This is a genomic window from Pseudomonas sp. MF6751 (assembly GCF_016613265.1).
In the GTDB taxonomy this organism is placed as follows: Bacteria; Pseudomonadota; Gammaproteobacteria; order Pseudomonadales; family Pseudomonadaceae; genus Aquipseudomonas; species Aquipseudomonas fluorescens_BV.
Genome location: NZ_JAENSV010000011.1, coordinates 1 through 57215, shown reverse-complemented (window position 1 = coordinate 57215; position 57215 = coordinate 1). Strand labels below are relative to the sequence as shown.

Annotated in this window: 48 protein-coding genes and 1 pseudogene (1 of these 49 running past the window's edge); 18 read left to right on the top strand and 31 right to left on the bottom strand. The window is 61.1% G+C overall.

Annotation, left to right across the window (positions count from 1 at the left end):
• Positions 1–96: the 5' end (the start) of an SCP2 sterol-binding domain-containing protein gene (locus JJD66_RS12000; RefSeq protein ID WP_034125754.1), read on the bottom strand. The gene continues 219 nt to the left of window position 1, outside the view; only the first 96 of its 315 coding nucleotides appear in the window; it begins with the start codon at positions 94–96; the stop codon falls past the left edge of the window.
• A gap of 56 nt (positions 97–152) precedes the next feature.
• The gene (locus JJD66_RS11995) at positions 153–863 is read right to left on the bottom strand and encodes a histidine phosphatase family protein (protein ID WP_034135852.1); all 711 of its coding nucleotides are present in this window, start codon (positions 861–863) and stop codon (positions 153–155) included.
• Positions 864–1057: 194 nt separating this feature from the next.
• On the opposite strand from JJD66_RS11995, the gene sohB reads away from it, so the two are divergent.
• A complete protein-coding gene (sohB, locus tag JJD66_RS11990; RefSeq protein ID WP_105226626.1) occupies positions 1058–2083 on the top strand; it encodes a protease SohB in 1026 nt (341 codons plus the stop codon).
• 134 nt (positions 2084–2217) lie between these two features.
• On the opposite strand, the gene dhaL is transcribed toward sohB, so the two are convergent.
• The 7 genes from dhaL to JJD66_RS11955 form a co-directional block, all read right to left on the bottom strand.
• On the bottom strand, positions 2218–2862 hold the full coding sequence (gene dhaL, locus JJD66_RS11985) for a dihydroxyacetone kinase subunit DhaL (RefSeq protein ID WP_200648224.1): 645 nt from the start codon (positions 2860–2862) through the stop codon (positions 2218–2220).
• Positions 2863–2865: 3 nt separating this feature from the next.
• Positions 2866–3867 carry a dihydroxyacetone kinase subunit DhaK gene (locus JJD66_RS11980; protein WP_200648223.1) on the bottom strand — a complete coding sequence of 334 codons (1002 nt, stop codon included), beginning with the start codon at positions 3865–3867 and terminating at the stop codon, positions 2866–2868.
• A 96-nt stretch (positions 3868–3963) separates the two neighbouring features.
• Positions 3964–5079 (bottom strand): MDR/zinc-dependent alcohol dehydrogenase-like family protein, encoded by a 1116-nt coding sequence (locus tag JJD66_RS11975; RefSeq protein WP_200648222.1) that lies wholly within the window; start codon positions 5077–5079, stop codon positions 3964–3966.
• Positions 5080–5106: 27 nt separating this feature from the next.
• Positions 5107–5862, bottom strand: coding sequence for an SDR family oxidoreductase (locus JJD66_RS11970; protein ID WP_198715992.1), 756 nt, complete (start codon positions 5860–5862; stop codon positions 5107–5109).
• A gap of 153 nt (positions 5863–6015) precedes the next feature.
• Positions 6016–7023, bottom strand: coding sequence for a substrate-binding domain-containing protein (locus tag JJD66_RS11965; RefSeq protein WP_105226630.1), 1008 nt, complete (start codon positions 7021–7023; stop codon positions 6016–6018).
• Between the two features lie 34 nt (positions 7024–7057).
• A complete protein-coding gene (locus JJD66_RS11960) occupies positions 7058–8035 on the bottom strand; it encodes an ABC transporter permease (protein ID WP_200648221.1) in 978 nt (325 codons plus the stop codon).
• Positions 8032–9519 (bottom strand): sugar ABC transporter ATP-binding protein, encoded by a 1488-nt coding sequence (locus JJD66_RS11955; protein WP_200648220.1) that lies wholly within the window; start codon positions 9517–9519, stop codon positions 8032–8034. The genes JJD66_RS11960 and JJD66_RS11955 overlap by 4 nt, the downstream gene beginning before the upstream one ends.
• Positions 9520–9781: 262 nt before the next feature.
• On the opposite strand from JJD66_RS11955, the gene rpiB reads away from it, so the two are divergent.
• From rpiB to JJD66_RS11940, 3 genes are all read left to right on the top strand, one after another.
• Positions 9782–10243, top strand: coding sequence for a ribose 5-phosphate isomerase B (gene rpiB / locus JJD66_RS11950; protein WP_200648219.1), 462 nt, complete (start codon positions 9782–9784; stop codon positions 10241–10243).
• Between the two features lie 63 nt (positions 10244–10306).
• Positions 10307–11287 (top strand): sugar-binding transcriptional regulator, encoded by a 981-nt coding sequence (locus JJD66_RS11945; protein ID WP_034125745.1) that lies wholly within the window; start codon positions 10307–10309, stop codon positions 11285–11287.
• Positions 11288–11682: 395 nt separating this feature from the next.
• The gene (locus JJD66_RS11940; RefSeq protein WP_200648218.1) at positions 11683–13251 is read left to right on the top strand and encodes a TerC family protein; all 1569 of its coding nucleotides are present in this window, start codon (positions 11683–11685) and stop codon (positions 13249–13251) included.
• 37 nt (positions 13252–13288) lie between these two features.
• On the opposite strand, the pseudogene JJD66_RS11935 reads toward JJD66_RS11940, so the two are convergent.
• Positions 13289–13561: pseudogene (locus JJD66_RS11935) on the bottom strand (thioredoxin family protein); the annotation flags it as partial.
• A 329-nt stretch (positions 13562–13890) separates the two neighbouring features.
• Here JJD66_RS11935 and JJD66_RS11930 point away from each other — a divergent pair.
• The 8 genes from JJD66_RS11930 to JJD66_RS11895 all read left to right on the top strand — a co-directional run bounded on the left by JJD66_RS11930 (position 13891) and on the right by JJD66_RS11895 (position 20488).
• Complete coding sequence (locus tag JJD66_RS11930) at positions 13891–14739, top strand: transporter substrate-binding domain-containing protein (RefSeq protein ID WP_200648217.1); 849 nt, start codon at positions 13891–13893, stop codon at positions 14737–14739.
• Positions 14740–14791: 52 nt separating this feature from the next.
• Complete coding sequence (locus tag JJD66_RS11925; protein ID WP_034125741.1) at positions 14792–15454, top strand: amino acid ABC transporter permease; 663 nt, start codon at positions 14792–14794, stop codon at positions 15452–15454.
• 11 nt (positions 15455–15465) lie between these two features.
• The gene (locus JJD66_RS11920) at positions 15466–16128 is read left to right on the top strand and encodes an amino acid ABC transporter permease (RefSeq protein WP_034135844.1); all 663 of its coding nucleotides are present in this window, start codon (positions 15466–15468) and stop codon (positions 16126–16128) included.
• Positions 16125–16907 carry an amino acid ABC transporter ATP-binding protein gene (locus JJD66_RS11915; RefSeq protein WP_020301585.1) on the top strand — a complete coding sequence of 261 codons (783 nt, stop codon included), beginning with the start codon at positions 16125–16127 and terminating at the stop codon, positions 16905–16907. Before JJD66_RS11920 ends, JJD66_RS11915 begins: the two co-directional genes overlap by 4 nt.
• 14 nt (positions 16908–16921) lie before the next feature.
• Positions 16922–17311 (top strand): RidA family protein, encoded by a 390-nt coding sequence (locus tag JJD66_RS11910; RefSeq protein WP_200648216.1) that lies wholly within the window; start codon positions 16922–16924, stop codon positions 17309–17311.
• A gap of 145 nt (positions 17312–17456) precedes the next feature.
• Positions 17457–18221 carry an IclR family transcriptional regulator gene (locus JJD66_RS11905; RefSeq protein WP_003191821.1) on the top strand — a complete coding sequence of 255 codons (765 nt, stop codon included), beginning with the start codon at positions 17457–17459 and terminating at the stop codon, positions 18219–18221.
• A 9-nt stretch (positions 18222–18230) separates the two neighbouring features.
• Positions 18231–19439, top strand: coding sequence for an amino acid deaminase (locus tag JJD66_RS11900; RefSeq protein ID WP_200648215.1), 1209 nt, complete (start codon positions 18231–18233; stop codon positions 19437–19439).
• A 143-nt stretch (positions 19440–19582) separates the two neighbouring features.
• The gene (locus tag JJD66_RS11895) at positions 19583–20488 is read left to right on the top strand and encodes a sugar kinase (protein WP_200648214.1); all 906 of its coding nucleotides are present in this window, start codon (positions 19583–19585) and stop codon (positions 20486–20488) included.
• 111 nt (positions 20489–20599) lie between these two features.
• On the opposite strand, the gene JJD66_RS11890 is transcribed toward JJD66_RS11895, so the two are convergent.
• From JJD66_RS11890 to JJD66_RS11825, 14 genes are all read right to left on the bottom strand, one after another.
• Positions 20600–20875 (bottom strand): peptidylprolyl isomerase, encoded by a 276-nt coding sequence (locus tag JJD66_RS11890; RefSeq protein ID WP_003174397.1) that lies wholly within the window; start codon positions 20873–20875, stop codon positions 20600–20602.
• A gap of 43 nt (positions 20876–20918) precedes the next feature.
• On the bottom strand, positions 20919–23456 hold the full coding sequence (locus tag JJD66_RS11885; RefSeq protein WP_198715985.1) for a PAS domain-containing hybrid sensor histidine kinase/response regulator: 2538 nt from the start codon (positions 23454–23456) through the stop codon (positions 20919–20921).
• A gap of 138 nt (positions 23457–23594) precedes the next feature.
• Positions 23595–25550 carry an acetoacetate--CoA ligase gene (locus tag JJD66_RS11880; RefSeq protein ID WP_200648213.1) on the bottom strand — a complete coding sequence of 652 codons (1956 nt, stop codon included), beginning with the start codon at positions 25548–25550 and terminating at the stop codon, positions 23595–23597.
• 129 nt (positions 25551–25679) lie between these two features.
• Complete coding sequence (locus JJD66_RS11875) at positions 25680–26453, bottom strand: 3-hydroxybutyrate dehydrogenase (protein ID WP_003191811.1); 774 nt, start codon at positions 26451–26453, stop codon at positions 25680–25682.
• A 7-nt stretch (positions 26454–26460) separates the two neighbouring features.
• On the bottom strand, positions 26461–27852 hold the full coding sequence (locus tag JJD66_RS11870) for a GntP family permease (RefSeq protein ID WP_200648212.1): 1392 nt from the start codon (positions 27850–27852) through the stop codon (positions 26461–26463).
• Between the two features lie 293 nt (positions 27853–28145).
• Positions 28146–29537, bottom strand: coding sequence for a sigma-54 interaction domain-containing protein (locus JJD66_RS11865; protein WP_200648211.1), 1392 nt, complete (start codon positions 29535–29537; stop codon positions 28146–28148).
• 22 nt (positions 29538–29559) lie between these two features.
• On the bottom strand, positions 29560–31131 hold the full coding sequence (locus JJD66_RS11860) for an ABC transporter ATP-binding protein (protein WP_073525237.1): 1572 nt from the start codon (positions 31129–31131) through the stop codon (positions 29560–29562).
• 10 nt (positions 31132–31141) lie between these two features.
• Positions 31142–32164: an ABC transporter permease gene (locus JJD66_RS11855; RefSeq protein ID WP_200648210.1), complete on the bottom strand. Its 1023-nt coding sequence runs from the start codon at positions 32162–32164 to the stop codon at positions 31142–31144.
• The gene (locus JJD66_RS11850) at positions 32164–33222 is read right to left on the bottom strand and encodes a microcin C ABC transporter permease YejB (protein ID WP_200648209.1); all 1059 of its coding nucleotides are present in this window, start codon (positions 33220–33222) and stop codon (positions 32164–32166) included. Before JJD66_RS11850 ends, JJD66_RS11855 begins: the two co-directional genes overlap by 1 nt.
• The gene (locus JJD66_RS11845) at positions 33222–35081 is read right to left on the bottom strand and encodes an extracellular solute-binding protein (RefSeq protein ID WP_198715980.1); all 1860 of its coding nucleotides are present in this window, start codon (positions 35079–35081) and stop codon (positions 33222–33224) included. The genes JJD66_RS11850 and JJD66_RS11845 overlap by 1 nt, the downstream gene beginning before the upstream one ends.
• A 129-nt stretch (positions 35082–35210) precedes the next feature.
• On the bottom strand, positions 35211–35492 hold the full coding sequence (locus tag JJD66_RS11840; protein ID WP_014718212.1) for a peptidylprolyl isomerase: 282 nt from the start codon (positions 35490–35492) through the stop codon (positions 35211–35213).
• A 107-nt stretch (positions 35493–35599) separates the two neighbouring features.
• Positions 35600–36094 (bottom strand): DUF1543 domain-containing protein, encoded by a 495-nt coding sequence (locus tag JJD66_RS11835; protein WP_105226643.1) that lies wholly within the window; start codon positions 36092–36094, stop codon positions 35600–35602.
• Positions 36095–36237: 143 nt separating this feature from the next.
• A complete protein-coding gene (locus JJD66_RS11830) occupies positions 36238–36720 on the bottom strand; it encodes a copper chaperone PCu(A)C (protein WP_105226644.1) in 483 nt (160 codons plus the stop codon).
• Positions 36720–37328 (bottom strand): SCO family protein, encoded by a 609-nt coding sequence (locus JJD66_RS11825; protein WP_034125726.1) that lies wholly within the window; start codon positions 37326–37328, stop codon positions 36720–36722. Before JJD66_RS11825 ends, JJD66_RS11830 begins: the two co-directional genes overlap by 1 nt.
• Before the next feature lie 181 nt (positions 37329–37509).
• On the opposite strand from JJD66_RS11825, the gene JJD66_RS11820 reads away from it, so the two are divergent.
• The 3 genes from JJD66_RS11820 to JJD66_RS11810 all read left to right on the top strand — a co-directional run bounded on the left by JJD66_RS11820 (position 37510) and on the right by JJD66_RS11810 (position 41525).
• Positions 37510–37893: a DUF2946 domain-containing protein gene (locus tag JJD66_RS11820; RefSeq protein ID WP_054918556.1), complete on the top strand. Its 384-nt coding sequence runs from the start codon at positions 37510–37512 to the stop codon at positions 37891–37893.
• Between the two features lie 62 nt (positions 37894–37955).
• A complete protein-coding gene (locus tag JJD66_RS11815; protein ID WP_200648208.1) occupies positions 37956–38501 on the top strand; it encodes a putative natural product biosynthesis protein in 546 nt (181 codons plus the stop codon).
• A gap of 129 nt (positions 38502–38630) precedes the next feature.
• On the top strand, positions 38631–41525 hold the full coding sequence (locus JJD66_RS11810) for an RHS repeat-associated core domain-containing protein (RefSeq protein ID WP_200648207.1): 2895 nt from the start codon (positions 38631–38633) through the stop codon (positions 41523–41525).
• Positions 41526–41579: 54 nt separating this feature from the next.
• Here the strand turns inward: JJD66_RS11810 and JJD66_RS11805 are convergent, their stop codons facing one another.
• The 5 genes from JJD66_RS11805 to JJD66_RS11790 form a co-directional block, all read right to left on the bottom strand.
• A complete protein-coding gene (locus tag JJD66_RS11805; RefSeq protein WP_200648206.1) occupies positions 41580–46010 on the bottom strand; it encodes a SpvB/TcaC N-terminal domain-containing protein in 4431 nt (1476 codons plus the stop codon).
• On the bottom strand, positions 46007–48763 hold the full coding sequence (locus JJD66_RS28030) for a hypothetical protein (RefSeq protein WP_234452219.1): 2757 nt from the start codon (positions 48761–48763) through the stop codon (positions 46007–46009). The genes JJD66_RS11805 and JJD66_RS28030 overlap by 4 nt, the downstream gene beginning before the upstream one ends.
• A gap of 99 nt (positions 48764–48862) precedes the next feature.
• Entirely contained in the window at positions 48863–50686 is a 1824-nt protein-coding gene (locus JJD66_RS28025) for a neuraminidase-like domain-containing protein (protein ID WP_234452218.1), read from the bottom strand.
• Positions 50687–50720: 34 nt separating this feature from the next.
• Positions 50721–53357, bottom strand: coding sequence for a Tc toxin subunit A (locus JJD66_RS11795; protein ID WP_200648205.1), 2637 nt, complete (start codon positions 53355–53357; stop codon positions 50721–50723).
• 189 nt (positions 53358–53546) lie between these two features.
• Complete coding sequence (locus tag JJD66_RS11790) at positions 53547–54023, bottom strand: hemerythrin domain-containing protein (RefSeq protein ID WP_198715973.1); 477 nt, start codon at positions 54021–54023, stop codon at positions 53547–53549.
• Positions 54024–54322: 299 nt separating this feature from the next.
• On the opposite strand from JJD66_RS11790, the gene JJD66_RS11785 reads away from it, so the two are divergent.
• The gene (locus JJD66_RS11785; protein WP_003191730.1) at positions 54323–54529 is read left to right on the top strand and encodes a hypothetical protein; all 207 of its coding nucleotides are present in this window, start codon (positions 54323–54325) and stop codon (positions 54527–54529) included.
• A 60-nt stretch (positions 54530–54589) separates the two neighbouring features.
• Here JJD66_RS11785 and JJD66_RS11780 read toward each other — a convergent pair whose 3' ends face one another.
• Both JJD66_RS11780 and JJD66_RS11775 read right to left on the bottom strand, forming a co-directional pair.
• Positions 54590–55150 carry a type 1 glutamine amidotransferase domain-containing protein gene (locus JJD66_RS11780; protein ID WP_003191729.1) on the bottom strand — a complete coding sequence of 187 codons (561 nt, stop codon included), beginning with the start codon at positions 55148–55150 and terminating at the stop codon, positions 54590–54592.
• A gap of 30 nt (positions 55151–55180) precedes the next feature.
• Positions 55181–55684 carry a DUF4142 domain-containing protein gene (locus JJD66_RS11775; protein WP_198715971.1) on the bottom strand — a complete coding sequence of 168 codons (504 nt, stop codon included), beginning with the start codon at positions 55682–55684 and terminating at the stop codon, positions 55181–55183.
• A 196-nt stretch (positions 55685–55880) separates the two neighbouring features.
• Between JJD66_RS11775 and JJD66_RS11770 the strand changes: the two genes are divergently transcribed.
• Positions 55881–56090, top strand: a complete 210-nt coding sequence (locus JJD66_RS11770) for a hypothetical protein (protein ID WP_054897760.1) — start codon at positions 55881–55883, stop codon at positions 56088–56090.
• A 177-nt stretch (positions 56091–56267) separates the two neighbouring features.
• The gene (locus JJD66_RS11765) at positions 56268–57062 is read left to right on the top strand and encodes a class II aldolase/adducin family protein (RefSeq protein WP_200648204.1); all 795 of its coding nucleotides are present in this window, start codon (positions 56268–56270) and stop codon (positions 57060–57062) included.
• The last annotated feature ends 153 nt before the right edge of the window (positions 57063–57215 follow it).

The following is a 57215-nucleotide window of genomic DNA, read 5'->3' as shown; positions in this document are numbered from 1 at the left end:
GTCGATACGGAAACCGAACACCAGGTCCAAGCCTTCGGCAGCGCTTGGGTTGAATTTGGCTTTCATTGCTTCTACTGCTTTAGCTACGTCAGTCATGGTTTCGATCCTTAAGGGTAGAGTCCAGTGACCTTGGGGTCACGGTTGGCCGCAGTTCATCGGAAAGTGATGAGCTGCGGCGCCTTCAACAGTTGCAAGTGGGCGTGACTGTTGAAGGAAGCCAGTGCCACCTCGCGACCACGGAACTTCAGTTGGTTGAGCGAGGTGTTAACAATTTGCCAGTTCATTTCGAAGGCCTGGGCGGCAGGCATTCGGGTAATCAGGTGGAGCAGGGCGGTGATGGTGCCGCCGGAGGTGAATACGGCGATTTTGTCGGTGTGGTTCGCGGCTTCAAGGATCCGCTGCAAACCACCCTGGACCCGCTCGACAAACCCCAGCCAGCTTTCCAGCCCGGGCGGATCATAGGTGCCGGCCAGCCAGCGTTCGATGATCAGGGCGAAAATGCGTTGGAACTCGCTGCGGTTCTGCGGGCCATTGCGCAGGATGTGCACGGCATCCGGCTCACTGCTGAGCAGGTCGGGTAACAGGCCGCGAATGATCGCCTCGCCGTCGAACTCGTTGAACGCGCTGTCTGTTTCCAATGCCGGAACCGGCAAGCCCAGGGCGCTGTACTGGTCGAACGTGGCGCTGGCAGTGTGCTGCTGGCGACGCAGGTCGCCGGCGATGCAGCGGTCAAACGCAATGCCCAGGTCTGCCAGGTGGCGACCGAGCACTTGCGCTTGTTCCACGCCAATGGGCGAGAGGACGTCATAGTCGTCTGCACCGAAGGAAGCCTGGCCATGTCGAATCAGATAAATGCTGCCCACGTCCGTTTTCCCGGTACGTTGAAAGTCTGGCGAGGTTATGAGGATGCCTGCGAGCTGTCAATGAAAAAACATACGCTTGTTTTAAAAGCGCGTTGGAGCCCGCCTGCTGGCGGTTTGATCACTGGCTCCTTCGCAGTGGCGTCGGTATGCTGGGGCCATCCGCGCCTGGCGCAGTGCATTTTTTAAGGAGACATATGGATTTTTTGGCCGAATACGCGAGCTTTCTGGCGAAGACCGTCACCCTGGTGGTCGCTATTCTGGTGGTACTGATCAGCTTTGCAGCACTGCGCAGCAAAGGTCGTCGTAAATCCGCCGGCCAATTGCAGGTCAGCAAGCTGAATGATTTCTACAAGGGCTTGCGTGAGCGCCTGGAGTCCAGCCTGCTCGACAAGGACCAGCTCAAGGCCCTGCGCAAGTCCGAAAGCAAGGCTGAAAAGAAGAAAGACAAGAAGAAGCCCGAGCTCAAGCCACGGGTATTCGTGCTGGATTTCGACGGTGACATCAAGGCCTCGGCCACCGAAAGCCTGCGCCATGAAATCACCGCACTGCTGAGCCTGGCCACGCCCAAGGATGAAGTGGTGTTACGCCTGGAAAGCGGCGGCGGCATGGTGCACAGCTATGGCCTGGCCTCCTCGCAACTGGCGCGTATCCGCCAGGCCGGCGTGCCGTTGACCGTGTGCATCGACAAAGTCGCGGCCAGCGGTGGCTACATGATGGCGTGCATCGGCGAGAAGATCATCAGCGCTCCCTTCGCCATTCTCGGTTCCATTGGCGTGGTGGCGCAGTTGCCCAACGTCAATCGCCTGCTTAAAAAGCACGACATCGACTTTGAAGTGCTGACCGCCGGTGAATACAAGCGCACGCTCACAGTGTTCGGCGAAAACACCGAGAAGGGCCGGGAGAAGTTCCAGGAAGACCTGGACATCACCCACCAGTTGTTCAAGAACTTCGTCTCGCGTTACCGCCCGCAGTTGGCGATTGACGAGGTGGCCACTGGCGAAGTGTGGTTGGGGGTTGCCGCCCTCGACAAACAACTGGTCGATGAGCTGCAAACCAGCGATGAATACCTGGCCACCAAGGCCAAGACCGCCGAAGTGTTCCACCTGCACTATGCCGAGCGTAAGAGCCTGCAAGAGCGCGTGGGCCTGGCGGCCAGCGGTTCGGTGGACCGGGTGCTGTTGACCTGGTGGAGCCGCTTGACCCAGCAGCGGTTCTGGTAACCCAGTACTGAAAACCAGGTAATCCCTTGTGGGAGCGGGCTTGCTCGCGAATGCGGTATATCAGTCAATAGATTTGCTGGCTGACACTCCGCATTCGCGAGCAAGCCCGCTCCCACATTGGTTTTTCGACCATGTCAGGTCAAACGGGGTTTAATCGAGTCCGCCAACTGCGTAAGGATCAGGCAGCACGACACGGCCCCGGCATCCAGAACGCCGAGGGAACGCTCACCCAAACGACTGGCTCGGCCAATCTTGGCCACCAGGTCCTTGGTCGAATCCCGCCCTTGAGAAGCAGCGCTTTTCATCGCATCGAGTGCATCGCTGAAAGAACGCGCCGCTGCATGCGCCCGTTCAAAGGCTTCCACCGCCGGGATCAACGTGTCCATCAAGCACTTGTCGCCCACGCCCGCTTCGGTGATGTCCTGCAACGAGGTCAAGCCGCCGCGCAGCAGGTGGGCGAAGGTGACGGCGTCGATGTCTTCACTGCCGCGCACTTCGTCGGCCATGCCGATAAACAGGCTGCCATACAAGGGCCCCATGGAGCCGCCGATGCCTTCCATCAGGCTCAGGGTCAGTTCATCCAGGGCTTCGGCCAGGGTCAGTTGGCGGCCTTCGATCGTGCGGCCGCAATGGGCAAAGCCCTTGGCCATGTTGATGCCATGGTCGCCATCGCCTATAGCGCCGTCGACTTCGCTGAGGTACTCCCGGTTGGCCACGATCACGCTGACCAGGTCGGCGACAATGGCGCTACCGTCATGGGTGGAAAAATGCTGGCTCATGATTCACTCCGCCTGGGTCATGCCGATGGAGCGGCAGGGTTGGTCGATCAGGGTTTTCAGCTCGGCGTCGAGGCCGAGCAGGGTCAAGGTCACGCCCATCATCTCCAGGGACGTGAAGTAGTTGCCCACGTAGCAACGGTGAATCTTCAAACCTTTGGCCTTGAGCTGTTTTTCGACCTCGGCGTAGAAAATATACAGCTCCATCACCGGGGTGGCGCCCAGGCCTGAGACCAGCACCACCACGCTGTCGTCCTGGCTGAAATCGCGGTCGGCGAGGATCGGCGCCAGCATGCGCTCGGCCATGGCGGCGGCCGGTTCAATCGGGATGACTTCGATGCCCGGTTCGCCATGATGGCCGATACCCAGCTCCATCTGGCCGTCGGGAATCTGGAAGTTCGGCTTGCCCACCGCGGCGATCGTGCAGGGCGTAAGGCCGATACCAATCGAGCGGCAGTGGTCGACGGTTTTCTGCGCCACCCGAATCACGCCGTCCAGGTCGTAATGCTGGGCAGCGGCGGCACCGCCGATCTTCCACATTAAGATCTCCCCGGCCACGCCGCGACGCTTGGCAATATCGGCCTTGGGCGCGGAGGCCACGTCGTCGTTGGCGACCACGGTGCGGATGCGCATGTCTTTGCTGGCGGCCATTTTCATCGCCAGCTTCACGTTCATATTGTCGCCGGCGTAATTGCCATACAGGCAGGCAACACCTGCGCCATGGTCGGCGGCGCGGAAGGCATCGAAAAAGCTTTTGGCGGTGGGCGAGGAAAAAATCTCGCCGACGGCCACCGCATCCACCAGGCCCGGGCCAACATAGCCGAGGAACGCCGGCTCATGCCCGGAGCCGCCGCCGGTGACAATGCCGACGCGGCCCTGGGCGGACGGTCTGGCCTTGACGATGACCCTTGGGTTGCTTTCGTACTGGCGCAGTTCGGGGTGCGCGACCAGGATGCCGCGCAGCATGTCTTCGACCACTTGGTCGGGATCGTTGATGACTCGATTCATAACGCGGGTTCCTGTGTTCTTGTTCTAAGGGGCGACACCCTTCCATTGTGGGAGCAGGCAAGCCAGCTCTCACAGGGTTTTGTGTTGTTACTGAGATCAGGGTTCGAGCACCACCTTGAGCGATTTATCGCCGCGCTCCATCACTGCAAACGCATCCTTGAAATCCGCCAGCGCAAACTTGTGGGTCACCACATCGCGCATATCGATCTTGCGGTTGCCGATAAAGTCGATGGCCCTTGGGTACATATACGGCCCGAGGTGCGAGCCGAGGATATCCAGCTCCTTGCGGTCACCGATGATCGACCAATCCACCGTGGCCTCGTCATTGAACACGCTGAATTCGACAAAGCGTCCCAGCTTGCGCAGCATCGCCAGGCCCTGGTTCACCGCCTTGTGATGCCCGGTCGCCTCGATATAAATGTCGCAGCCGTAGCCATCGGTGATTTCGCGGATCTTCGCCAACACATCCACCTCGGCCGGGTTCCACACTTCATCGGCGCCCAGGCGCAGGGCGAGGGCGGCGCGTTCGGGTTTCATGTCCAGCACAATGAGCTTTTTCGGGTTGCGCAACCGCACCGCGCCGATGATGCCCAGGCCCAGGGTGCCGGCGCCGGCGACCACCACGATATCGTCATGGTCGACGTTGGCGCGTTCCGCCGCGTGCAGCGAGCAGGCCAAGGGTTCGATCAGGATCGCTTCGTCGGGGGCGATGGATTCCGGCACTTTGTGGATGATGCCTTCCTTGGTGAAGATCATGTATTGCGCCATGGCGCCCTGCACATTGTTCTGGAAGCCATACAGGTCGTGCTTCTGGCACATCCAGTACTGGCCGTGGTTGCAGAAGCGGCAGCCCCAGCATGGCACGATCTGCTCGGAGATCACCCGGTCGCCCACGGCCACGCCGCGTTTCTCGGCGCCTGGGCCAAGCGCGACTACGCGGCACACGAACTCATGCCCGGGGATCATCGGCGGCTTCACGTAGCGCGGTTGCTCGGCATCGCCCCAAAACGAGGGCGCGCCGCGATAGGTCTTGATATCGCCCATGCAAATGCCGCACAGCTCGACTTTGGTCAGGATCTCGTCGGGGCCGGGCGTGGGCACGTCGACGGTTTCCAGGCGGTAATCTTCCGGGCCGTGGCAGACCACGGCCTGCATGGTTTTCGGGATGCTCGGGGCGAGTTGTTCAGGTGTGCGTTCGGTGACGGTGGACATGACAAAACCTCACGACATAGCGATGAATTACTGAATGCTGTAGCCGCCGTCGATCACCATGTTGGCACCGGTGATCATCTGTGCGGCGTCGCTGAGCAGGTACAGCGCCAGCCCGGCGATTTCTTCCGGCTGGGCAAAGCGACCTGCCGGAATCTGCAATTTGGCCCGCTCACCCACCTCGCCGGCCCAGGCTTTTTTGCCCAGGGCGGTTTCGACGATGGTCGGGGAGATGGCGTTGACGTTGATCTGCGGCGCCCACTCCATGGCCAATACCTTGGTCATGCCGACGATGGCGGCTTTGCTGGCGCAGTAGGCGACGTGACGGTCCAGGCCAATCACGGCGGCCTGGGACGCCAGGTTGACGATGCGCCCGCTGCCTTGGGCAAGCATATGTCTGGCACAGGCCTGGGCCATGAAAAAGCTGGCCTTGAGGTTGATGTCCAGTGTGGTGTCCCAGGCGCTTTCGCTGACCTCGATGGCCTTGTCCAGCAGCACCACGCCTGCGCTGTTGATCAGATAATCCAGGCGTTGGAAGTGCGCGAACACCTTGTCGACGGTCGGTTGTATCTGGTCGATCCTCCCGAGGTCGACGGCAATGCCCAGGTGCCCGGCACCCAGGCTGGCGGCCACCTCGACCACGGCCGGATCGCGGTCCAGCAGCGCCACCCTTGCGCCGCGTTCCGCCAGCAAAGTGGCGCAGGCCAGGCCGATGCCGGCGGCGCCACCGGTGATCACCGCGCAACGGCCGCTGAGGTCGAAGGCTTGGTTCCAGAAACCAGACATGAGTAACTCCCGTTACAGATCAAAAGGTAGAACTCGGTCCAATGTGGGAGCTGGCTTGCCTGCGATTGCATCAACCCGGTCTACCTGATGCACCGAGGTGCCTGCATCGCAGGCAAGCCAGCGCCCACAGTTGACTGTGTTTCAAGCCACTGACTACTTACCGCCGCTGACTTGCTTGTACAGCGCGTCCGCATTGGCATTGGTCACCGGCACCCACGGCAGGATGTAGTTCTTGGCCGTGCCGTCGGCCCATTTCAGGTCCTTGGCATAGCGCTCCCAAATCACCGATTGTGGCTTGTAGTCGTCGCCGGCCAGGGCACGCAACGCTACGTCCAGCGCGCCTTGGGACTGGGCCTGGGCATCCTGGAGGAAGGTGGTGACTTCGTCCTTTTTCGCCGCCTGGATCGCATCCGGCATGCCGTCGATAGAGGTCACGGGCACATCCTTGGAGGTGAGGCCATGGGACTTCAGCGCCTGCACGGCGCCCAGGGCCATGTCGTCATTCTGGGCGATCACGCCATTGATCCCCTTGGGGTGGGCGTTGAGCCAGTCTTCGGTGAGCGTCATGGCCTGGGCGCGGTCCCAGTTGGCGGTTTTCTTTTCGATGATCTTGATGTCAGGGTGTTTGCCCAGCACTTCCAGCTCGCCTTTTTCCCGGTCGATCTGCGCCGACTGGCCAATCGGGCCCTGGATGATCACCACGTTGCCCTTGCCATTGAGCTTGTCGACCATGGCCTGGGCCTGCAGGCGGCCGCCTTCCACGTCGTCGTTGCCCACATACGGCACGCTGGCATCGGCTACTTTCGTATTGGAGGCGATGACCACCACGTCGTTGCTCATGGCGGCCTTGACGGTACCGACGCCGGCCTTGGTATCAATCGGTACGAACAGAATCGCGTCGTAGCGTTGGGTCACCATGTTTTCGATCTGGTTGTTCTGGGTCAGGGCGTCGTAGTTGCCGTCGAACACGGTCAACTGCACGGTGCCATCCTTGACGGCCGGATGTTCCTTGAGCTCGCGGACCCAGTTCTGCATGAACTGACCCTTGAGGCCATAGACGGCTGCGCCGATCTTGTAGGTCTTGCCGTCGGCGGCCAGGGCGATACTGCTGGCGAGCAGGGAGAGGGCCGCCGCAGCGGCCAGGGTGGTACCCAGTTTCATAAGTAGAACTCCAGTTATTGTTATGGGTCGTTCTTCAGCGTTTCTTCTTGCGCCACACGTCGATCAGTACTGCAAACACGATGATCAGGCCCTTGGCGACCTGCTGGTAATAGGAGGACACGCCGAGCAGGTTCAGGCCGTTATTGATCACGCCGATCAACAGTGCCCCGAACAAGGTGCCGACAATGCTGCCGGTACCGCCCGACAGGCTGGTACCACCGATCACCACCGCGGCAATCGCGTCCAACTCATAGGAAACCCCGGCCTGGGGCAGGGCAGAGGTGGTGCGTGCCGACAGCACCACGCCGGCCAACCCGGCGAGCAGGCCCGAGACCACGTACACCGAGAACATCACCTTGCGCACGCCAATGCCGGAGGTGCGCGCGCTTTTTTCGTTGCCGCCCACTGCATACACATAGCGGCCGTAGGTGGTGTAGCGCAGCACCATCCAGAAAATAAGCGCGACCACGGCGAAGATGATGATCGGCACGCCCACCGGGCCGACCTTGCCGATGCCCAAGGCCAGGTAGGCGTCGGGCAGGTCGGTGATCGGGCTGCCGTCGTTGAGAATAAAGGTCATGCCCCGGGCGATGCTGAGCATGCCGAGGGTGGCCACGAACGGCGGGATCGACAGGTTGGCGATCATGAAACCGTTGACCACCCCGAGCATCGCACCGGCAAACATCCCCGCGCTGACCGCCGCCATCAGGCCATAACCCTGGGTGGCGACCATGGCGCTGCACAACCCGGCGAACGCCAGGATCGACCCCACCGACAGGTCGATGCCCTTGGTCAGGATCACATAGGTCATGCCCACGGCGAGAATGCCGTTGATGGAGGTCTGGCGCAGGATGTCCATCCAGTTGCGCCAGGTCATGAAGTATTCACTGGAAAATGCCATTACCACGCACAGCAGGATAAACACCAGCGGCAGGCCAAAGCGGTCGAGGGACAGGCGCAGGCGGTTGCGCGACGGGGCAGTAACGGGAGCAACGATGGTTTTGGCATTCATGAGGCAAGACTCAACAAGGCTTCCTGGGAAAGGGCGGTGTCGGTGCTGATAGTGACCAGCCGGCCACCTTTGAAGACGGCGATGCGGTCGCTCAAGTGCAGCAGTTCCGGTGCTTCCGACGACACCACAATGGCTGCGCCACCGGCGCGCACGAACTGGTCGAGCAGGTGGTAGATCTCCTGTTTGGCGCCTTCGTCGATGCCGCGGGTGGGTTCATCGCAGAGCAGGCATACCGGCTCGGTGGACAGGCATTTGGCGAGCACCACCTTTTGCTGGTTGCCGCCGCTCATTGATGCCACCGGCAGCTCCAGGGAACTGGTCTTGATCTGCAGGCGCTTGACCATCTCCTCGGCCAGTAGCGCTTCTTTACGTGCGTTGATCAGCGACCAACTCGACAAGCGCTTATAGGCCGACAGTGCAATGTTCGACAGGATGCTGCCGGTCAGCACCAGGCCGCTGTCCTTGCGGTCTTCGGTAACCAGCGACATGCCGGCGTCGATGGTCGCCTTGGGCTGCCCGATAGGCATGGGCTTGCCTTGCAAGGTAACGCTGCCGGAATCCGCCACGGTCAGGCCGTAGATGCAATTGAGGAATTCACTGCGCCCGGAGCCCATCAACCCATAAATGCCGAGAATCTCGCCACGGCGCAGCTGCAGGCTGATGTTGTGGAACTCACCGTTGCGGCTCAGGTTGTCGACTTGCAGGCAGGTGCTGGCCGCACATTCGCGGCCCGCCTTGTGGTCGATGCGCGTCAGTTCCTGGCCGACAATACCGCGCACCAGATGGTCGCGGTCGATATCGGCCATGCGCCCGCTTTCGACAAAGGCGCCATCACGGAAGATGCTGTAGTCATCGGCGATCTGCGCCAGTTCGCTCAGTCGATGGGACACGTACACGATGCCGGCACCGCGTGCGGTAAGGCGGCGAATCGCCTTGAACAGGGTTTCGGCCTCGCGCTCGCCGATGGCCGAGGTGGGCTCGTCCATGATCATCACCTGGCAGTCATGGCTGAACGCCTTGGCGATTTCCACCAATTGCATCTGTGCCACGCTCAAGCGGTGCATGGGGCTGGTGGCGTCGACGTCGAACTCCAGGCTTTCGAGCAGTTCGCGGGTGCGGCGGTTGAGGGCCTTGCTGTCGACGATGCAACCGGCGCGGCGCGGTTCGCGGCCCAGCCAGATGTTTTCGGCGACGGTCATGTAGGGGATGGGTTCCAGCTCCTGGGTGATCATCGCGATCCCCGCGGCCAAGGCTTCACTCGGGCGATTGAACTGCACCGGTGCGCCGTTGAGCAGAATGCTGCCGGCGTCACGTTGGGTGATGCCCATCAGGATGCTCAGGAAGGTTGACTTGCCGGCACCGTTGCCGCCGCACAGGGCGTGGACGCTGCCGGCGCGCAGAGAAAGGCGCCCGTCGCGCAGGGCTGGCACCCCGGCGTAAGCCTTGGCGACGTGTTCAGCCTGGAGCAGTAATGGCGTGGCCATCGGCGTGTCCTCGTGCTGTGAATTCTTATTAGGTCGCACAGTCATGTTTCGCTGTGATCATATGTGTATCAAATGAAATTCTGATCAGTCAATCTCTTTCACTTAAAAGGTGCGATTCTCATCTTTGACGCGGTTATTGCCTTGGTATAGGGCTTTGACTGGCAGGTCAGTTAAATCTCGCTTGACAGCAAGGGGTGAATGCTTGCGAAATGCGTGAGAGATATTTCACTAAGTGATCATTTGATCAGTGGAGTTTGGCGCCATGAACACACCTTTCCCGGTGGCTATCGGATGTGATGAAGCGGGTTTTGAGCTCAAAGAGTTGTTGAGGCGCCATATCGAGGCGTTGGGATACCCGGTGACCGACTTCGGTACGCATTCAACGGCGCCGGTGCTGTACCCAGACATCGCCCTCGCCGTGGCCACCGCCATCAATGCCGGGCAACAGCGCCTCGGCGTGCTGGTATGCGGCACCGGCATAGGCATGGCCATCTCGGCCAACAAGGTGCTGGGTATCCGTGCGGCTCAGGCCCATGACACCTACTCGGCGGAGCGGGCGCGCAAGAGCAACGATGCGCAAATCCTCTCCATCGGTGCGCGGGTCATCGGTGCGGAGTTGGCCAAAAGCATCGTCAGTGCGTTTTTGGCCTCGGAGTTCGAAGCGGCGCGGTCCGGGGCCAAGGTCGAACGCATCAATGCGATCGAGCGCGATGGGCATCAGTAGTGGACGGCGCGGGGCAAGAGTCGGGAGAATGCGCCTTTGACGCCGAAACGGAAGCCCGTCCCCATGAGTGACAGTACCCAGCGCATGGCCAGTGATATCGATCAGATGACCGAAGTGGCGATGCTCTATTACCTTGAGAACGTCACTCAGGAGGCCATTGCCAAGCGCTTTGACCTGTCGCGGGCCAAAGTCAGCCGCCTGCTCAAGCGTGCTCGGGATGAAGGGATCGTCGAGGTGCGCGTGTTGCAGCACCCGGCGATGAACAACGAGCTGGAGCGGGCGCTGGTGGAGCGCTTCAAGCTCGACCGCGCCTTGATCGCGGTCGACCACAGCGACCCCGACACCCAGCGCTCGGCGGTCGCCAGCCTGGTCGCCAACTACCTCAACAAGACCCTGAGTGATGGGATGATCGTTGCCGTGGGCATGGGGCGTAACGTCGGCGCGGTGGCCGATAACGTGTTTCTGCCGGTGACCCGCAACTGCACTTTCGTGTGTGCCATCGGCGGTTCGCTCAAGGCCGGCGAATACATGAACCCTGACCACATCTGCCGACGCCTGGCCCTGCGCTTTGGTGGCGAAAGTGAAAGCCTGTACGCCCCGGCGCTGGTGGCCAACCCGGAACTGCGCGGGGTGCTGATCAACAACGACACGGTGCGTTCGACCCTTGACCGCGCCCGGCGTGCCGATATTGCCTTGATCGGCATCGGCGACATGAGCGAGAACAGCAACATGGTGCGCATGGGCTGGTTCTCGCCCCAGGAAATCGCCCAGGCGCGGTTGTCTGGCACTGTGGGCGACATGATGGGTTATGACTTTATCGACATTCACGGCCAGCCGGCGGTCAACGCCATCCAGGGGCGCGTGATCGGGTTGACGGTGCAGGAGCTGTTTCGCATCCCGGATGTGGTGGCGATTGCCAGCGAGAACACCAAGGCGGCGGCGACCTTGGGGGCGTTGCGTTCGGGGGTGATCAATACGCTGGCGACCACCGTCACCAATGCCCACACCATCCTGGCGCTGGACGATGCCACTCGTAAAACCTGATGAGTCGTCTATCTGGCAGGCGGGCAGGCTTTCTGTGGGAGCTGGCTTGCCTGCGATTGCATCGACCCGGTCTACCTGATGCACCGAGGTGCCTGCATCGCAGGCAAGCCAGCTCCCACAAGAGTTGCTGTGCTTTTGATGGGGGTTTACAGGTTTTGTAATAGTTTTGCGTTGTGGGAAATTTGTATTTCGAATGTAGGATTCAAGTCCTTTTGTCATTTCAGGACTTGCATGAACACCCTCTCGGAGCCTCCCAGTCGTCTTTCCCCAAGACAACCGCTATCGCTGTTCCCGCTGAAGCACCCCGTATTCCGTCAACTAACCTTGTCCCGGTCGTACGACCGCACTTTGCCGTGCCCGGCGTTCTGAACACTTTAAAGACAGAGAATTTATAAATGGAATGGTTAGCGGATCCTACGGCCTGGCTCGGCCTTGCTACTTTGATTGTGCTGGAACTGGTACTGGGTATCGACAACCTGGTGTTTATCGCGATCCTGGCGGACAAGTTGCCGCCGGAGCAGCGTGACCGTGCACGTTTGATCGGTTTATCCCTGGCGCTGTTGATGCGCCTGGGCCTGTTGGCGAGTATTTCCTGGTTGGTCACCCTGACGCAGCCGCTGTTTGAGGTGTTCGACAAGAGCTTCTCCGGCCGTGACCTGATCATGCTGTTCGGCGGTATATTCCTGCTGTTCAAGGCCACCATGGAATTGCATGAGCGCCTTGAAGGCCATGTGGCGCAGCACAAGGGCAGTGTGGCTTACGCCATGTTCTGGCCGATCGTCGCGCAGATCGTGGTGCTGGATGCGGTGTTCTCCCTCGACGCGGTGATTACCGCCGTGGGCATGGTCGACGAGCTGGCGGTGATGATGATCGCCGTGATCGTGTCCATCGGCCTGATGATCGTGGCGAGCAAGCCGCTGACCCGTTTCGTCAATGCGCACCCGACCGTGATCATGCTGTGCCTGGGCTTCCTGATGATGATCGGTTTCGCCCTGACCGCCGAAGGCCTGGGCTTCCATATTCCCAAGGGCTACTTGTACGCGGCCATTGGCTTCTCGATTCTGATCGAGGTGTTCAACCAGATCGCCCGAGCCCGTCGCAAGAAGTCGGCGCAGGGCGTGTTGCCGGTGCGTGAGCGTACCGCCCATGCGGTGATGCGCTTGTTGGGCGGCCGCAGCCTGGCGGTGGAAGAGGTGGGTGAAGACGTGGCTGACCTGCTGGGCGAGCCGGATGCTGCGCAGGGTCCGCTGTTTGACCGACGTGAACGGGTGATGATCAGCGGCGTGCTGCAACTGGCCGAGCGGCCGATTCGCACCCTGATGACGCCAAGGGCCAAGGTTGATTGCATCGACCTGGCGGACGACCCCGAGACGATCCGTCTGAAACTGATGCACTCGTCTTACTCGCGTCTGCCGTTGATCCGTAACGGTGCGGTGGATGAGCCCCTGGGTTTTGTGCACAAGAAGGAGTTGCTCAAGGAGTACCTGGCCGGCAACGAGCCGAACCTGGAACACCTGGCGCGTCGGGCGATCAACCTGCTGGAGAGCTTTTCGATCCTCAATGCCCTGGAGCAGATGCGCCAGGAGTCCACTCACATCGCGTTCGTGATCAACGAATTCGGCGACTTCATGGGCGTATTGAGCATGACGGATATTCTGGAATCCATCGCCGGTGAATTGCCCGATGCCAGCGAAATCGAAGGGCCCGATATTGTCGAGCAAGGCGATGGCTTCCGTGCCAATGGTGCCTTGAACCTCAACCTGGTGCGTCAACGCACGGGCTTCAAGGCGGTGACGACCGAGGATTATCAAACCCTGGCAGGTTTGGTGATGAGCCTGCTTGACCGCTTGCCGGTGGTGGGCGATAGCCTGGAGCATGAAGGCTGGCGTTTGACTGTGGCTGAAGTGGAGGAGCGTCGAGTGACGCAAGTGCACTTGCGCCCTTGCTCAGGTCATAACGGCTGAAGATGTCCTGCACAAACGGCGCCTGCTCTTCCAGGGGGCCGAAGCCTTTGAATTTTTCTACCAGGGCGCCATTCAGGTAGATCAGCAGCGTCGGGGTGCCTGTTACTTCAGGGTGCCTCGGCGTGTGCGCGCAATCGACTACCAGGCTCACGATTCTGGGATGCCTCCAGGCGTGCAGTTCGAATAAGGGGCCTGCCTGCGCGCAGGCGGGGCAGTGTTCTGAAACGAACAGAATGAATACCGGGCGTGGTGTGTTTAGTAACCGTTCGAACGCCTTGGCACTGGAAATACTGCTCGTTGCAACGCCCATGGTGATCTCCCTTCAAGCCGCAGTCGTTTTTACCAACGCTAAGCCGGTGGATGACTACCGTCTACTGTCAACCTTCACAGGTGTACCTTGCTGCCCCAAATGATCTAAAAGGGTGCGCAGTAACAGCGGTGTGTGGCTTTGAGTAGCAAGCCGATTGCGAGGTCGGTGCAATCCCGTGGGCCTATCCGATCTTTATCTCGCTGATCTCTAAAGACTTTTACCTCGACATATTTTTCCTCCAGTACCTGTGGCACACTTTCTGCTGTCTATTCCGTTGTTACATACCAAGTTCCGGTATAGCGGAATACACAATCCCTGGAGTGCTTGTCATGCATCACCGACCTTCCGTATTCAAAGCGTGTGTTTTTCTCGTCGCTGCATCGGCTTCCCTCGCCAGCGTGGTGCAGGCGGCGGACAGCAAGCTCGATGATGTGCTCAAGCGTGGGCACTTGATCGTAGGTACAGGCAGTACCAATGCGCCGTGGCACTTCCAGGGAGCGGATGGCGAGTTGCAGGGGTTTGATATCGACATCGGCCGCATCGTGGCCAAAGGGTTGTTCAATGACCCGAGCAAGGTGGAGTTTGTGGTGCAGTCGTCTGACTCACGTATTCCCAACCTGCTCACCGACAAGGTCGACATGAGCTGCCAGTTCATCACCGTTACCGCCAGCCGTGCGCAGCAGGTGGCCTTTACCCTGCCGTACTACCGGGAAGGCGTCGGCCTGCTGTTGCCCAATAACAGCAAATACAAGGAAATCGAAGACCTGCAGGCGGCGGGCGACGACGTCACCGTGGCTGTGCTGCAGAACGTGTATGCCGAAGAGTTGGTGCACCAGGCACTGCCCAAGGCCAAGGTCGATCAGTACGACAGCGTTGACCTGATGTACCAGGCCGTGAACTCAGGCCGCGCCGATGCTGCTGCCACCGACCAGTCCTCGGTCAAATACCTGATGGTGCAGAACCCTGGCCGCTACCGCAGCCCCACCTACGCCTGGAGCCCGCAAACCTATGCCTGCGCGGTCAAGCGCGGCGACCAGGACTGGCTGAATTTCGTCAACACCGCGCTGCACGAAGCCATGACCGGTGTGGAATTCCCCACCTACAAAGCCTCGTTCAAGCAGTGGTTCGGCGTGGACCTGCCAGAACCGGCGATTGGTTTTCCTGTGGAATTCAAGTGACCCGCAACAACAGGGGCGCGCCTGAGCACGCCCCCTTCAGGTGCTGCTGACCATGAACTATCAGTTGAACTTTGCCGCCGTCTGGCGTGATTTCGACACCTTGCTGGCGGGGCTCGGCCTGGGGTTGCAGTTGGCATTGCTGTCGATCGCCATCGGCTGCGTGATCGGCCTGTTGATGGCGTTTGCCATGCTTTCCAGGCACCGCGCGTTGCGTATTATTGCCTCGGTGTATGTCACCGTGGTGCGCAACACCCCGATCCTGGTGTTGATCCTGTTGATCTACTTCGCCTTGCCCTCCCTGGGCATTCGGCTGGATAAGATCCCCTCGTTCATCATCACCTTGTCGCTGTATGCCGGTGCCTATCTCACCGAGGTGTTCCGCGCAGGCCTGGTGAATATTCCCAAGGGCTTGCGTGAAGCCGGCCTGGCCATCGGCCTGGGCGAGTGGCGGATCCGCGCTTACATCACCGTGCCGGTGATGCTGCGCAACGTGTTGCCGGCACTCTCGAACAACTTCATCTCGCTGTTCAAGGACACCTCCCTGGCCGCCGCGATTGCGGTGCCGGAGCTGACCTATTACGCCCGCAAGATCAACGTCGAAAGCTACCGGGTGATTGAAACCTGGCTGGTCACGACCGCGCTCTACGTGGCTGCCTGTTACCTGATTGCCATGCTGCTCCGTTACCTGGAACAGCGTTTGGCTATCCGTCGTTAAGGAAGGGTCCCATGTACGAATCCCCCAGTTGGCTGCATGAATTGTGGATCGCCCGCGAGACCCTCTGGGCCGGCTTCCAGGCCAGCGTGGCGGTCTCGGCGCTGGCGATTGTCTTTGGCACCCTGATCGGCATCGTTGCCGGGTTGATCCTGACCTACGGCAAGTTCTGGATGCGTGCGCCGTTCCGTCTGTATGTCGATTTGATCCGTGGCACGCCGGTGTTTGTGCTGGTGTTGGCATGTTTCTACATGCTGCCGGCCCTTGGCTGGCAAATCAGTGCGTTCCAGGCCGGTGCTGTCGGGCTCACCTTGTTCTGTGGCTCCCATGTATCGGAAATCGTGCGCGGCGCGCTGCAGGCCATTCCCCGTGGGCAATTGGAAGCGGGCAAGGCGATTGGCCTGACGTTCTATCAGTCCCTGGGCTACGTGCTGTTGCCCCAGGCGCTGCGGCAGATCTTGCCGACCTGGGTGAACTCCTCTACGGAAATCGTCAAGGCTTCCACCTTGCTGTCGGTGATCGGTGTGGCCGAATTGCTGCTCAGTACCCAGCAGGTGATCGCGCGCACCTTCATGACCCTGGAGTTCTACCTGTTCGCCGGTTTTCTGTTCTTTGTCATCAACTACGCCATCGAATTATTCGGGCGCTACATTGAAAAGCGGGTGGCCTTGCCATGAACCAAGCTCAAACCAACCCAGCGCTGCTGGACATTCGTGGCCTGCGTAAACAATACGGCCAGGTGGAAGTGCTCAAGGGCGTCGACCTGTCCATGCAGCGCGGCAATGTGGTGACGTTGATCGGCTCCAGCGGCTCGGGCAAGACCACCTTGCTGCGCTGCGTGAACCTGCTGGAAGAGTTTCAGGGCGGGCAGATCACCCTGGATGGCGAGTCCATCGGCTACAGCGATGTCGGCGGCAAGCGTGTACGCCACCCGGAGCGGGTGATCGCCCAGCACCGCGCAATGACCGGCATGGCGTTCCAGCAATTCAACCTGTTCCCGCACCTGACCGCGCTGCAGAACGTCACCCTCGGCTTGCTCAAGGTCAAGAAAATGGGCAAGGATGAAGCGGTGGCGCTGGCCGAAAAATGGCTGGACCGCGTCGGCCTGCTGGAGCGCCGCAACCACTTTCCCGGCCAATTGTCCGGTGGCCAGCAACAACGCGTGGCCATTGCCCGGGCCATTGCCATGAACCCCAGCCTGATGCTGTTCGACGAAGTCACCTCGGCCCTCGACCCGGAGTTGGTGGGCGAAGTGCTCAGCGTGATCAAGGGGTTGGCGGAGGAGGGCATGACCATGTTGTTGGTCACCCACGAGATGCGCTTTGCCTACGAGGTATCGGACCAGATCGTCTTCATGAACCAGGGCCGCATTGAAGAGCAGGGCAGTGCGAAGGACATCTTCGAACGGCCGCAGTCGCCGCGCCTGGCAGAATTTCTTAAGAACATTCGTTTTTAACAAGGAGCAACTTTATGAGCATTACTCGTTACGGCACCGGCAGCACCGCAGGTGGCGGCCAGCCACGTCCGTTCGCCCGCGCTGTGGAGGCCGATGGCTGGCTGTACGTGTCGGGCCAGGTGCCTGCGGTGGACGGTGAAATCATCAGTGGCGGCATCATCGAGCAAACCCGCCAGACGATGCGCAACGTGGTGACGATCCTCGAAGAAGCCGGCTACGAACTCAAGGATGTGGTGCGGGTGGGCGTATGGTTGGAAGACCCACGGGACTTCTGGAGTTTCAACAAGGTATTCGGCGAATACTTCACCCCGGAACACGCCCCGGCGCGCGCCTGCGTGCAGGCCAATATGATGGTCGATTGCAAGGTCGAGATCGATTGCGTGGCCTACAAGAAAAAAAACTGAATATTCAAACCCTGTAGGAGCGAGCTTGCTCGCGAAGATCGTCAACGATAACGCGGGTATTGTTTATGAACGCGTTGCCCTGGAGTTTTTCGCGAGCAAGCTCGCTCCTACAGAAGAATTCATACCACTGGGGACCGAGTCCACCATGACCGAAGACACCATCAAACGCCGCGCCAAAGGCCTGGACCGTGCGTTCGATATCCTCGATTTTCTCAAGGAAATCGGCCAACCCCTGCGCCCGAATGATATTGCCAGCGGCATTGGCAGCCCCAAATCCACGGTCTACGAACTGGTGGCGTCGTTGCTGGAGCGGCGCATCCTGGAGACCGTGGGCAAGGACGGGCACGTGTATCTGGGGCGTCAGCTGTATTTCCTCGGCCAGGCACACTTGCGTCACTTCGACCTGACCCGCGAGGCCGACCACGCCTTGCAGGAGATCGTCAGCCAGACCCACGAAACCGCGCAGATGTGCCTGCTCAACGGGCGCAAATACACGGTGGCGCTGATGCGCGAGGGCCAGCGGCATTTCCGTATTTCTTCGGACATCGGTGAAAACGCGCCCATTCCGTGGACTGCCTCGGGACGCTTGTTGCTGGGGCATTTGAGCGATCAGCAGATCGTCGACCTGATCGATCCCGACGATTTCATCCTGCCGGATGGCCTGCGCCTGCCGCTGGACACTTTCCTGGCGCAGATCCGCCAGGCCAGCCTGGATGGGTTCTTCTCCTTCGACAGTGTGGCCGACACCTTCACCCACTGCTTTGCCGCCCCGGTGCGCGATGCCCAGGGCATCAGCATCGCGACCCTGTGCATCGTCGCCCCCCGGGCTGATGCGAGCAAAAACTACCATGACTATCGCCGGGTACTGATCGACAGTGCCAACAGCCTGGCCCGGCGCATCAACGAATAGGAGTTTTCCATGTCTGCCCTCAATGCCGTTGAAAAAGGTGCCGCCGCCATCGGTGCCCATTTGGTTCGCGATGTTAGCCTGCCGGCCCTGGTGCTGCACCGTGACGCCCTGGAACATAACATCCGCTGGATGCAGGACTTTGTCCGCAGCAGCGGCGCCGAGCTGGCGCCCCACGGCAAGACCAGCATGATGCCCGCACTGTTCCAGCGCCAGATCGCCGCCGGTGCCTGGGGCATCACCCTGGCTACCGCTGTGCAGACCCGCGCCGCCTACGCCAGCGGCGTGCGTCGCGTGCTGATGGCCAACCAACTGGTGGGCGCGGCGAACATGGCCTTGATCGCGGACCTGCTGGCCGACAAGGATTTTGACTTCCATTGCATGGTCGATCACCCGGATAACGTCGCCGACCTGGGCCTGTTCTTCGCCGCCCGTGGCCAGCGCCTCAACGTGATGATCGAGTACGGCGTGGTCGGTGGCCGGTGCGGCTGCCGCAGCGAGCAGCAAGTGCGCGACCTGGCCAAGGCGATCCAGGCCCAGCCGGCATTGGCCCTCACCGGTATCGAGGGTTACGAAGGCGTGATCCACGGCGAGCACGCCATCAGCGGTATCCGCGCCTTCGCCGCCAGCCTGGTGAGCCTGGCGGTGGAGCTGCAAGACAGCGGCCTGTTCGACCTGCCCAAGCCGATCATCACCGCATCGGGCTCGGCCTGGTACGACCTGATCGCCGAGTCGTTCGAAACGCAAAACGCCGCCGGCCGTTTCCTCAGCGTGTTGCGCCCTGGCAGTTACGTGGCCCACGACCATGGCATCTATAAAGAGGCGCAGTGCTGCGTACTCGAACGCCGCAGCGACCTCAACGAGGGCCTGCGCCCGGCAATGGAAGTCTGGGCGCATGTGCAGTCGCTGCCGGAGCCTGGTTTTGCGGTGGTTGCCCTGGGCAAGCGCGACGTGGCCTACGACGCCGGTTTGCCAGTGCCGCTCAAGCGCTACAGGGCCGGGATCGTGCCGGCGCAAGGTGATGATGTGAGCGGGTGCAAGGTCACGGCGGTAATGGACCAGCATGCGTTCATGACCGTGGCGCCGGAGGTTGAATTGCGTATTGGCGACATCATTTCCTTTGGTACGTCCCATCCTTGCCTGACCTTTGATAAATGGCAGGTGGGGTGCCTGGTGGATGAGCAGTTGCAGGTGGTCGAGTCTCTGCGTACCTGCTTCTAGACCGAGTCGCGGCTATCGCAGCGATGCGGCGACCCGACAAGCCAGCTCCCACAGTGACCGCGTTTTAACTGAAGGAATGCAGTCGAATGTGGGAGTCGGGCTTGCCCGCGATGGGGCCCTCCAGCACACCTGAGAACTTTGCCATGAACACCCACCCCCGCATCGCCCTCATCGGCGAATGCATGATCGAACTGCAACACCGCGCCGACGGCAGCCTGCACCAGAGCTTCGGCGGCGACACCCTGAACACCGCGGTGTACCTGCGCCGCGAGCTGGGCGATGCCGGCAGCGTTGACTACGTCACCGCCCTGGGCGATGACAGCTTCAGCGATGCCATGTGCGCGCATTGGCGCGCCGAAGGCCTTGGCCTGGAAAGGGTCCAGCGTCTGCCTGGGCGCCTGCCGGGCTTGTATTGCATCCAGACTGACGCCCAGGGCGAACGTAAATTCCTCTACTGGCGCAATGAAGCGGCCGTGCGCGACTGCTTCACCACGCCCGCCGCCGAGCCGGTCCTGGCGGCCTTGCCGGGCTATGACGTGGTGTATTTCAGCGGCATTACCCTGGCGGTGCTGGGGAACATTGGGCGTGAGCGCTTACTGCAGGCGCTGATCGAAGCCCGCCGGCGCGGCGCCAGGGTGGTGTTCGATAACAACTACAGGCCCCGGCTGTGGGCTGATGTGCAAACGGCTCGTGAGGCGTATCGCAGGGTGTTGGCCGAAGTGGACATTGCCTTGCTCACCGAGGATGACGAGCGCGCGTTGTTTGGCTATGAGGATAGCGAGCAGGTGTTTGCGGCGTACCCGTCGATTGCAGAAGTGGTGCTCAAACGGGGAGCGGATGCGTGCTTGATTCGTTGCGTGGGCGAGCGTTTTGCGGTGCCGGCGTTGAAAGTGGAGAAGGTAGTGGACACCACGGCGGCGGGGGATTCGTTCAGTGCGGCGTATCTGGCCAGTCGGCTCAACGGTGGCTCGCCGCAAGAAGCTGCCTTGGCGGGGCATCGGCTGGCGAGCCGGGTGATTCAGGTGCCGGGGGCTTTAATACCGAGATGAATGGCCGCCTGCGGCGGATCGCGGGCAAGCCCGGCTCCCACATTTGAGTGGGTGTGCACTGCTAAATGTGGGAGGCTGGCTTGCCTGCGATAGCGGACTGAAGCCATCCACTCAATCCCGGTAAAACACCTGCACCAGGTGATACCCAAACTTGCTCTTGATCGGCCCGTGCACCACCTTCACCGGTTTCTTGAAGATCACCGCATCAATCGCCCCCACCATCTGTCCGGGCCGCACTTCGCCCAGGTCACCACCGCGTTTGCCCGACGGGCAGGTGGAGTACTTCTTGGCCAGCACATCAAAGGCTTCGCCCTTGGCAATGCGCTGCTTGAGTTGTTCGGCTTCTTCGCTGGTTTTCACCAGGATATGACGGGCTTGGGCTTTCATGGGGCTCTACCAGCTGTGCGACGGCGCGCGATTATGCCTGAACTCAGGCCTCGACACCGATCATGCTTCGGATTTTGTTGGCCAACAGGTCAATGGAAAATGGCTTGGCGACCATGTCCATACCGTCCTCCAGGAACCCCTGGCGCTCGGCGGCTTTCTCGGCATAACCGGTCATGAACAGCACGCGCAGGCCTGGGCGATGCTGGCGGGCGATTTCCGCCAGTTGCCGGCCGTTCATGCCGGGCAGGCCAACGTCGGTCACCAGCAAGTCCACACGCAAATCCGACTCCAGCAGCGGCAGCGCCGCACGGGCATCCGCCGCCTGGTGCGCGGTGTAGCCCAGTTCATCGAGCACATTGACCACCAACATGCGCACCGCCGGGTCGTCCTCGACCACCACCACCGCTTCACCGGCCAGGGCCACGGGCGCTTCGGTCAGGCTGGCGGGCAGGCTGCTTTCCAGCGCCGTGCCATACAAACGCGGCAGGTACAGGCGCACGCAGGTGCCCTGGCCCGGTTCGCTCTGGATGGTCACATGGCCGCCGGATTGCTGGGCAAAGCCGTAGATCATCGACAACCCAAGGCCAGTGCCTTGGCCGATGGGCTTGGTGGTAAAGAACGGGTCGAACGCCTTGGCGAGGATTTTCGGCGCCATGCCGCTGCCGTTGTCGCTCACGCCAAGCATCACATAGTCGCCGGCCTTGACCGGTTCCAGGGTGGTGATGTCGGTGCCGTCCAGGTAACTGTTGGCGGTTTCGATCAGCAGCTCGCCGCCGTCGGGCATGGCGTCGCGGGCGTTGATCACCAGGTTGAGCAGGGCGTTTTCCAATTGGCTGGCGTCGGTGTTCACCGGCCAGATGTCCTTGCCCAGTTGTACCTTGAGTTCGATATGCGCGCCCTTGGTGCGCCGGAACAGGTCTTCCAGGGACGCCACCAGTTGGTTGGGGTCGGTGGGGCGACGGTCCAGTGACTGGCGCCGCGAGAACGCCAGCAGCCGGTGGGTGAGGGCGGCGGCACGGTGGGCGGAGGACACGGCAGCATCGGCAAAACGGCCGATATCGTCGCTGCGCCCGTCGGCAATATAGCGCTGCATCAGGTCCAGGCTGCCGATGATGCCGGTGAGCATATTGTTGAAGTCATGGGCGATACCGCCGGTGAGCTGGCCGACCGCTTCCATCTTCTGCGCATGGCGCAGGGCATCTTCTGCACGTTCGCGCTCGAACATCTCGTTCTGCAGGCGCTGGTTGGCCTCGGCCAGCGCCTGGGTGCGCTGGGCCACGCGTTCTTCAAGGTTCTCGTTGAGGTGGCGCAGGGCTTCTTCGGTGAGCTTGCGTTCGGTCTCGTCGATCACAAAGATGTAGAAACCATTCACCGAGCCGTCACCGCTAAAGCGCGGCAGGTACTTCATCAGCGCATGGCGGGGGCGGCCATCGCGATGAGGCGTCACCGTCATGAAGCTGCACGCCTTGCCTTTGAGCGCGGCGGCGATCTTGTCTGCGCGCCCGGCATACACCTCGTCGCCGAGCACTTCGCGGATGGTCTTGCCGTACAGCTCCTGGGGCGTCTTGCCATACCACTCGAGGTAAGCGCTGTTGTTGAGGCGAAAGCGCTGTTCGTGGTCAACGTAGCCGATCAACACCGGCATGGCGTTGATGATCAGTTGCAGCTCGGTCTGGCTCTGGCGCAAGGCCTGCTCGGTGTTTTTGCGCTCGGTGAGGTCCAGCGCGGCGCCGAGGAACCGCGCCGGCCGGCCCTGTTGATCCTTATAGCAGCGGCCACGGGCGAACACCCAGCGCACCTGGCCATCGGCCTGTTGCAGGCGGTATTCCTCGGCGTACTCGGTGCCATGGGTGATGCAATGCTTGATGCTGCGCGTCACCGTGCCCCGGTCTTCGGGATGCACGCCGTGCAGGTAGGCACTGATGGGCAGCAGGCTTGAATCGTTGGGGTCGACGCCATGCAGGTAGGCGAAATGGGCGTCGGCGATGAAACGGTCTTCACCGATATCCCAGTCCCAGGTACCCACCGCGTCGGTGGCCGCCAACGCGAGTTGCAGGCGTTGCTCGGTGTTGTGCTGGGCCTTGAGGCTTGCTTCGGAACGCTGTTGCAGTTCGAGGGTTTTGCTGCGTCGCTCATTGGTTTCAATGGCCGTGACCAGGATGCCGGCTACCCGGCAGCTTTCATCGCGCACCGGGCTGTAGGTCAGATCCAGCCAGATTTCGGTATCGCAGCCCTGGCGGTGCAGCACAAAGCGTTGCTCGCTGAAGGTACGCACCTGGCCGCCGAGCACGGCGTCGTAGACCGGCGCGGCGAAGCTTTCAAGCTCTGGCCAGGTGTGGTGCGCCGGCTGGCCCAAGGCGCCGGGGTGCTTGCTACCAATCAGGTGTGCAAAACCATCGTTATAGAGTTGCGTGAGCTGCGGGCCCCACAGCAGCACCATCGGCATGGGTGAATGCACGACAATATCGACGGCAGTGCGCAGGCTTTGCGGCCACTCACTGGCCTCACCGAGGGGGCTTTGCGCCCAGTCCAGCCGCTTGATCAACGCAGCGGCTTCGCTACCGGTGGATGTTCCATTCATAAAAAGCCCTGAGCATGACGCTTTGAAAAATGACAACACCCATTGTCCCAAGGAAAGACAACGGGTGACTACCCCGGAAAAATAGCATGCCTTGAGGGTTTTTCTTCAAAACGCTGCATCAGCGCTGAAACCTTTCATCTAATAAGCCAGCTCAGCTCTGTCGCGAAATTGCTCCAGTGCCTGGGGGTTGGCCAGGGCATCTGTGTTTTTCACCGGATCACCATGCACCACGTTGCGCACCGCCAATTCGACGATTTTGCCGCTGATGGTGCGGGGGATATCCGTGACAGCGAGGATCTTGGTCGGCACATGGCGCGGTGTGGTGTTGGCTCGAATCACCTGGCGGATCTGCTGTTGCAGCGCTTCGTCCAGTTCAATTCCATCATCCAGGCGCACAAACAGCACCACGCGCACGTCGTCCTGCCAACGCTGACCGATGGCGAGGCTTTCCAGCACCTGCGGGACCTTTTCCACTTGGCGATAAATCTCGGCGGTGCCAATGCGCACGCCGCCGGGGTTGAGCACCGCATCGGAACGCCCGTGGATCAACAGGCTGCCGTTGGCGCGTTGCTCGGCATAGTCGCCCTGGGCCCATACGCCGGGGAACTGACTGAAATACGAAGCGCGCAGTTTCTGCTGCTGCGGGTCGTTCCACAACCCGATGGGCATGGCAGGGAAATGCCGGGTGCACACCAGTTCGCCTTTCTCTCCGATCAGGGGCCGGCCCTGGTCGTCCCACACTTCGATGGCCATGGCCAGGCTCTTGCATTGCATCTCACCGCGCCGCACCGGCAGGACCGGGTTGCCGATCACAAAGCAGGAGACAATGTCGGTGCCACCAGACATCGACGACAGGCACAGCTCAGCCTTGATCTCGCGGTACACATAGTCGTAACTCTGGGGCGACAGCGGCGAGCCGGTCGAAATCAAGCCCTTGAGGCTGCCCAGATCGTGGCTCAGGCGCGGCTGCAACCCGGACTTTTCCAGGGTGGCGAGGAATTTGGGGCTGGTGCCGAACACGCTGATTTTTTCCGCATCGATCAGGTCGATCAAGCGTTCGGGGCCGGGGTGGAACGGTGAGCCGTCGTATAGCACCGCGGTGGCGCCGATCGCCAGCACCGACACCAGCCAGTTCCACATCATCCAGCCGCAGGTGGTGTAGTAGAACAGGCAGTCCTCGCGGTTCAGGTCGGCATGCAGGCCGTGTTCCTTGAAGTGCGTCAGCAATACGCCGCCAGTGCCGTGGATGATGCACTTGGGGATGCCGGTGGTGCCGCTTGAATAAAGGATATACAGCGGGTGATCGAACGGCACCGCGACAAATTCGGGTTCGCCGCCGGCTTGGTAGAAGTCGTCCCACAGCGCGACGTGGGCGTGGGTGGTGTAGTCCCCAGCCTGCGCTTCGGGCTTGGCGTAAGGCACGATGATCAGCTGTTGCAGGGAGGGCAGGCGTTCGAGGATCTCATTGAGCTTGGCGCTCTGGTCGATGCGCTTGCCGGCATAGCGGTAGCCCGCGCAAGTGATTAGCACCTTGGGCGCGATCTGGCCGAAGCGGTCGATGACGCCCTGGGTGCCGAAATCTGGCGAGGAGCACGACCAGATCGCACCGAGGCTGGTGGTGGCGAGCATGCCGACCAGGGTTTGCCAGGTGTTGGGCATACACGCGGCCACTCGGTCACCTATGCCGACCCCGGCCGCCCGCAGGCTTTTTTGCAGGCCGGCAACCTGTTCCGCCAGTTGCGCATAGCTCAATTGTTCACGTTGGCCGTCTTCGCTGACAGCCACCACCGCAGGATGATCGTCACGGCGGCGCAACAGGTGTTCGGCGAAGTTCAGGGTGGCGCCGGGAAACCATTGGGCGCTGGGCATCTCGATGTCTTCGATCAGCGTGACGCTGGGCGGGCTGCGAAACTGCACGTCGAAGAACGCGACAATCGCCTGCCAGAAGTCCGGGCGCTGGTCGATGCTCCATTGGTGCAGGGCAGGGTAGTCGTGGAGCTGCACGCCGTGGCGCTGGTTGATGAAGCGGCGGAACTGATCCATGCGCGTGTTGGCGATGCGTTCCGGGGAGGGTTGCCAGAGGATGTCGGACATAAGCTGCCTCTTGTTAAAATTGTGGGAGCTGGCTTGCCTGCGATAGCGGTGTATCAGTGATAGATCGGGTAACTGACCCAATGCTATCGCAGGCAAGCCAGCTCCCACATTAGATAGGCTGCGTTTGAGTTACTGGGCCAGCCAGCCACCATCGATGTTCCAGGCCGCGCCGCGCACCTGGGCACCGGCTTCACTGCACAAGAACAGCACCAGCTCCCCGAGCTGTGACGGCGTCACAAACTCCAGCGACGGCTGTTTCTCTGCCAGCAGATCCTGCTGCGCCTGCTGGGGGTCTACCCCAGTGGCCACGCGATCATCAATCTGCTTCTGCACCAGCGGCGTCAGCACCCAGCCCGGGCAGATGGCGTTGCAGGTGACATTGCTGGTGGCGGTTTCCAGGCCCACCACCTTGGTGAGGCCGATCACCCCATGTTTGGCCGCCACATACGCCGCCTTGCCCACTGAGCCGACTTGCCCATGCACCGAGGCGATATTGACGATGCGCCCCCAGCCCTTGGCCTTCATGCCCGGCAAGCTCAGGCGTGTGCTGTGGAACACCGAGGACAGGTTGATGGCGATGATCGAATCCCAGCGCTCCACAGGGAAGTCTTCTACCGCTGCCACATGCTGGATACCGGCATTGTTGACCAGGATATCCACGCCACCGAACTCGCGCTCGGCGTAGGCGAGCATGTCGGCGATTTGCGCGGGGTCGCTGACGTCAGCCGGGTGATGCCCGACCTTGCCGCCAAACGCCTGCACCTGGGCGATCACCGCGCTGGCGTCGCCAAAGCCGTTGAGAATCAGGTTGGCGCCGGCCTTGGCCAGGCTCAGGGCAATCCCTAAGCCGATGCCGCTGGTGGAGCCGGTGACCAGGGCGGTCTTGCCATTCAAAGTTGTCATGAAAACCTCACACAATGCCGGTGGCGTAGAAAGTGCCGATCACCACGAACACCGCAAGGGTCTTGATGATCGTGATGCCAAAAATGTCCTTGTAGGCTTCGCGGTGGGTCAACCCGGTGACCGCCAGCAGGGTGATCACCGCGCCGTTGTGGGGCAGGGTGTCCATGCCACCGCTGGCCATGGCCGCGACTCGGTGCAGCACCTCAAGGGGGATATTGGCCGCGTGGGCGGCTGCAATAAAGCTCTCGGACATCGCGGCGAGGGCGATGCTCATGCCGCCCGAAGCGGAGCCGGTGATACCGGCCAGCAAGGTCACGGTGATCGCTTCGTTGACCAGCGGGTTGGGGATGCCCTTTAGCCAGTCCGCCAGTACCAGAAAGCCTGGCAGCGAGGCGATCACGGCGCCAAATCCATATTCCGACGCGGTGTTCATCGCCGCAAGCAATGCACCGCTTACCGCGCTTTTACTGCCTTCGGCCAGCTTGCTCTTGATCGCCGAGAAGCCGAACACCAGCACCACGATAATCCCCACCAGCAACGCCGCCTGCACCGCCCAGATCGCGGTGAGCTTGGCGATTTCGGTGGTCACCGGCGCGCTCATGCCCGGCAGGCTGAGGCTGTGTGTCTTGCCATACCACTGCGGGATCCAGTGGGTGAACAACAGGTTCATCACCCCCACCAGGATCAGCGGCGACAACGCGAGCCACGGGTTGGGCAAGCTCAGGTTGTCGGCGGTTTCGGGCTCATTGCGCAACTCGGTGCCATAACCTTCACCCGCGCGCTGTGCCTTGTTGCGCTGGCGTGCGAGGTAGAGCATGCCGGCGCAAAACACGAAGATCGTGCCGATCAGCCCCAGCCACGGCGCTGCCCAGGCGGTGGTGTTGAAGAAGGTGCTGGGGATGATGTTCTGGATCTGCGGCGTACCGGGCAGGGCGTCCATGGTGAACGAGAAGGCGCCGAGGGCGATGGTCGCCGGGATCAGGCGCTTGGGTATATTGCTCTGGCGGAACATCTCGGCGGCAAACGGGTACACCGCAAACACCACCACGAACAGCGACACGCCACCGTAGGTGAGCAGGGCGCAGACCAGCACAACCACCAGCATCGCCTGGCGCGTGCCGAGCAAGCGGATCGCAGCGGCCACGATCGAGCGCGAAAACCCCGACAGCTCAATGAGCTTGCCGAACACCGCACCGAGCAGGAATACCGGGAAATACAGCTTGATAAAACCGACCATTTTTTCCATGAACACCCCGGTAAAGGCGGGTGCGACGGCGGAAGGGTCGGTGAGCAGCACCGCGCCAAGGGCGGCGATGGGGGCGAACAGGATAACGCTATAGCCACGGTAGGCGGCCAGCATCAGCAGCGCGAGCGCGGCCAGGGCAATGATCACACTCATGGTGTGTCTCCATCGGATTGTTATTGTTGTGGGTGAGGCTTTGGGAGGGAGCTATAGCGAGATGTGTGCCAGATTTATAACTTGTTGATATGTATCGACTTATTGTGGATTTAAAGTGATTTTCGAGACGGCAGTCTCAATCTGGAGACTAGTGGAGATCCTTGTGGGAGCTGGCTTGCCTGCGATAGCGGTGGTTCAGCTGGCTTGTAGGGCACTGTTAGACCGCTATCGCAGGCAAGCCAGCTCCCACATAAGAAAGTCTTGATATTGGGAATTTAGTCTCTTGTTTGAGACTAAGTTAGTCCAAGCGCCAGCATTTTTTTATACAGCGTCGACCGCCCAAGCCCCAACCGCTTGGCCGCCTCTACAACATTTCCGTCACTGGCCTTGAGCGCGCCCGCAATCACCTGCCGATCAAACCGCTCCCGCGCCGCCGCAAAGGTTTCACCCTCGACCGCCGCCACCGCGCCTCGCTTTACTGGGCTGAACGTGCCAATCGCTGCGCGAAGGTCGCTGGCATTGAGCATCAGGTCATCACTCAGCAACGCCGCCCGCTCCAGCACATTGCGCAGCTCGCGGATATTGCCCGGCCAGGCATGTTGGGCCAACAGCGCCTGGGCATCGCGGTCCAGTTCGTGCTGGCTGCGCAACTCCTCAAGGATCGCCTCGCTCAGCGCCGGAATATCCTCCAGCCGTTCACGCAGCGGCGGCACCTGGATCGGCAGCACGTTGAGGCGGTAATACAGATCGGCGCGAAACTCGCCACGCTTGATCGCCGCTTCCAAGTCCGTGGACGTCGCGGCAATCACCCGCACATCGCTGTGCAGCATCTCGTTGGAGCCCACCGGTTCGAATTCCTTTTCCTGCAACACCCGCAGCAATTTGCTTTGCAGTGGCAGCGGCATGTCGCCGATTTCATCGAGAAACAACGTGCCGCCCTGGGCGATCTGGAACTTGCCGGGGCGACCCTTGCGGTCGGCACCGGTAAAGGCGCCGGGTGCGGTGCCGAAGAATTCGGCTTCAAGCAGATCATGGGGGATCGCCGCGCTGTTGATGCTCACAAAGGCTTTGTGCGCCCGGGGCGATGCGCCGTGAATGGCCTGGGCCAGCAGCTCCTTGCCGGTGCCGGTTTCCCCGAGCAGCAATACCGGCGAATCGGCACTCGCACTGCGCCGTGCCCGGCGCTTGACCTCAAGGCTGGCGGCGCTGGTGCCGATAAAGTGCGCGAAGTTGTATTTGCTTTGCCGCGAACGCAGCAGCGAGCGCGTGGAGGCCAGCTCCTGCTGCATGCTCAGGTAGCGCTCGATCAACGGCGACAGGTTGCGCAGTTCATCGAACAGCGCAAAGCCAATCGCGCCGATCACCGCCCCGGCCTCGTCGTGGATCGGCAGGCGCATCACCACCAGCGGGCCTTTGGGAGTGTCCTGGATATCCAGCAGGATCGGCCGGTCGTTGCGCACCACCTGGCGCAGCAGGCTGTTGGAAATTACCTGCTCGCAAGGCTGGCCGATGGCTTGGTCGGCGCTCTTGAGGCCAAAACGCTTGGCGTAACGCTCGTTCATCCACACGATATTTGCATCGCGGTCGACGATGACCGTGCCCTCGCTGGACTGCTCGATGATCTCGAACAGCGACTGGATGGCCAGGCCGCGAACCTGTTGGTAGTCCTTGAGGCTAGTGCTCATGGAGGCAAAATCCTGTTAATCATCACAAGGGGATGTGCGCTGCTGCCAGCAGTTCTTTGGTGTACGGGTGTTGGGGCGATTCGAACACATCATGGCTCGCGCCACGCTCCACCACCTTGCCATCCTTGACCACGATCATGTCATGGGCCATGGCGCGCACCACCGCCAGGTCATGGCTGATAAACAGGTAGGTCAGGCCGTATTTGTCCTGCAGTTCGCGCAGCAGCGCCACCACTTGTTTCTGCACTGTACGGTCGAGGGCCGAGGTGGGTTCGTCGAGCAACATCAGCGCTGGCTTGAGTACCAGGGCGCGGGCAATGGCGATGCGTTGGCGCTGGCCACCGGAAAACTCATGGGGGTAGCGATGCCGGCTGGCGGGGTCCAGGCCCACGTCCTTGAGTACCTGGATGACTTGCGCGTCACGCTCGGCCAGGCTGCACGGCGCGTGCACTTCCAGGCCCTCGCTGATGATCTGCTGCACCGACATGCGCGGGCTGAGGCTGCCATAGGGGTCTTGGAACACCACCTGCATCTGCTTGCGCCATGGGCGCATCTGCTGATGGTTGAGCGGGTCGAGGGCCTCCCCCTGAAAGCGAATGCTGCCGCTGGAGTCGAGCAAGCGCAGGATCGCCTGGCCCAGGGTCGACTTGCCGGAACCGGACTCGCCGACAATCCCCAGGGTTTTGCCGCGCTGTACGCTGAGGCTGATGCCGTCTACCGCGCGCAGGTAGGTTTTGGCCCGGAACAGCCCACCTCCCAGGGGAAACTGCACGCTCAGGTCATCCACTTCCAGTACCGTCTCACGGGGCTCGCTGCACAGCACATCGCCCGAGGGCTCGGCGTCCAGCAGCAGGCGACTGTAGGGATGCTGCGGTGCGGTGAACAGGGCCTGGCAGTCGGCTTGCTCGACGATTTCCCCGGCACGCATCACGCAGACCCGCTGGGCGATACTGCGCACCAGGTTGAGGTCATGGCTGATCAGCAGCAGCGACATGCCCAAACGTTGCTGCAAAGATTTGAGCAGCAGCAGGATCTTGCGCTGCACCGTCACGTCCAGCGCCGTGGTGGGCTCGTCGGCAATCAGCAGTTCGGGCTCGCAGGCCAGGGCCATGGCGATCATCACCCGCTGGCGCTGGCCGCCGGACAATTGATGAGGGTAGGCCTTGAGCCGCTCCTGGGGTTTCTGGATGCCCACCAGTTCCAGCAGTTCGAGGATGCGCGCCTGCGCCGCCTTGCCGCCCAGGCCCTTGTGCAGCAGCAGGGTTTCGCCGATCTGCTTTTCGATGCTGTGCAGCGGGTTCAGGGAGGTCATCGGCTCCTGGAAGATCATGGCAATGCGGTTGCCGCGCAATTTTTGCAAGGTACTCGGTGAGGCGCCGATCAGTTCCTGGCCGCGATACTTGATGGAGCCCAGTGTTTCGGTGCCGGCTTGCGGCAGCAGTTGCAGGATAGAGTGGGCCGTCACCGACTTGCCCGAGCCCGACTCGCCCACCAGCGCCAGGCACTCGCCAGGGCGCACGTCCAGGCTCAGGTTGCGCACGACGGTCTGGCCGTTGAAGGCGACGCACAGGTCGCGGATTTCGATCAGGTTCATACGCAGTCACTCATGAGCGGGGGTCGAAGGCATCACGCAGTGCCTCGCCGATAAACACCAGCAACGACAGAATCAGCGCCAGGGTGAAAAACGCCGTCAAGCCCAGCCACGGTGCTTGCAAGTTCTGCTTGCCCTGGCCGATCAGTTCGCCCAGGGAGGCGCTGCCGGCGGGCATGCCGAAGCCAAGGAAATCCAGGGCGCTCAAGGTGGATATCGCCCCGGTCAAAATGAACGGCAAATAGCTCAGGGTCGCGGTCATGGCGTTGGGCAGGATATGCCGACGAATGATCTTGCCGTCGCCCAGACCCAGGGCGCGTGCGGCCTTGACGTATTCCAGGTTGCGCCCGCGCAGGAACTCGGCGCGCACCACGTCCACCAGGGCCAACCAGGAAAACAGCGCCATGATCCCCAGCAACCACCAGAAGTTCGGCTCCACAAACCCCGACAGGATAATCAGCAGGTACAGCACCGGCAGGCCAGACCACACCTCGAGGATGCGCTGGCCGAGCAAGTCCACCCAGCCACCGTAGTACCCCTGCAACGCCCCGGCGGCAATGCCAATGACCGCGCTGATGGCGGTCAGGGCCAGGGCAAACAGGATCGACACCCGTGCACCAAAGATCACTCGGGCCAACACATCGCGGGACTGGTCATCGGTGCCCAGCCAGTTCACCGCCGACGGCGGGCTCGGGGCCGGGCGGGTAAGTTCGTAGTTGGGGGTGTCATCGCTGAACGGAATCGGCGGGAACAGCATCCAGCCGCCATCCTGCTTGATGAGCTTTTGCACGTAGTCACTGCGGTAGTCCGCCTGGAACGGCAACTGCCCACCGAACTGCTGCTCGGTGTAGCGCTTGAACACCGGAAAATACAGCTCGTTCTTGAAACTGAGCACCAAGGGCTTGTCATTGGCGATCAACTCGCCGCCCAAGGTCAGGATGAACAGGCCGATAAACAGCCACAGCGACCACCAGCCACGGCGGTTTTTCTTGAAACGTTCGAAACGCCGACGCGCTACGGGAGACAGGTTGAACATCAGGCGTTCCTCGCGGCGAAGTCGATACGCGGGTCCACCAGGGTGTAGCAGAGGTCACCGATGAGTTTTATCAAGAGACCGAACAGGGTGAAGATAAACAGCGAGCCGAACACCACCGGGTAGTCGCGGGACACGGCCGCCTCGTAGCTCATGCGGCCCAGGCCATCGAGGGAGAAGATCACCTCGATCAGCAGCGAGCCGGCAAAAAACACACTTATAAACGCCTGGGGAATCCCCGAGATCACCAGCAACATCGCATTGCGGAACACGTGACCGTACAGCACTCGGCGTTCGCTCAAACCCTTGGCGCGGGCGGTGACCACGTATTGGCGGGTAATTTCATTGAGGAACGAGTTCTTGGTCAGGATGGTCAAGGTGGCAAAGCCGCCGATCACCAGCGCCGTTACCGGCAGTACCAAGTGCCAGAAGTAGTCGGCGATTTTGCCCACGGTGCTCAGTTCGGCGAAGTTTTCCGAGACCAGCCCGCGTACCGGGAACCAGTTCAGCGAGGTACCGCCAGCGAACACCACGATCAGGAACATCGCGAACAGGAACGCCGGCATCGCGTAACCGATGACGATGGCCGTGCTGCTCCACATATCAAAGCTGCTGCCATGGCGCACGGCCTTGCGTATGCCCAGCGGGATCGACACCAGGTAGGTAATCAACGTGGCCCACAGGCCGAGGGAAATCGTGACGGGCAGCTTTTCCAGGATCAGGTCAGTCACCGTCGCGCCTCTGAAGAAACTGTTGCCGAAGTCCAACTGGGCATAGTTCTTGAGCATCAACCACAGGCGTTCCGGCGCGGATTTGTCGAAGCCGTATTGTTTCTCGATGTCCTTGATCAGCTTCGGGTCCAGGCCGCGGCTGGCTCGCGAGCCGCTGATGCCTTCGCCGGATGCGCCGGTTACACCACCGCCGCCAATGCCTTGCAGGTGAGCGATGGCTTGTTCCACCGGCCCGCCGGGCGCGGCCTGCACGATCACGAAGTTCACCAGCAGGATGATCACCAGCGTCGGGATGATCAGCAGCAGGCGCCGTACGATATAGGCAAACATCAGTGGGCCTCTCCGCGTTTTTTCAATTCAGCCTGCATTTGTTCGTTCGTCAGCGGGGTGGGGCTGACTTCCCACCAGGTTTCCAGGGCTTCGTCGTTCTTCGCCTCGATGGCCGGGCGCCCGAAACGGTTCCACCATGCGGCGGAGGTGCCCGGTGGGTAATAGTTGGGGATCCACAGGTAATTCCATTGCAGTACGCGGTCCAGGGCGTGGGCATAGGTGAGCATCTTCGCCTGGGTGTCAGCCTTGACCAGGCCATGGATCAGCGTATCGACGGCCGGGTCCTTGAGCACGATGTAGTTGTTGGCGCCCGAATCGAACGCGGCGGCGGAGCCGAAATAGTTGTACAGCTCCATGCCGGGCGAGGTGGTGACCGGGAAACCTGTGACGATCATGTCGTAGTCGCGGGCCATCAGTCGGTTGACGTATTGCGAGGAGTCGATGCGGCGGATATTCAGGGTGATGCCGATCTGCGCCAGGTTGCGTTTGTAGGGCAGCAACAGGCGTTCGAGGCCGTTCTGGACGTTGAGGAAGGTGAATGCCAGTGGCTCGCCCTGGGCATTGACGAGTTTGTCGCCCACAGGTTTCCAGCCGGCGTCTTCCAGCAGGGCCAAGGCTTGCAGCTGTTTGTCGCGGATCATGCCACTGCCATCGGTGACCGGGGCCTTGAACACCTGGGTAAACACCTCGTCGGGAACCTGCCCGCGCAGGGGCTCGAGGATCGCCAGTTCTTCCGGGGTGGGCAACTGGCTGGCGGCCAGCGGGCTATTGGAGAAATAGCTCTGCTGGCGGATGTACAGGTTGCGCATCATCTGCCGGTTGGCCCATTCAAAATCCCACAGCATCGCCAGGGCCTGGCGCACGCGGCGATCCTTGAATATCGGTTTTTGCACGTTGAACACATAGCCCTGGGCCGGCTGCGGCATCTCCTTGGCCAGGTGCGCGCGCTGCAGGCGGCCATCGTCCAGGGCCGGGCCGTTGTAGCCGATGGAGTAACCGGTGGCGGAGAATTCACGGTTGAAATCATAGGCGCCGCCGCGTAGCACTTGGCGTGCTACTTCGGTGTCGCCGAAGTACTCCAGGCTCAGGTGATCGAAGTTGTACAGGCCGCGGCTGACCGGCAAGTCCTTGCCCCACCAGTCGGGGTCACGGGTGAAGGTGATGGTGCTGCCGGAGTCGATCTTGCTGACCTTGTAGGGGCCGCTGCCCAGTGGCGCTTCGTAGCCGCCGCCGTTGGCAAAGTCGCGGGTCTTCCACCAGTGCTCGGGGAACACCGGCAAGGTGGCGATATCCAGGGGCAGGGTACGGTTTTCGTTGCTGGAAAAGTCAAAGCGCACCTGGCGCTCACCTTCGACCTCGACGTGCTTCACGTCGGCAAATAGCGTGCGAAAGCGCAGGCTGCCTTGGGTCATCAGCACGTCAAAGCTGTAGCGCACGTCTTGCGCGGTGATGGGCTTGCCATCGGCAAAGCGCGCCTTGGGGTTCAGGTAGAAGCGCAGTGACAGGCCATCGTCGGCGCGCTCCATCTTTTGCGCCACCAGGCCGTAGACGGTGTAAGGCTCATCCAGCGAGCGCAACGCCAAGGGCGCATACACCCAGCCGTCGACCTGGGAAACGCCGATGCCTTTGTCGATATACGGCAGCACATGGTCAAACCGCCCCACCTCCAGCGCGGAACGCCGCAGGCTGCCGCCCTTGGGAGCGTTGGGGTTGGCATAGTCGAAATGGCTGAAACCTTCGGCGTATTTGGCGGGCTCGCCGTACACCGTCAGGTAGGTTTGCGGGGCTGCGATCACCGCAGTGCTGGCCATTAGCAAGGCCAGGGTGGAACAGAGTAGAGATGAAAAAGCCAATCGCATTATCAGCCTTGAGCGCCGGGTAAGAGTCATAAGGATTTGTACGCTAACGGCCTGGGCATCGCCAGTCATCAGATGCACAACGGCCCACCAAAGGGCGGGCCGTTGTTTATAGCATCAGCGCGGATTGAATCAATCCTGGCGGCTGGTGACTTCCAGCAGGTGGTAGCCGAACTGAGTCTTCACCGGGCCTTGCACGGTGTTGACCGGGGCACTGAAGACCACGGTGTCGAATTCCTTGACCATCTGGCCTGGGCCGAACGAACCGAGGTCACCGCCCTGGCGGCTGGATGGGCAGCTGGAGTTGGCTTTAGCGACTTCTGCGAAATCAGCGCCGCCTTCGATTTGGGCCTTGAGTTCGTTGCACTTGTCTTCAGAGGCAACGAGGATGTGACGGGCGGTGGCTTTGGCCATGGTGAGTAACTCCTAGAGTAAAAAACGGTGAGCGTACCGGATTCAGGCGGTTATTTCTCGGCAAAGTTCCACTGGGTTTCAGCTGGCACTGTTTTGGCCGTGAGGGTTCAAGGCAGCACAAGGTAGTCGTTGCGCTGCACGATCGGTCGGTGCGCCGCTTGCACCAGGTGGATATAGCGGCCGTCCACCAGGTCGATGGGCAGGCAGTCGTCGATATCCAGCACCGCGTCGGTGTGGGCCTGGGACCAGTGGCTGAGCATCTGCTGCTTGCCTTTGCCCATGGCCTCCTGTTTGTTGCGGGCGACCACCAGCAAGTAGTGATGGGCCTCGCCAAAGCTATTGGCTTCGTAACCGCCCAGGTTGATGAAGTACAGGCGGTGTGCATCGCCGTGGGGCGCCAGGTGGCTCAGTTCAACCTTCCAGCCGTCGACGCCATCGACGGCCATCCATGAGTCGATGTGTACGCCTTTGGGGCTGCCGAACCAGGCGTCGCGTAATTGCGGGTAGGTGGCTTGCAGGGTGTCCGCCACGGCGAACACCACATCGTGTACTTCGATCCTGGCCCGCGGGTGCTTGCCCCCGAGCATGACGACAAACAGCATTACCGATGATTCCTGGGGAGGGCGGCCTGACAGCCTATCTGATCACTCCCGGCAATCAAACTGTGGGAGATTCTATGGTTGAGGGGCAACCCTCAACCAACGTACTGGGGAGCAGAGCAAGAGCTGCAGGCTTGTTTGCGCAATCAATGCATCTTGCTATGGTCCATCTTGCTGTGGTCCATGCCATCCAGCCCACGCGCCGTTGCCTTCACTTCGACGGCCTGCTTTTCACCCTTGGCATCTTCTACCGTAAGGGTCAGTGGTACCTGGTCGCCTTCCTTGATCTGGCCGGTCAGGCCCATCAACATGACGTGGTAGCCGTTGGGGTCGAGCTTGACGGCTTTGCCGGCAGGCAAGGCCACCGAGTCCACCGGGCCCATGCGCATGACGTCGTCCTTCATGCTCATCTCATGAATCTGCACGTCCTTGGCCACTGGCGATGCCACGCTCAACAGTTTGCTGTCGCTGTCGGCGGTGAGGGTCATGAAGGCGCCACTGGACGGTTGGCCCACTACGGAGGCGCGTACCCAGGCGTCAGTGACTTGTACCTGGGCACTGGCGTGGGCAGCGAGGCCCAGCAGGGTTAGACCGAGGGTGAGACGCTTGAGGTGTTGAACGGCAGTCATTAGCAGACCTCCATGACGGTGAGCAGGTCTTCTGCGCACTCTTGAGCGGTAAGGGATGCCTGCAAGCCAAGGCGCAGGTTGCCACGGGTGTCGAACACGAAACTGGTGGCGGTGTGGGAGAGGGTATAGGTGTCGCCGGCGGGGATCTTTTCATAAAAGATCCCGAACTCCTTGGCGGCCACGGCGATTTCTTCCGGGGTACCGTAGAGCGCTTCGAAGCTTGGGTCGAAGGCCTTGACGTAGTTGTCGAGAATTTCGGGGGTGTCGCGCTCGGGGTCCAGGGTGATGAACACCACCTGCATGATCTTGCCATCGCGGCCCATCAGCTTCTTGGCCTGGGCGGCGCGGGCCAGGGCTGTCGGGCAGACGGCCGGGCACTGGGTGAAGCCGAAGAACACCACCGGCATCAGGCCGCGGTACGAGCTCAGGGTGACGGTTTCGCCGTCGGTGTTCTTGAGCTTGAAGGTGCGGCCCATGATCTTGTCACTGAGGTCCTTGCCGTACTTGAAGTTCAGCTTGGGGCTGTAGTCACAGCCGCCCAGCAGGCTGCCCAGGCCCAACAGGCCCATGCCGGTCAGCACTTTGCGGCGGGTGAATAACGTACTCATCAACTGTGCATCCTGTGAAACGCCTGTAGGGCCGTGGAGCTGCTCCGCCAGGCTTTGAAAAGGAGTAACGAGAAGGGTGCAGAGTCTAGCAACCCTGGCCGGCGCGCGTAATCTGCGACGTTCTGCCACAGGGGCGCGTCGCATTTCGTCCTTTTATGGCTTCGGTGGTAGAGTCGCCGCCATGAAATTGCGCCACTCTGACCGCTCACTGATCGCCTGGGCCCTGTACTTCTGCGTGCTGATGAACCTGTTCGCCTGCGGTTTGGGGCATGGCCAGATGATGGGGCAGCAGCTCAACGGCATCGGCGGGCTGTTCTGTTCGGTGGACGGCGGGCAGTCGCCAATTTCCGACAAAGGGTTGGCGAACCCGTCCTCCAGCAACATCTCGAACTACTTTGCCTGCCCGGTGTGCAACGCGGTTACCGTTGCCCTGGTGTTTCTGATCGGCCTGGCCTGGTTGCTCGGCCTCACCCAAGCCCCGCGTGTCGCCCATGAGCGGCGCAACAAGGCGCCTCCGCGCTATTCCTGGCCCTCGGCCAACCCCCGCGCTTCTCCCGCATCCTGACGTGTGCCTTGGGCTTCCTGTCACCAGGAGGCATTCTCTCGTCACGATTGTGAGAACGCTCTATGAACCCTCAATTGCCTGCCGGTGCCAGCCGTCTGGTCAGCAAGGCGTCGCGGCGCCTGCGTGCGCAACCGGCGCTGCCTGATTACCCGAGTAATTCGCGCTGCTTCGTGCACCTGGATGCACGCCTGCTGCCTCACTGGCATACCTTGTTCGACATCTGCCCGGCGCTGCTCAAGCTCGACCCACCGGAGGGCTTGAACCTGTTTCGCGCCTTCATGACCTGGGCCTATCGCAACCAGCCGCCGCTGGACTGGACCTACCATCTGAACGTATGCCGCTGGTTGCTGAGTTCGGCGTACCGCACACAGATCGATGAGGAACCGATCGAGGCCTTCATGGCCGCCGCTGCTGCGCGCTGGGTGCTCACGGACGACAGCCCGGCGGCAGGCATTGTCTTGAGCTGGCGCGATTGCACCCTGTTCGACTGGAAGGGCCACCCTTCGATAGCCGCGCCGCGACCGGCATTGCCGCCGCCCGCCTGGGATTTTGCCTGGTGCCCGTTGGGTGCCCAAGGCGCTTTCAGCGGTTGGCTGCCGGTGCCCTGAGGCGCCGCGCCCGGTAAGCCTCACGACACCCTCGGAAGCGCCGCACACTGCGCAGCGGGCGGAGCCCGCAGGCTGGCACCGACTTGATGACTAGGCTCTAGGCTTCTTTGGTTTCCAGGTCATCAGGTTATGTCTTCTTTGCATCACAACACGCCCACGCTGACGGTGGTCGACCCGCGAGGGTTGACCGTGCGCAGCGTGGCGTACCACCGCAATACCGCGCAGCAATCACCCAGCGCGCAGGTCACGCGGCAGGTGTTCGACGCTCGCGGTCTTTTGCAGCAACAGTGGGACCCCAGGTTGTTTGAGTTGCACGCTGCCGATCCCGACGTGCAGCCCAATCTGTCTCATCGTTATAGCTTGGGCGGGCAAGTGCTGAGCACCGACAGCGTGGATGCGGGCCGTCAGACGCGCCTGCTCGGCAGTGGCGGCCAGGTCGTGCAACAGTGGGACAGTCGAGGCACGCGCCAGCGGTTCGAATACGACCCGTTGCTGCGCCCCGTCGCGGTATTCGAGCGCGCGGAGGAGGCGGCGGTTGAACGCTGTGTCGAGCGCATGACCTACGCGGGCATGACGTCTACGGAGGCGGCGCGCAATCGCTGTGGCCGCATGATTCGTCACGATGACCCGGCAGGCACGTTGCTCGTTGAGCGCTACGACGTGCAAGGTAACATCACCGAGCAAACCCGGCGTCTGTGCACGTCGCACACCGCGCCCGACTGGCCGCTGCCCGTGAGTGAGCGGGATGCACAGTTGCAAGCCCAGACCTTCACCACCACCTGGCAGCACGATGCGCTGGGGCAACGCCTGGAGCAGGTCGACGCGCGCGGCAATCGCCAGCAATCTCAATACGGTGTCGACGGCCAATTGACGAAAAGCGAGATCCTGTTCAAAAGCGGAGCGCGCAAGACCCTGGTGGATCAACGCAGCGTCAACGCCTCGGGCCAGGTGTTGAGCGAACGCTTGGGTAATGGCGTGCTCAGCGTTGCCGAGTATTCGGACACTGATGGACGTTTGACACGCTTGAGCGCCCACCACAAGGATTCGGCAGGCAAGCGACTGCAAGACCTCTTCTACAGCTACGACCGGGTCGGCAATGTGTTGCGCATCCGCGATGCGGCGCAGCCGACCCGCTGGGCCAGCAACGTGCAGGTGGAGGCAGTAAGCACATTCGAATACGACAGCCTGTCGCGATTGATCAAGGCCACTGGCCGTGAAAACGCGCGCAATACTGGCGCATCCGCACTGCCGGGGCGAATCACGTTCGGCGCCACAGACGACAACCTCTGGGGCAACTACACCCGCCACTATGCCTACGACTCGGCCAGTAACCTGACGCAGATGCGCCATGTGCCCAGCACCGGCAGCGGTTATACCCAACGGATGCAGGTGGGCGAACACAGCAATCACAGCGTGATTGCCCGCGAGGGCGCAAAGGCGCCGGGCCTGGGCAACGGCTTCGACCAAAGTGGCAATCTCCAGGCTCTGGCGCCTGGGCAGGCGTTGACCTGGAACGGGCGCAGCCAGTTGGTTCGCGTCGCGCAGGTGCTGCGTGACAATGGCGAACATGACGATGAGGTGTATCTGTACGACGGCGCCGGCCAGCGAGTCATCAAGCGTCGCGTGGCACATGGCAAGACGCAGACTCACACCCATGAAGTGCTTTATCTGCCAGGGCTGGAGCTGCATCGCCACGGGCCGGATGGCGAGTGGTTGAACGTGGTGCTTGCTCCGGGCGGGCGCCATTCGGTCAGAGGGCTGCAGTGGGAGCAGCAGTGCCCCGAGGAGATGCAGGACGAGCAACTGCGATTCAGCCTCGACGATCATTTGGGCAGCGGCACTCTGGAGCTGGACGAGGCAGCCGGCCTGTTGAGCCAGGAAAGTTATTACCCCTTCGGCGCAACTGCCTGGTGGGCGGCAAAAAGTGCCTTGGAGGCGAACTATAAAACCCGACGTTATTCGGGCAAGGAGCGCGACGCCAGCGGGCTGTATTACTACGGCTTCAGGTACTACGCGCCGTGGTTGTTGCGGTGGATCAGCGCTGACCCGGCGGGGGATGTGGATGGGTTGAACCTGTATGCGATGGTGGGGAACAACCCCATGGGTTATGTAGACGAAGACGGTTTGCAGCGCCGTTCGATGCTGGAGGTGGTGACGGTTCTGCTCCTGGTGTTGTTGATCGGGCACGGAGTAGGGGTAGAGATGGGCTATAGGATTGAACTGGCTTATTTCGGGCTGATTTCAGGTGTGGTGGGCGTGGCGCTTTACGCGCATCAGCGATTAAGCACCACTGACGTTCAGCGAAGAGCGTTCTATGAGCAGTCCGCAATGGCCGGCGCGCAAGAGCTGGGCCGCCGACAGGGCGCTACGGAACATGAAGTCAACGAGTTGGCGGACTTTTTCCTGGAACACCGTCTGGCTACCGCCGACACTAAAAAACTGTCCTACGGGCTGACCCCGGCAGCGCGGGGCGGTCTCTATGGGTACGTTGGGCCCACCGAGCATCGGGACCGGGCTGAAACAGCCTCACGAACGGAGCGTAACCCTAGCTTTACGCTTGCCAGGTTGGGGTTTGTAGGCATAGAACTGCGCGCCCCGGCACGCAAAGTGGGCGCCAGCCCGCTGCCAGCGGCTGGGCTGACCCACACCGAAGTACAACCGCAAACCAGGGTCACGAGCGTGGGCCGCAGAGGCTCCGCATCTGAGGTGCCCGCCGCGCAGCCGGTAAGCCCGGGACCTTCCTCCGGGCTGGAGCCTGAGCCCCTCGAGATTGACGTCACACCTATTCAGAATGAATTACATGGCCCGGGAGGTGAAATTCTCAGAAGGGTGATCGATCGGCTGGAAGACCGCACACTGGATTTCCATACCGGCCATGCCATGGCGGGTGGGCAGAATGTCCGCAGTTTTGACTTGCCGCGTTATCGCGGGCAGCGCGGTCGTGGCGCCTATCGGGTGATGATCCAGCACATCAGTGGGCTTAACTATCGGGCGGTCAGGGTGATGGACCCTCACCGCCGTTAATACGCGCAACGTCAGGCCAAGGAGCGCGGGCCGTGTAACGGCCCGGCTCTGTTATCAGGCCGGCACGTGCGTGTCGTTTTCGTCTTCAGCGATGCTGTACCAGGCATGGTAGGTCTGGCGCCGCGTGTCGCCATTGGCATTGAGCACGCGTACCGGGCGTCCCAACGCGTCATGAAAGTGCTGCTCGCTGGGGCGCAAGGTGTTGAAGGCCGCATCGTCGATATAGCCGGCACGGTCGGCAAAGTAAGGTCGCCAGGTGCGCGCCAGGCAACCCTGATTTTCATACTCCACACGACCGCTGATCCGCCAACGGCGAGTGGCGTCGATTGGCTCGGCACTCGCGCTCAACACACCGGCCTCATCGACTGCAAAGGCCGGGCCCGGTTGCGCCTTTTCCTGGGTTTGTCGCACGCGGCCAAAGCCGTCGCTGAAGGCGAGGGCTACCTGGATCTGCGCCGTTTGCGACGTGCCTTGCCAACGGTCGGCGTGCAGTACCACGACGTGCACCGGCACTTGCCTGGCCGCCTGAATCAGGCGCTTGAGGGTTTGATGATGGGGGAGCGCAGCGCTCAGGCTGTTCAGGCGTGCCAGCGCCGAGGCACGAATATGCCCGCTGGGCAGCAGGTAGCCGCTGCTTACCCATTGCGCCTGGATGCTGGCGGGTGGAATGCGCCCCATCCAACTGAACACGTCGTAGAAGCACGCGCTGTGAGCGTTGAGCAACGCCGCCTTCGGATCAGCCAGGGCCTGCGCCGGGCCCGTATCGGGCGTGCGGATGAAGGGCGTTGGGGCGTCATGGCCCACGGGCTTTCCTTGCTCCTCACCCTTGAGGCCGGTCGCCAGCAACTGCCCGTGGGCGTCGTAGTGCGCGTAGCGTTGTGTACGCTGTGCGTCAGTCACCGTCACCGGCAGGCCAAGGCGGTAGTCGTACTGCGCCTGGGTCGTGCAGCCGTCCGCCAATTGCACTTTGATGATGTGCAGCCCATAGCCGTCGTACTCGGACTGTGTGAATCCATGGCTCAGGCTCGCCTGATGCCGACGAGGCCGATAGAACATTTCGGCCTGGCCGTAACGGGTGTAACCCTGGCCGAGGGACCACAGGGTGATAGCCTCGTCCTGCCCGGGGTCCGGTGACAGGAACGCGGCCATGCTCCGATAGTGCTGCGCACTCAGCGTAGCAGTGACAGTGCGGCCCTCATACACCTCCAGCGCTTGCTGATCGAGTTCGGCTGTCTCGATATAGGCAGGCAGCGCCTGAAAACTCGCGGTGCCGGCCGGCAAGGGTTCGGTGTGCTCCGCCACGCAGTAGTGCTGCACCGACAGGCCGCCCAGCCTGCGTTCGGCAGATGTTCCCAGTGGATCGGACGGGCCCTGCGCAATGAAGTGTTCATAGCTTATTTTTTCAATCGCTAACGCCTCTTTGCTCAGTACCAGTACGTTGCTTCGTTGCTGGTAGGGCAAGTGCAAGCGCCAGCGCTGCGCGGCGTCCAGGTGAATGAAGCGGGCGCGGGTTTCGTTGAGGTAATACGTCTGCTGCGCTGAGTCGTGTGCGTCACGCCACCACTGCTGCTGGTGGGCTGGCCCGGGCGGTGGGGAGTCGCTGGCTGTCTTGCGACGGGCATAGTCGACCACCACGCTGTGCAGATTGCCGGCGTAGCGGTCCCAGCGCAGATTGAGTATGTGCCGACAGCACGGGTCGTCCGGTTGGCGCTCGTAGCGACAGGTCAGCGACTCCAGCAACAGTGGCAGCAGCACCGCCGGTTCGCCGGCCTTGGCCGACGGGCTTAATTGCCGTATGAGATAGCGCTGTTGCTGCACCGAATAGGGCACTGCCTGTGGTGGCGCATCGGCGGCGGCATACACCTCTTCACGCAGCAGGCTCCCCGCCAATGCACGCTGCATCGCGCGGCGGGTGGTTGCGACGGGCGTGGCGATCAGCGTGTCTCCTGTGCGCCCGGCCTCCAACTGGCCCAGCAAGGTTGGCCCCAGCGCGGGCGCCTGTGGGTCGCCCGGGTAAAAAGCCTCCTGCGAGGGCTCAAAGGTGTGGAACCAGCGTTTGGTCAACACCCCAGGCTGCGCATCGGCCGTAGGGGGCTGCTCGGTGTGCAACACCAGGCCAAAGCCGAGGAACTGGCGCTCCTCACGGTCATAGCAGGCTTGCCGGTAACGAAAATACTGGGTGGAGCGGTTGCCGCTGACCAGGTCCTTTTGCTGTTGCCGCTTGACCACCTGCACTGGGAACGCAAGGCTACTGCCTTGGGGCACTCCCAGGGTTTGCCAGTGCTGTTTTTCGTCGAGCCATTCCTGGGCGCTGCTGCGGTAGCTCAGCTGGGTGGTGGCCCCCCGGTTGTTGAGCGTGGCGGTTAACAAATACGGTTTGAGACTGACGAAGTCATACCGCCAGTGCTGGGGGGTCATGTGCGGCACGCTCAGGATCAGGCTGGAACAGCCCAGGCCTTGAAGGTCGGCAAAGCTGACCTGGCACGTCGCGTCATGGCGTACGCCCTCGGGCCAACGCAATGTCAGTGGCTCCGATGCCAGCCCGCTGCCGGCGCGGTTCATATAGATCTGTACGTGTTCAGGCGCCAGGTAAATCAGGTCCACCGCGCCTGAACCATCCAGGTCTGCGAGGCGAATATGGGCGGCATCGAAGCTGGCGTGGTCGAACGCCAGTGTGGCGAAGACAAACCCTTTGCCGAAGCGTCCACGGCCGAGGTTGGGCCAGCATTTGATTTCGTTATGGCGGATACGCACCAGGTGTTGTTGGCCGCTGCCCAGGGGGTCGCAAAAGGCGATCAATTCGGCCGGCGAATGGCTGAGGGTGGGTAGCCCCTCATCGTCGGGCGCATGGCGCACCTCCTGGCCAGGATCAAACCCGCCGTCCTGGCGCTGAGCATACAGGCGCACGCTACCGCTGCCGATCAAGGCTAGGTCCAGCCTCCCGCTGCCCATCAGGTCGGCCAGTTGCCCGTGGGGATGGAAAAACTCCTGGGGCATCGCCGCAAAAGGCACGAAACCCGACCATTGCCGCTGCGAGTCGAGGCTGAAAAAACCACTCAGCCCCGGTTGCGCCACCACCCATTCCAGATGCCCATCGCCGTCAAGATCCGCCAGTGCCTGGCGCGTGGCTTGGGCGGTATCGGCGAGGGGGATGCGTGGCAGGGCCTGCCATGGACCATAGATCAGCGCATTGCTGCTGGCTGGGCTGGGGGCCCTGAGCGGCTCGCGGTAGTACCAGCTTTTATCGGTGCGGTGCAGGATGCCCGGCAAACCGTCGCGGTACAGGTCGACCAGTTGATAATGCTGCCCGTCGTTGATGCCCGCCATGGCGTCGAACGCTTGGTAGCGCGCGGCGTCCAGCGTCGGCACGAAGGCGCTGTAGGCCAGTTCCAGGGGCGGCCAGGCACTGGCGTTCCCCTGGGCGTCAAAGGCCTGGTTGTGCACGGCGTTCAGGCAACTGCCGATGGCGTGACGATGGGTGTACTCCAGCAACAGACGCCGCGTCAGCACCGGCTCGGCGCCCAGGCTCGGCTCGTCGGGGAAGTAATGAAACATCAGCACTTGCTGGCACCGCCGCAGGGTGCCGAGTTCAAAGCCATAGGCATAACTGCTGATCGGGTCGTTGCGGACCGGCCAAGCGTGTTGTTCGGCATAGGTCGGCACTTGGCTCAGGCCGGTGTGGCGTTCACCATAATCCAGCAGCAGTTCGAAGTGCCATTGCTTGTCAGCAAGGGCGTCCGCGCGCCACAGCGCCAGATGCTCAAGGGGCTTGAGGTTGCCGTAGCACACCCGCGCCAGATAACGCTGGGCGCGATAGTCCCTGGCGGCGCTTGGCGGCTGGTCGTCGTGTTTGTAGTGGTAATAGATCTGTTCACCCAGCGGGTTGAGGCTTTCCTGCAACAGCCATTGGGCAACACGTAGGTCGTCGTTCGGGTCTGCACAGCGCGCGATCAGGGTCTTGCCGAACAGGTGCACGCAACCGTCAGCCCCCTGAACCAGCCAGAACCCGGCCTTGTCGCTGTCGCAAGACCAATGCTCGATACGGTCGAAGCGCGCTTCTATCACCGGAAAATAGCGCACCACTCGGTGGGATTCACCCAGGGTCAGGCCGTTATAGTGGTCCCAGGTCGTGGCCTGAATTTCGCCTTCGGCATCACGCTCAGGGATCATGTCGATGCCTTGGGGGCTGATGAAACGGTCGTCATCACCGTAGGCCGGTACGCCTTTGCGGGTATCACGACTGATGGCGCTTGCCGACATCGCCCAGCCGAGGCCGAAGGGCCCGTTGCCTAGGGCGCTGCGATAACCCAGGCTCAGGGCCGGCGTGAAGCCACGGCCTGGCGAAATCGGCAAGGGCACCTCTAGGCACGCCTCACCCCGTGTGCCCACGGCGCCCCATTGCGCGCCGGGGCCCTGGATGGCGCCACCGCCCTTGGGCAGCGCCGGAATCTTCGGTTCCAAGAGTTCGGGCGGCTGCACGCTCATCGTTGACCTCCGGTGTTTTTAGCGGTGTAGCGCAGGTGCACGATGATATCGGTGAGGGATTCGAGCAGAGCGTTTTGCCGGGCATGGTTGGGAAAGGTCAGTTGCCAGGTGGAGATCGCTCCTGTGTATTCGAACGGCAGGTAACGCTCGTCGCTGTCGAAGTTCAAGGTGAATAATCCGCTGTCGTTGAGCCCGCTGGACAGGGCGATTTGCTGTTTGGCGCGCAGGTCTTTTTTTACCGCGGCTTCGGTGTGTCTGGTCGCGGGGGTGACGTGCGTGGTATTGGCGGTTTGGGTCAGGATGGCCTTGATGTCTTCATAGGGGCCCAGCGTGGCGGGCAGGGACACACTGACGTGCTTGATACGCCGCAGGTAGTGGCCTGGGTAGTCGTCGTCAAACAGCTTGAGGGTCAGTTCAAAGGTCAAGGTGCCGGTTTTTACCAGGTCGGCTTTAAGCGCGGCCCAGGGCATGTCGCGCGTGGCCATCGGGTCTTGGCTGTGCAGATGGCGCAGCGACACGGTTTTAGTGATCTCCAGCAAACGTTCGTTGTGGGTGACGTAGGCGTTACTCATGCTCAGTAGATTTTGCTTGAGCGCTTCGCCGGCGCTGAAGCCGCGATATTGATGAGCCCAATGCTGGGTTTGAATGAAGTGCTTGTCCCACTGAGCCCGTTCTTCCTGCCAGCAGGCCTCGGCCGCCAGGCACAGCGACAGGGTCGAGTCATAGGCTTGGTAGTAGAAAGTGGAAAGTTGGCCATTGAGCCATTGATACAGTTGGGCGTTGGTAAAGCGTTTGCCGAGCTGGTCGTACAGGCTTCGTGCCTGGGTCAGGCTGGTCTGGGCCAGGCCCAGTTGCAAGCGGGTATGGGCTTGCTGTTCGGTGTAAGCCTGCAGTTGGGCGTCGACCTGGGCCAGCTCAAGGCGTGCCTGTTCCAGCGAATGGGCCCACTCGGCGGCGCGTCTGGCAAACAGGTCGGTGCGGTCCAGGTGGGCAGCGTTGGCGCGCTTTTCATTGGCAATGCCTTGGGACGCCGCGTGCAGGGCGTGAAAAGCGCCCTCGTAGCGCACGCCGCCGTTGGAGGTGCCAAAAATATTCGGTATCAGCATCGCCAGCCCCGCGCCGGCTTGTGCCACGGCGGCAGCGGTGTCCCAGCGCGCACTGTCCTGGTACTCCTGGGTGGCCTGGGCCTCGGCCGGGCTGATGCCTCGCTTGAGCTGCTGTTCGAAGAACGCCACCCGCGCTTCGACCATGCGGCGTCCTGCCAACAGCGCCTCCTGGTTCCTCGCATCGAACTGTACGGCCTGGGCCTGTTGCTCGACGGCCAGCCTCGCCAAGTCCCAGGCTTGCTGCTGCTGGGTTTCCAGGTACTGGGCCTGCTCTTTGCGTTCGAACAACGACAGTAAGGTCGTCCCCAACTGGATCAGGTTGTCGACCGCTTGCAAGGCGTGTCCCAGCAGCACCTGGAAGCGATAGTGCGCGGCCTGGGCGGTGCGCAGCGACGGGCGCAGGCTGGTGCCGACGGCACCTTGCTGATACGCGGCGAGCAGCGTTTGTGGCGACAGCGTGGCGGCGTACAGCGGCAGGCTCAAGGGCTTGCCGGTCAGATCCAGGTGATGGCGCAGGTTGTGCAGGCGAGATTCGATCTTGTCCCAGCGCAGCAGCAAATCAGGGCTCAGGGACCGACACAGCCGCGAGGTGCCCGCAGGTACTGTCGTGCTGTCGAGCGTGGAAGGGTTTTGCAGTTTGTCCAGGGTCGTGGCTGCCCAGGGATCGACCGGGTTGAGCGGCGGCCTTGGCCCGAGCAAGCCCTTGGCGCGGATGTACCACAACTTGGCGTCGGCCAGGCCGTCACGGGTCATTTGCCGGTAGGCCGCATCCCCGCGATTGAGCAGGATGTCGACGTACAACAGGTACAGCGCCTGACGAAAATGTACCGCGCTGCTTGTCGCCAATGGGTGGGACACGGACGAGACGTCGTGGTGTTGTGGCGCACTGGTAAGCAGCGCAGGCAGGCGCCAGAACCCGGATGGGTGTACGGGATCGAACACGTAGCGTATCCACGTTTCGGCCTCGGCGTATTGCTGCTCCTGGTTGAGGCGTTGTGCCAACAGCCAGGGCAGGTAAAGAAACAACTCCCAGTAGTAGGTGCCATGGGGGCCGTGGAAGTCCAGTGGACTGGGCTTGTTCTCGCCTGGCAATGGCGGCTCGCGCCAGGCATCCGGCGCCAAGGCAAACAGCTCATGCAAACCTGCGCCCGCGGTTTTTGCCAGCAGCCCGGCCACGCAGGTGTTGGTGCGTATGGGCGCCCGTTTGTTTTCAGGCTTATCGAGAGACTCGATAGTGGACCCGTTGAAGTCGATGAACTCTGCCGTGCCATAGGGCGGGGTAGCGAGTCGCCGGATAAACGGAGCCAGTGGAATGATGGGGGTGCTGTTATCGGGCGGCAGGGTGAAAGTCGCGGTTTTCAGCGCGTAGCCCAGGATGATGGGGTCGGGGTAATGCACATCGCTTTCCAGCAGCAACACGCCGTGAATCAGCGTCAATGTGGAAGCCGTCGTGTCAGTGGAGTCCTCGTCGTAGGGGTGCAAGGTCGAGGGGGAGAGTTCGATCTGCGCCTCAAGCGTGTGCGTTTCGGAGAGTTCAGTGAACGTGTCGCGCAGGGTGCGCCGAGAGGCGTCTGCCAGGCCGACGAGTACCGTGTTATTGCGGTGAGGGCTTTCCGGTAAAGCGCTGTCTCCCTGTCTGGGATACATCAACACGGGTTTGTACAGGCGTTGTTTCTGCTGGACCTGGACCTTGTCCAGTACTAAGTCGTAGGCATGGCTGCTGGACTCCGCTTGATTTTTGTAGAACTAGAGAATGACGGTATAGGTGGCGTCCGGCGTATTGAAGAAATAATCGAAGGCTTCTTGGCTAATGCGTTGGTCGCGCAGATTGAATGTCGTGCTTGTCGGGTTTTCTTGATCTTTTTCAATCTGCGGCAGGGTAAAGGTCGTCGGCTGATTCGCTGCATTTTTTATGAATTGGGCATAGCTGACGCCGGTCTCGTTGCACTTGAGGGTGAAGTCGATGCGCACGTTGGAGAAGGTTGCCAGCTTGACGCTCTCCAGAAAAATCTCGGCGGTGGGGCCTAACGCCAGCGTCTCGTTCTGGGCAGGACCGCTGCTGCTGAGGGTCATGGTCAAATTGACCAGTGCGTCTGCCTTGCTGAACCTGACAGTGCGGTGCGGTTCGAAGCGTTTCGCCAGGCGGGTGGTGACCTCCAGTACTGACGTCGTTCGGTTGAACCGGATATCGCTCTCAGCCGAAAGACTGCGGATATGCTGTTGATTGTCTTCGTAATTCCAGCCATGGGTGGTGCCATGGGGCGCATTGTTGGTCAGGGAGTGAACTTTGACCTGGACCGTTTCGGGCGCCCTGAATTGAAATCTTGACCTGTTGTGGTGCCCGAACAGGGCCTGGTACCGCCCGGCCAGTTCAGACTCTTTATGCCAGGAGAACATCCGCCGAGTGCTGCCCAGGGTTTCCAGCCAATGGACGTTGAAGTGTTGATCCAGCCGTACCGCTTGAAAGAAATGCCGATGCACGCCGTTGTGCGAGGAAGCTGTTTGATGGTTCGGCTGTGCGCTCAGGCCCAGGAACAGGGACGGTGGTTGGCTTTGTGAATCGAGTACGGCGATGGACGCAGTGGCACTCATCAGGTCTTCCGAACTCAATTCGTCAAGGCCCTGTGCCAGGCTGTATTCCTGAATGCAGGCCTGCGGCACGCTCCAACTGTCATCCAGTTTTTTATAGGAAAAGTACAAGCGCAACTGTAGATAGGTGGTCTTTATCCGGGTTTCCAACCGTTGTTGGTATTCCTTCTCCGATTCGACATCACCTCGTCCAATCGGGGTGATGTCCCTCGACGACGACGTCGGGTTGATGCATTGGGCCCACACCACGAAGAGGCGCCCGTTGAACACCACCGGGCGAATCGTCTGTTCGGGGACGTTATCGTCAATCGACAGCGGGATCTTTTGCCAGGAGGACCAGGCTGGCGGAGTGGCCGCGTCGCCCGAGGCCATTTTCAGCGTGCGCCAGTAATAGGTGTTTTCCGGACTGGACTTGCCGGTGAAGTAATAAGTGCTGCTGGCAAAGCTGTCTTTATCACCGTCGATATAACCATTGAGGGTCTTGATATTGGCAAGTGCTTCGAAGCGGCTGAGGTAACTGTGGACGGCTGTCTGCAGCGGCGCAGGCTCGATGCGAAATTGGTTGAGCTGGTTCTCCAGTTGCCTGAAGTTGTCGCTTTTGTCATGGCGCAATGCAGGGCTCAGGTAGGTGGCCGGGTAGTGCTGAAGTTGCTGGTGGGCACGCCACAGTGAATAGGACAGCAACTGGTCTCGCCACTCGGTCTGCTCGTCAGCGCTCATGCCCTGTTCGTCGTAGCCGGGCTCCAGGCCCAGGTAAATGCCTGTGATGTACTGCTGCAGGCTGGCAATGGCGCTGGCGACACGGGTGGTGGGCACCGTATGGCTGACCTGGGGGTCGAGCAGCCAATAGGTATAGACATCGTCGACGGTCTTGACGGTATCGGCCACTGCCGTGTCTTCAGGCAGCACGCTGTTGAGGTAGAACCCCAGCATCGCGTCGCGCAGGTGTTCGTTGAGGTGTTGGGTGAGGGTGTCAGACATGGTCATTCCTTGAACCAGGCGAAATACAACGGGGTTAGGGGGCTGTGGCGATCAATGCCGAGCCAACGTGTTGCCAGTCTTCATTCATCAAGGTGGCATGCAGGTCGGCAGCCTTGAGCAAGGCGCTGGCGGAGAGGCCGGTGAGCCTGACGGCTTCATGGCAACGCAGGAGCCAGTCCAGGTCGGCCAGGGTCTTCACCTGTTTGGCAGGCAGGGATTCAACGAGCAGGTTGATTTCATCGACATCCCACTTGAGCAATGCGGCCAGTTGCGAAGTGCAAGCCTCATTGTCAGTTATGGCGGAGCCTTCGACGGAGGATGAATTGGCACACTGCAAATAGGCGAGCACGCTGTCCTGGGCCAGCCCGTAGGTGCTCAGGCAATGGGCAAAGCGTTGCAGCAGGTACAGCGTGCTCAGCGTCAGCTTGAGCAGCGAGGCCGCGGTGTGGTCCGGGCTCAGCCAGTGCGGATGGAGCACGAAGGCCTGCAAGGCCTCACGGCTCACTGCCAGCCCCAAGGACACTTCGGCATCCGGCAGGCTCAGCAGTACATTTTTGTGCAGCTCCGTGGTGGACTCGGCAGTGGCGGTTCGGGCAATTTGTCGAACCACGAGTTTGCGCCATTGCAGGTACGCGGCGGGGTCACCGGCAAGGTGTGAGGGAGCGTTGAGCAGCGTGTCGATTTTTGCTTTCAGCGGCTGCATTTGTTGGTAGAACGCGCCCAGCTTCTTGGTCACTGCCTGTTTGGCATCGCTGTGCAGAGCCGTGTTGCCTTTTGGGTCGAGGCTCAGGGTCTGGGCTTCGATAAGCTGCACCAGCGCATTGGGCAGTTCTTTGGGCGGCGCGGGCTTGAGCAGCGGTTGGCTGTGCAGCAGCCCTTGTACGATGAGGGCATGCCAGGCAATGGGCGCCGCTTTGGTGTCAGGCTCGGGCTGGGGCAATGACAGGTCAGCGAGGTCTTCTTGCGCCAACAGGCCATGGCGGGTCAATTCGACCACCTCATCGAGTTGGGTGATGTGCGTCTGCACGTGGGGCGGTGGAGATTGGGCATCCAATAGCAATTGGCGGCGAAGCTGATCAACCGTTTGACCCGTGTCGTTGAGCCAGCGGACCAGCCAGTCCATTTGCATCAGCACATCGAGCAGGTCGGCAGGGGCATTGACGCCGGAGCGACGCAGGCTCGGGTTGACCAGTTGGGCGGTGTAATCCTTACCGCCCAGCAGCGCTGCCACATGGTAGCTGTCGAGCACTGACAGCCCGAACAACCGCGCGATCCGGGTTTGGCGATACAGCGCGCTATAAAACGTAAGCGTCGGGCAAGCAGCGGGTAGATGCAGGCGGGCCTGCTTGATCAGCCAGTGCAACGAGGCCGGGGTGTCGCTCAGGTGCAGGCCGGCGCAGAGCTGGTGGCGTAGGGTTGTCGGGATTTCCTCCCTCAGGGCCAGTGTCGGCCTGTCCAGCGTCAATGCCTGGCCTGGCAACGGGGCGGGATTGAACAGCTGGTCGTACAGCGACAGACGAGTGCCGGGTGCCCACACCGGTATCTCATCCAGCACGGCGGCAAAGGCTTGCAATGACAGGCTGTAGCGGCGCTCCAGATAGCGATAGACGCCCAGTGCGCGCAGGGTATTGTCGTTGGCGGGCCGCGCCGGGTCGCCCTCGTGTTCACGCCGCACGACGCTCGTTGACAGGGCGTCGAGTGCGTCGAAGGGCAATTGCGTCCAGCGTTGCAGGCGGATCATTCGGTGCAGGCGCTGGTACCGTTCCCATGAGGTATTGAGCAGGCGCGCAGCACCCTTGTCCTGTGTAGTGATCGACAGGGGCGACTGGGTCGCGCCAGCCTCGGTGATCGGCCCGTTCACGTACGCGGCACCGTCGTGCAGGCGCAGCTTGGCCGGCGGCGTTGGCAGGGCGCTTGCCAGAACATTGCTCGACAGCACCGGCACATACTTGCCGCAGGCCAGTAGCGCTTCGGTCTGATCGGCGGTGAGTCCGGTTTTCTGCAACCAGTGGGACAACTCCTCAAGGGGCTGCTCCTGGGTACCATAGTGCTGGGTAAAAAAATCTTCTGCCTGTACGTCTCCCGTTCTTATTAACAAAGGCTCGGTCAATAACACCTGCTGGGCAGGGCTCAGCCCGGACAGCAAACGTTGCGCTTCATAGGCCTCGTGCCGGACCACGCCGTAAGTGTTTTGCGCGCGCTGGCTGGTGGGCAGCTTGAGGCTGATGCGGTAACTGAGTTCGCCCAATTGTGGCTTGCCGCCGGACAAACCGAGCCAGCACTGGCGATGCGCGCGTTCGAACGGCAGCACGAAGGGGAAGCGTTGCCTGCCGAGCACCTCATCAAGGGAGCGGCCGCGGTATTCACGGCGGGTTTGTTTGAGATGAGCGTCGATCTGGCGGGACAGGGTTTCGTTGATCATCGATATTTGAGGAATCACAGCGCTGAGGCTGCGTTCGTCCAGGGGCAGTGTCTTGAGTTCGGGGCGTCGCCGGTCGAGGGTGATCTTGGGCTGTTTGCCTTTACCGCTTTTTTCCAGCGCTTGGGCAAACAGGTATAACGCCTTCAGGTAGGCGATCGGGGAGTCGATTGCCGCCATGGAAGAGGCCGAACACAGCAGGTGCCAGTCCTCTTTGAACAGGTGGGTATAGGTGGGGGAATGGGTGTCCATTGTGATGAATCTCCTGAAAGCCCCCGGCCACTGCCAAGGGCAATGGCACGCTAGCATGGGGCGCCAGGCCGGCTCGGTCGGCCGGATCGCTGAGTGAGCGAGGAGAAATCATCGGTGCAAATCGATAGCGCGACAGGGCCTGTGGGTCACTGTCGCGCGCGCGCGAACCTTGCTGCGAGGAGGTAGCCGTTACGCCGCCAGCGGTTTTTTCGCCATGGCTTTTTTGTGCGCGGTCTTCATCGCTTCCATCTCGGCTCCCAGCTCTTCGAGCAGCGCTTTACCCAGCAGTTTCTTGGCCTGAGGGAACATCTCGGTTTCTTCTTCTTCGATATGGTGCTCAAGCAACTCCTTGACCACTTTGACGCGACCGGAAAACTCGGTGGACGATGGGTCGGTTTTCTTCAAGTCCGGCAGTACCAGCGAGTCGACGGTGCGGTGCTCTTCCTTGGCTTCGTGGTACATGATGTCCTGTTCCTTGCCCCCGGCTTTTCTGAACGCGGGGTAGAGGATCTCTTCTTCGAGTTGGGTATGCAGGGTGATCTCCATTTCGAGTTTGGCCAACAACTCGGTACGCTTTTTTACCCCGCGTTCAGTGGATTCGCTCAACTGCGTCAGCAGGGTCTTGACGCGTTCATGGTCGGCTTTGAGCAGGTCGATGGCATTCATAGGTAACCTCACGGGGGGTATGCGGGCGTGTCGAAGTGCACGCCTCGTGGTGAGGAAGGTTGCATCAGGTGTACCAACTTTTATTGTTAAAAATTATCTTATAAATCAGTTGGTTGTGTTTTTCGGTGTGCTTGGAGGTCGTGCAGCTTGCATGGTCGGGCCGCGTTGAGGTTGCACAACGCACAACCGGTTGCTGACGCTCCAGCGCAAGGGGCGGCCATAAAGTGTGGCCTGGAAAATTCTAATGGAACCCTTGGGGCATCTGCTTGACCTAACGCTTAGACTTCAGGAGGTGAATCATGCAAATTGAGTATATCTGGATCGTATTGGCGGTGGTTCTGCTGCTCTTGGAACTCTGGGCGATCAATATCGTTTTGCGCAGCACTGGCGGATGGGAGACCAAGGGGTTGTGGGTCGTGGTGCTGGTGTTCGTGCCGCTGCTGGGGTTGATTGCGTGGGCGATGTTCGGACCCAAGCGTGAAATGGCGCAGCAGCGTAAAAGCTGAAGCGGTGAGTGATAAAAAACAGGCGCCCATGGGGCGCCTGTTTTCATTGCGGTCAACCGATCAGCCGCCGACGGCCTTGGCAATCGCCTCATTGAACGCCGGTAGATCGTCCGGCGTACGCGAGGTGATCAAGGTCCAGCCATTGGCCTGGCACTCTTTAACCTCGGCATCCACCACGCCGGCAGCGCCGGCGTTTTCAAGGTCGATGCGCACGCTCTTATAGGCGGTCAGGGTTTTGCCCTTGACCACGCCAGCGTCGATCAGGGTCCATGGCCCGTGGCAGATCGCCGCGATGGTCTTGCCGGCCTGCACGAACTCATTGATCAAGCGCAGCGCGGCGGCATCCTGGCGCAGTGTATCGGCATTCACTGTGCCGCCCGGGATGACCAGCGCATCGAAGTCGGCGCTGACAACATCCGACAGTTGCACGTCGGATTCCACGGTCTGGTCTTTTTCCGTGTCGCCGACAAATGTCTGGGTAGTGCCGCCTTTGCTGGAGGCGTGCGTTACGGTCGCGCCGTAGCCACGCAGCGTCTCCAGAGGCTTGAGCAACTCGTCGCGCTCGATGCCGGTGTTGGAGGTGATGACGAGGATGTGCTTGCCGTTGAGTTGCGAGCTCATGGTCGAGTGTCTCCTTGGGTCATGGATGGATTAATGGGCGTATTTGGTTTGCAGTTCCTTGGCCATTTTCAGGTGGGCTTCAAGGGTGGGCAGGGTCTTGGTGGCGAAGGCTTTCAGCTCGGGATTGTCCGAGGAGGCCGCTTCTTTCTTGAACAGCTCGACGGTTTTTTCATGGGCCGCTACCTGGTTGTTGGCATAGGCCTTGTCGAAGGATTCATCGCGCATTTCCAGGATGGCTTTCTTCGCCTTGTCGGTGAGCGCAGCGTCATCGGGTACTTCGATATCGAGTTTTTTCGCCAGGGCCATCAGTTCCTGATTGGCCTTGGTATGGTCTGTGACCATATGCTGGGCGAAGGTCTTTACGTCCGCCGAGCTGCTTTTTTCCAGGGCCAGCTTGCCCGCTTCCACCTCGGTGATACCGCCCTCGGCGGCGTTGTCGACAAAGTCGTTGGAGGTCGCCGCCATCGCGGTGGAAATCGAGCCTGCAATCAGCATGAAGGTAAGGCCCATCGGTTTCATCAGTCGAGTTTTCATGGTGTCTCTCCTTGGAAATGGCGGGATGCCGTTACCTGACTGTTGAATCGAGAGGCGGGTAAAAGGTTTAAATTTTTTTGCGCTTTTTTGCCCAGTGGTGAGGCGAGGCAATTGACTTGAACCAATCCGGATTCGCAGGGTTCTGCTACATAGGGCCGCCATCTCAGGGGCCTGCCACTGCCAGGAGGATTGCACTGTGACTGATCGTAAAACCGCCGATAAAACCCCCGACCCCGTCAGCTCTGAAGACGCGCAAAAAGGTAATGCCGAGACCACAAAAGGGCAGACGCTTGAACCTGCGAACCCCAAGACTGAAACCATCGACAAAGTCGTGACGCCGACCTCGATCAAGGACATTGAACGGCAAACGGATGCAATCAACGAGAAACTCAACAACGGGCGTTGAACCTGCTGAGTTGATCGGTGGAGACGGAGCGAGATCCTGTGGCGGCCTGAAAGCTGCCACTGCTACTTTTTATAAAAAAATATAATAATTATCTTAGATTAAAATGTGCTTTTTATTATTTATGACCATCCCCTAGTCTTGCCTGGAAGTCCCTTAGGTCATCCAGGAAGATTTGCCATGAGTAGCGTCACGCCGATTTCCAGTGTCTTGAGCAATGTGCGCCAGCGGGTCACACCGCAAGAGTGGGAGGTGCGGGTCAAGTTGGCCGCGGCCTACCGACTGGCGGCGTTGTACAAGTGGACCGATCATATCTACACGCATTTCTCCGCGCGGGTGCCAGGGCCCGAGGCGCATTTCCTGATCAATGCTTTCGGGCTGTTGTTCGACGAAATCAGCGCCTCCAACCTGGTCAAGGTCGATCTGGACGGCACCCTCGTCGATGACCCTACGGGCCTGGGGATCAACTACGCCGGCTATGTGATCCACAGCGCCATCCACGGCGCACGCCATGATTTGCAAGCGGTGCTGCACACCCACACCCGCGACGGTATTGCGGTGTCGGCGCAGAAGCAGGGGTTGTTGCCGATCTCCCAGCACGCTATCGCATTCTCGGGGCGTGTGGCTTACCACGGTTACGAAGGCGTGGCGCTGGACCTGGACGAGCGTGAACGGCTGGTGGCGGATTTGGGCGACAAGAGTGTGATGATCCTGCGTAACCACGGCTTGTTGACGGGCGGCGTCAGCGTCGAGCATGCCTTCCAGCAACTACAATGCCTGGAGCGGGCCTGCAACATCCAGATTGCGGCACAGGCAGCGGGGAATGCCGAGTTGATCTTCCCACCGGCTGAGGTGGTGGCCAAGGTCGAGCAGCAGGCCAAGGTGTTCAGCAATGGCGAAGGCCCGGGCGTGGCGCGGCATTGGAATGCGCTGATGCGCCAGCTTGAGCGTACCGATACCGACTACAAGAACTGAGTCGGGTGGATTGTTCCCACGCAGAGTGAACTGACCCCCAAAGGTTGGACACAACCTTGGGGGTGTCATGGGTAAGTACACAGAGCAAGCAAAACTCGCAGCCGTGCAGGACTATTGTTCCGGTAGCGCGGGTTTGAGGGATGTTGCACACCG

What these genes read in the sequence shown, in the direction of transcription:
- sohB (WP_105226626.1), top strand. Translation starts at nt 1,058, where the DNA reads ATGGATTTTTTGGCCGAATACGCGAGCTTTCTGGCGAAGACCGTCACC.
- dhaL (WP_200648224.1), bottom strand. Translation starts at nt 2,862, where the DNA reads ATGAGCCAGCATTTTTCCACCCATGACGGTAGCGCCATTGTCGCCGAC.
- JJD66_RS11980 (WP_200648223.1), bottom strand. Translation starts at nt 3,867, where the DNA reads ATGAATCGAGTCATCAACGATCCCGACCAAGTGGTCGAAGACATGCTG.
- JJD66_RS11975 (WP_200648222.1), bottom strand. Translation starts at nt 5,079, where the DNA reads ATGTCCACCGTCACCGAACGCACACCTGAACAACTCGCCCCGAGCATC.
- JJD66_RS11970 (WP_198715992.1), bottom strand. Translation starts at nt 5,862, where the DNA reads ATGTCTGGTTTCTGGAACCAAGCCTTCGACCTCAGCGGCCGTTGCGCG.
- JJD66_RS11965 (WP_105226630.1), bottom strand. Translation starts at nt 7,023, where the DNA reads ATGAAACTGGGTACCACCCTGGCCGCTGCGGCGGCCCTCTCCCTGCTC.
- JJD66_RS11960 (WP_200648221.1), bottom strand. Translation starts at nt 8,035, where the DNA reads ATGAATGCCAAAACCATCGTTGCTCCCGTTACTGCCCCGTCGCGCAAC.
- JJD66_RS11955 (WP_200648220.1), bottom strand. Translation starts at nt 9,519, where the DNA reads ATGGCCACGCCATTACTGCTCCAGGCTGAACACGTCGCCAAGGCTTAC.
- rpiB (WP_200648219.1), top strand. Translation starts at nt 9,782, where the DNA reads ATGAACACACCTTTCCCGGTGGCTATCGGATGTGATGAAGCGGGTTTT.
- JJD66_RS11945 (WP_034125745.1), top strand. Translation starts at nt 10,307, where the DNA reads ATGAGTGACAGTACCCAGCGCATGGCCAGTGATATCGATCAGATGACC.
- JJD66_RS11940 (WP_200648218.1), top strand. Translation starts at nt 11,683, where the DNA reads ATGGAATGGTTAGCGGATCCTACGGCCTGGCTCGGCCTTGCTACTTTG.
- JJD66_RS11930 (WP_200648217.1), top strand. Translation starts at nt 13,891, where the DNA reads ATGCATCACCGACCTTCCGTATTCAAAGCGTGTGTTTTTCTCGTCGCT.
- JJD66_RS11925 (WP_034125741.1), top strand. Translation starts at nt 14,792, where the DNA reads ATGAACTATCAGTTGAACTTTGCCGCCGTCTGGCGTGATTTCGACACC.
- JJD66_RS11920 (WP_034135844.1), top strand. Translation starts at nt 15,466, where the DNA reads ATGTACGAATCCCCCAGTTGGCTGCATGAATTGTGGATCGCCCGCGAG.
- JJD66_RS11915 (WP_020301585.1), top strand. Translation starts at nt 16,125, where the DNA reads ATGAACCAAGCTCAAACCAACCCAGCGCTGCTGGACATTCGTGGCCTG.
- JJD66_RS11910 (WP_200648216.1), top strand. Translation starts at nt 16,922, where the DNA reads ATGAGCATTACTCGTTACGGCACCGGCAGCACCGCAGGTGGCGGCCAG.
- JJD66_RS11905 (WP_003191821.1), top strand. Translation starts at nt 17,457, where the DNA reads ATGACCGAAGACACCATCAAACGCCGCGCCAAAGGCCTGGACCGTGCG.
- JJD66_RS11900 (WP_200648215.1), top strand. Translation starts at nt 18,231, where the DNA reads ATGTCTGCCCTCAATGCCGTTGAAAAAGGTGCCGCCGCCATCGGTGCC.
- JJD66_RS11895 (WP_200648214.1), top strand. Translation starts at nt 19,583, where the DNA reads ATGAACACCCACCCCCGCATCGCCCTCATCGGCGAATGCATGATCGAA.
- JJD66_RS11890 (WP_003174397.1), bottom strand. Translation starts at nt 20,875, where the DNA reads ATGAAAGCCCAAGCCCGTCATATCCTGGTGAAAACCAGCGAAGAAGCC.
- JJD66_RS11885 (WP_198715985.1), bottom strand. Translation starts at nt 23,456, where the DNA reads ATGAATGGAACATCCACCGGTAGCGAAGCCGCTGCGTTGATCAAGCGG.
- JJD66_RS11880 (WP_200648213.1), bottom strand. Translation starts at nt 25,550, where the DNA reads ATGTCCGACATCCTCTGGCAACCCTCCCCGGAACGCATCGCCAACACG.
- JJD66_RS11875 (WP_003191811.1), bottom strand. Translation starts at nt 26,453, where the DNA reads ATGACAACTTTGAATGGCAAGACCGCCCTGGTCACCGGCTCCACCAGC.
- JJD66_RS11870 (WP_200648212.1), bottom strand. Translation starts at nt 27,852, where the DNA reads ATGAGTGTGATCATTGCCCTGGCCGCGCTCGCGCTGCTGATGCTGGCC.
- JJD66_RS11865 (WP_200648211.1), bottom strand. Translation starts at nt 29,537, where the DNA reads ATGAGCACTAGCCTCAAGGACTACCAACAGGTTCGCGGCCTGGCCATC.
- JJD66_RS11860 (WP_073525237.1), bottom strand. Translation starts at nt 31,131, where the DNA reads ATGAACCTGATCGAAATCCGCGACCTGTGCGTCGCCTTCAACGGCCAG.
- JJD66_RS11855 (WP_200648210.1), bottom strand. Translation starts at nt 32,164, where the DNA reads ATGTTCAACCTGTCTCCCGTAGCGCGTCGGCGTTTCGAACGTTTCAAG.
- JJD66_RS11850 (WP_200648209.1), bottom strand. Translation starts at nt 33,222, where the DNA reads ATGTTTGCCTATATCGTACGGCGCCTGCTGCTGATCATCCCGACGCTG.
- JJD66_RS11845 (WP_198715980.1), bottom strand. Translation starts at nt 35,081, where the DNA reads ATGCGATTGGCTTTTTCATCTCTACTCTGTTCCACCCTGGCCTTGCTA.
- JJD66_RS11840 (WP_014718212.1), bottom strand. Translation starts at nt 35,492, where the DNA reads ATGGCCAAAGCCACCGCCCGTCACATCCTCGTTGCCTCTGAAGACAAG.
- JJD66_RS11835 (WP_105226643.1), bottom strand. Translation starts at nt 36,094, where the DNA reads ATGCTGTTTGTCGTCATGCTCGGGGGCAAGCACCCGCGGGCCAGGATC.
- JJD66_RS11830 (WP_105226644.1), bottom strand. Translation starts at nt 36,720, where the DNA reads ATGACTGCCGTTCAACACCTCAAGCGTCTCACCCTCGGTCTAACCCTG.
- JJD66_RS11825 (WP_034125726.1), bottom strand. Translation starts at nt 37,328, where the DNA reads ATGAGTACGTTATTCACCCGCCGCAAAGTGCTGACCGGCATGGGCCTG.
- JJD66_RS11820 (WP_054918556.1), top strand. Translation starts at nt 37,510, where the DNA reads ATGAAATTGCGCCACTCTGACCGCTCACTGATCGCCTGGGCCCTGTAC.
- JJD66_RS11815 (WP_200648208.1), top strand. Translation starts at nt 37,956, where the DNA reads ATGAACCCTCAATTGCCTGCCGGTGCCAGCCGTCTGGTCAGCAAGGCG.
- JJD66_RS11810 (WP_200648207.1), top strand. Translation starts at nt 38,631, where the DNA reads ATGTCTTCTTTGCATCACAACACGCCCACGCTGACGGTGGTCGACCCG.
- JJD66_RS11805 (WP_200648206.1), bottom strand. Translation starts at nt 46,010, where the DNA reads ATGAGCGTGCAGCCGCCCGAACTCTTGGAACCGAAGATTCCGGCGCTG.
- JJD66_RS28030 (WP_234452219.1), bottom strand. Translation starts at nt 48,763, where the DNA reads ATGTATCCCAGACAGGGAGACAGCGCTTTACCGGAAAGCCCTCACCGC.
- JJD66_RS28025 (WP_234452218.1), bottom strand. Translation starts at nt 50,686, where the DNA reads ATGTCTGACACCCTCACCCAACACCTCAACGAACACCTGCGCGACGCG.
- JJD66_RS11795 (WP_200648205.1), bottom strand. Translation starts at nt 53,357, where the DNA reads ATGGACACCCATTCCCCCACCTATACCCACCTGTTCAAAGAGGACTGG.
- JJD66_RS11790 (WP_198715973.1), bottom strand. Translation starts at nt 54,023, where the DNA reads ATGAATGCCATCGACCTGCTCAAAGCCGACCATGAACGCGTCAAGACC.
- JJD66_RS11785 (WP_003191730.1), top strand. Translation starts at nt 54,323, where the DNA reads ATGCAAATTGAGTATATCTGGATCGTATTGGCGGTGGTTCTGCTGCTC.
- JJD66_RS11780 (WP_003191729.1), bottom strand. Translation starts at nt 55,150, where the DNA reads ATGAGCTCGCAACTCAACGGCAAGCACATCCTCGTCATCACCTCCAAC.
- JJD66_RS11775 (WP_198715971.1), bottom strand. Translation starts at nt 55,684, where the DNA reads ATGAAAACTCGACTGATGAAACCGATGGGCCTTACCTTCATGCTGATT.
- JJD66_RS11765 (WP_200648204.1), top strand. Translation starts at nt 56,268, where the DNA reads ATGAGTAGCGTCACGCCGATTTCCAGTGTCTTGAGCAATGTGCGCCAG.